This window comes from Deltaproteobacteria bacterium, from assembly GCA_016208165.1.
Classification (GTDB): Bacteria; Desulfobacterota; Desulfarculia; order JACQYL01; family JACQYL01; genus JACQYL01.
In genome coordinates this window covers 1-57,671 of record JACQYL010000126.1, presented here as the reverse complement: position 1 = coordinate 57,671, position 57,671 = coordinate 1, and the positions used below count along the sequence as shown (strand labels likewise).

Annotated in this window: 55 protein-coding genes and 2 pseudogenes (1 of these 57 running past the window's edge); 18 read left to right on the top strand and 39 right to left on the bottom strand. The window is 54.8% G+C overall.

Annotation, left to right across the window (positions count from 1 at the left end; genetic code table 11):
• Both HY788_22925 and HY788_22920 read right to left on the bottom strand, forming a co-directional pair.
• Positions 1-893, bottom strand: the 5' portion of a protein-coding gene (locus tag HY788_22925; GenBank protein MBI4776998.1) for a thiamine pyrophosphate-binding protein. Its footprint begins 781 nt before the window's first position; the window shows 893 of its 1,674 coding nt (coding positions 1-893); it begins with the start codon at positions 891-893; its stop codon lies beyond the left edge, outside the window.
• A 254-nt stretch (positions 894-1,147) separates the two neighbouring features.
• Positions 1,148-2,062, bottom strand: a complete 915-nt coding sequence (locus tag HY788_22920) for a methionyl-tRNA formyltransferase (protein ID MBI4776997.1) — start codon at positions 2,060-2,062, stop codon at positions 1,148-1,150.
• Between the two features lie 275 nt (positions 2,063-2,337).
• Between HY788_22920 and HY788_22915 the strand changes: the two genes are divergently transcribed.
• Positions 2,338-3,255, top strand: coding sequence for a DUF2889 domain-containing protein (locus tag HY788_22915; protein ID MBI4776996.1), 918 nt, complete (start codon positions 2,338-2,340; stop codon positions 3,253-3,255).
• Positions 3,256-3,643: 388 nt separating this feature from the next.
• Here the strand turns inward: HY788_22915 and HY788_22910 are convergent, their stop codons facing one another.
• From HY788_22910 to HY788_22885, 6 genes are all read right to left on the bottom strand, one after another.
• Positions 3,644-4,300 carry a TIGR00730 family Rossman fold protein gene (locus HY788_22910; GenBank protein ID MBI4776995.1) on the bottom strand — a complete coding sequence of 219 codons (657 nt, stop codon included), beginning with the start codon at positions 4,298-4,300 and terminating at the stop codon, positions 3,644-3,646.
• Positions 4,301-4,330: 30 nt separating this feature from the next.
• Entirely contained in the window at positions 4,331-4,612 is a 282-nt protein-coding gene (locus HY788_22905; protein MBI4776994.1) for a hypothetical protein, read from the bottom strand.
• Between the two features lie 1,327 nt (positions 4,613-5,939).
• Positions 5,940-6,563: a protein-L-isoaspartate(D-aspartate) O-methyltransferase gene (locus HY788_22900; GenBank protein MBI4776993.1), complete on the bottom strand. Its 624-nt coding sequence runs from the start codon at positions 6,561-6,563 to the stop codon at positions 5,940-5,942.
• A gap of 214 nt (positions 6,564-6,777) precedes the next feature.
• Positions 6,778-7,134, bottom strand: a complete 357-nt coding sequence (locus HY788_22895) for a zinc ribbon domain-containing protein (GenBank protein ID MBI4776992.1) — start codon at positions 7,132-7,134, stop codon at positions 6,778-6,780.
• Between the two features lie 122 nt (positions 7,135-7,256).
• Positions 7,257-7,997, bottom strand: coding sequence for a HesA/MoeB/ThiF family protein (locus HY788_22890; protein MBI4776991.1), 741 nt, complete (start codon positions 7,995-7,997; stop codon positions 7,257-7,259).
• Between the two features lie 68 nt (positions 7,998-8,065).
• Positions 8,066-9,550, bottom strand: a complete 1,485-nt coding sequence (locus tag HY788_22885) for a SagB/ThcOx family dehydrogenase (protein MBI4776990.1) — start codon at positions 9,548-9,550, stop codon at positions 8,066-8,068.
• Between the two features lie 283 nt (positions 9,551-9,833).
• On the opposite strand from HY788_22885, the gene HY788_22880 reads away from it, so the two are divergent.
• The gene (locus HY788_22880) at positions 9,834-10,610 is read left to right on the top strand and encodes an enoyl-CoA hydratase/isomerase family protein (protein ID MBI4776989.1); all 777 of its coding nucleotides are present in this window, start codon (positions 9,834-9,836) and stop codon (positions 10,608-10,610) included.
• Between the two features lie 243 nt (positions 10,611-10,853).
• Here the strand turns inward: HY788_22880 and HY788_22875 are convergent, their stop codons facing one another.
• The 17 genes from HY788_22875 to HY788_22795 form a co-directional block, all read right to left on the bottom strand.
• Positions 10,854-11,153 carry an antibiotic biosynthesis monooxygenase gene (locus HY788_22875; protein ID MBI4776988.1) on the bottom strand — a complete coding sequence of 100 codons (300 nt, stop codon included), beginning with the start codon at positions 11,151-11,153 and terminating at the stop codon, positions 10,854-10,856.
• 161 nt (positions 11,154-11,314) lie between these two features.
• Positions 11,315-12,322 (bottom strand): GTP-binding protein, encoded by a 1,008-nt coding sequence (locus HY788_22870; protein MBI4776987.1) that lies wholly within the window; start codon positions 12,320-12,322, stop codon positions 11,315-11,317.
• Between the two features lie 3 nt (positions 12,323-12,325).
• A complete protein-coding gene (locus HY788_22865; GenBank protein ID MBI4776986.1) occupies positions 12,326-12,571 on the bottom strand; it encodes a thioredoxin family protein in 246 nt (81 codons plus the stop codon).
• Positions 12,572-12,638: 67 nt separating this feature from the next.
• Positions 12,639-13,655 (bottom strand): GTP-binding protein, encoded by a 1,017-nt coding sequence (locus tag HY788_22860; protein ID MBI4776985.1) that lies wholly within the window; start codon positions 13,653-13,655, stop codon positions 12,639-12,641.
• A gap of 13 nt (positions 13,656-13,668) precedes the next feature.
• Positions 13,669-13,965 carry a hypothetical protein gene (locus HY788_22855; protein ID MBI4776984.1) on the bottom strand — a complete coding sequence of 99 codons (297 nt, stop codon included), beginning with the start codon at positions 13,963-13,965 and terminating at the stop codon, positions 13,669-13,671.
• A gap of 41 nt (positions 13,966-14,006) precedes the next feature.
• Positions 14,007-14,990 carry an AAA family ATPase gene (locus tag HY788_22850; protein ID MBI4776983.1) on the bottom strand — a complete coding sequence of 328 codons (984 nt, stop codon included), beginning with the start codon at positions 14,988-14,990 and terminating at the stop codon, positions 14,007-14,009.
• A 377-nt stretch (positions 14,991-15,367) separates the two neighbouring features.
• Complete coding sequence (locus tag HY788_22845; GenBank protein ID MBI4776982.1) at positions 15,368-15,583, bottom strand: hypothetical protein; 216 nt, start codon at positions 15,581-15,583, stop codon at positions 15,368-15,370.
• 119 nt (positions 15,584-15,702) lie between these two features.
• A complete protein-coding gene (locus HY788_22840) occupies positions 15,703-16,638 on the bottom strand; it encodes a TIGR03905 family TSCPD domain-containing protein (GenBank protein MBI4776981.1) in 936 nt (311 codons plus the stop codon).
• 131 nt (positions 16,639-16,769) lie between these two features.
• Positions 16,770-17,054: a hypothetical protein gene (locus HY788_22835; protein ID MBI4776980.1), complete on the bottom strand. Its 285-nt coding sequence runs from the start codon at positions 17,052-17,054 to the stop codon at positions 16,770-16,772.
• Between the two features lie 6 nt (positions 17,055-17,060).
• Positions 17,061-17,399, bottom strand: coding sequence for a hypothetical protein (locus tag HY788_22830; protein MBI4776979.1), 339 nt, complete (start codon positions 17,397-17,399; stop codon positions 17,061-17,063).
• A 345-nt stretch (positions 17,400-17,744) separates the two neighbouring features.
• The gene (locus HY788_22825) at positions 17,745-18,137 is read right to left on the bottom strand and encodes a hypothetical protein (protein ID MBI4776978.1); all 393 of its coding nucleotides are present in this window, start codon (positions 18,135-18,137) and stop codon (positions 17,745-17,747) included.
• Positions 18,138-18,258: 121 nt separating this feature from the next.
• Positions 18,259-19,194: a hypothetical protein gene (locus HY788_22820; protein MBI4776977.1), complete on the bottom strand. Its 936-nt coding sequence runs from the start codon at positions 19,192-19,194 to the stop codon at positions 18,259-18,261.
• Positions 19,195-19,761: 567 nt separating this feature from the next.
• Positions 19,762-20,079, bottom strand: a complete 318-nt coding sequence (locus tag HY788_22815) for a hypothetical protein (GenBank protein MBI4776976.1) — start codon at positions 20,077-20,079, stop codon at positions 19,762-19,764.
• A gap of 54 nt (positions 20,080-20,133) precedes the next feature.
• Complete coding sequence (locus HY788_22810; GenBank protein MBI4776975.1) at positions 20,134-22,167, bottom strand: DUF4445 domain-containing protein; 2,034 nt, start codon at positions 22,165-22,167, stop codon at positions 20,134-20,136.
• A gap of 319 nt (positions 22,168-22,486) precedes the next feature.
• Positions 22,487-23,155, bottom strand: coding sequence for a corrinoid protein (locus HY788_22805; protein MBI4776974.1), 669 nt, complete (start codon positions 23,153-23,155; stop codon positions 22,487-22,489).
• Positions 23,156-23,181: 26 nt separating this feature from the next.
• On the bottom strand, positions 23,182-24,234 hold the full coding sequence (locus HY788_22800) for a methyltransferase (protein ID MBI4776973.1): 1,053 nt from the start codon (positions 24,232-24,234) through the stop codon (positions 23,182-23,184).
• Between the two features lie 76 nt (positions 24,235-24,310).
• Positions 24,311-25,249, bottom strand: coding sequence for a tetrahydromethanopterin S-methyltransferase (locus HY788_22795; GenBank protein MBI4776972.1), 939 nt, complete (start codon positions 25,247-25,249; stop codon positions 24,311-24,313).
• An 876-nt stretch (positions 25,250-26,125) separates the two neighbouring features.
• Here HY788_22795 and HY788_22790 point away from each other — a divergent pair.
• The 3 genes from HY788_22790 to rsgA all read left to right on the top strand — a co-directional run bounded on the left by HY788_22790 (position 26,126) and on the right by rsgA (position 28,725).
• Positions 26,126-26,899 (top strand): amino acid ABC transporter substrate-binding protein, encoded by a 774-nt coding sequence (locus HY788_22790; GenBank protein ID MBI4776971.1) that lies wholly within the window; start codon positions 26,126-26,128, stop codon positions 26,897-26,899.
• A 176-nt stretch (positions 26,900-27,075) separates the two neighbouring features.
• Positions 27,076-27,345 (top strand): TIGR04076 family protein, encoded by a 270-nt coding sequence (locus HY788_22785; GenBank protein MBI4776970.1) that lies wholly within the window; start codon positions 27,076-27,078, stop codon positions 27,343-27,345.
• A 279-nt stretch (positions 27,346-27,624) separates the two neighbouring features.
• Positions 27,625-28,725: a ribosome small subunit-dependent GTPase A gene (gene rsgA / locus HY788_22780; protein MBI4776969.1), complete on the top strand. Its 1,101-nt coding sequence runs from the start codon at positions 27,625-27,627 to the stop codon at positions 28,723-28,725.
• A gap of 343 nt (positions 28,726-29,068) precedes the next feature.
• Here rsgA and HY788_22775 read toward each other — a convergent pair.
• Positions 29,069-29,407, bottom strand: a pseudogene (locus tag HY788_22775) (thioredoxin family protein).
• A gap of 724 nt (positions 29,408-30,131) precedes the next feature.
• On the opposite strand from HY788_22775, the gene HY788_22770 reads away from it, so the two are divergent.
• Entirely contained in the window at positions 30,132-30,938 is an 807-nt protein-coding gene (locus HY788_22770; GenBank protein ID MBI4776968.1) for a transcriptional regulator, read from the top strand.
• Complete coding sequence (locus HY788_22765) at positions 30,935-31,906, top strand: nucleotidyl transferase AbiEii/AbiGii toxin family protein (protein ID MBI4776967.1); 972 nt, start codon at positions 30,935-30,937, stop codon at positions 31,904-31,906. Before HY788_22770 ends, HY788_22765 begins: the two co-directional genes overlap by 4 nt.
• A gap of 34 nt (positions 31,907-31,940) precedes the next feature.
• On the opposite strand, the gene HY788_22760 is transcribed toward HY788_22765, so the two are convergent.
• Positions 31,941-32,096, bottom strand: coding sequence for a hypothetical protein (locus tag HY788_22760; protein MBI4776966.1), 156 nt, complete (start codon positions 32,094-32,096; stop codon positions 31,941-31,943).
• Positions 32,097-33,206: 1,110 nt separating this feature from the next.
• On the opposite strand from HY788_22760, the gene HY788_22755 reads away from it, so the two are divergent.
• The 4 genes from HY788_22755 to HY788_22740 are packed head-to-tail and all read left to right on the top strand — an operon-like array spanning position 33,207 to position 36,184.
• Positions 33,207-33,452: a hypothetical protein gene (locus HY788_22755; GenBank protein MBI4776965.1), complete on the top strand. Its 246-nt coding sequence runs from the start codon at positions 33,207-33,209 to the stop codon at positions 33,450-33,452.
• Between the two features lie 10 nt (positions 33,453-33,462).
• Positions 33,463-33,786 carry a hypothetical protein gene (locus HY788_22750; GenBank protein ID MBI4776964.1) on the top strand — a complete coding sequence of 108 codons (324 nt, stop codon included), beginning with the start codon at positions 33,463-33,465 and terminating at the stop codon, positions 33,784-33,786.
• Positions 33,783-35,477 carry a hypothetical protein gene (locus HY788_22745; GenBank protein ID MBI4776963.1) on the top strand — a complete coding sequence of 565 codons (1,695 nt, stop codon included), beginning with the start codon at positions 33,783-33,785 and terminating at the stop codon, positions 35,475-35,477. The genes HY788_22750 and HY788_22745 overlap by 4 nt, the downstream gene beginning before the upstream one ends.
• Positions 35,478-35,506: 29 nt before the next feature.
• Positions 35,507-36,184: a hypothetical protein gene (locus HY788_22740; GenBank protein ID MBI4776962.1), complete on the top strand. Its 678-nt coding sequence runs from the start codon at positions 35,507-35,509 to the stop codon at positions 36,182-36,184.
• Here the strand turns inward: HY788_22740 and HY788_22735 are convergent.
• From HY788_22735 to HY788_22700, 8 genes are all read right to left on the bottom strand, one after another.
• Positions 36,174-37,346 carry a hypothetical protein gene (locus HY788_22735; GenBank protein ID MBI4776961.1) on the bottom strand — a complete coding sequence of 391 codons (1,173 nt, stop codon included), beginning with the start codon at positions 37,344-37,346 and terminating at the stop codon, positions 36,174-36,176. The genes HY788_22740 and HY788_22735 overlap by 11 nt on opposite strands.
• Positions 37,347-37,459: 113 nt before the next feature.
• Positions 37,460-37,603: a hypothetical protein gene (locus tag HY788_22730; GenBank protein ID MBI4776960.1), complete on the bottom strand. Its 144-nt coding sequence runs from the start codon at positions 37,601-37,603 to the stop codon at positions 37,460-37,462.
• Positions 37,604-37,838: 235 nt separating this feature from the next.
• Positions 37,839-38,456, bottom strand: coding sequence for an isoprenylcysteine carboxylmethyltransferase family protein (locus HY788_22725; protein MBI4776959.1), 618 nt, complete (start codon positions 38,454-38,456; stop codon positions 37,839-37,841).
• 458 nt (positions 38,457-38,914) lie between these two features.
• On the bottom strand, positions 38,915-39,091 hold the full coding sequence (locus HY788_22720) for a hypothetical protein (GenBank protein ID MBI4776958.1): 177 nt from the start codon (positions 39,089-39,091) through the stop codon (positions 38,915-38,917).
• Positions 39,092-39,314: 223 nt separating this feature from the next.
• Positions 39,315-40,103 (bottom strand): class I SAM-dependent methyltransferase, encoded by a 789-nt coding sequence (locus HY788_22715; GenBank protein MBI4776957.1) that lies wholly within the window; start codon positions 40,101-40,103, stop codon positions 39,315-39,317.
• Positions 40,104-40,284: 181 nt separating this feature from the next.
• Positions 40,285-40,461 (bottom strand): hypothetical protein, encoded by a 177-nt coding sequence (locus tag HY788_22710; protein MBI4776956.1) that lies wholly within the window; start codon positions 40,459-40,461, stop codon positions 40,285-40,287.
• A 221-nt stretch (positions 40,462-40,682) separates the two neighbouring features.
• Positions 40,683-41,501, bottom strand: a complete 819-nt coding sequence (locus HY788_22705) for a hypothetical protein (GenBank protein ID MBI4776955.1) — start codon at positions 41,499-41,501, stop codon at positions 40,683-40,685.
• Between the two features lie 427 nt (positions 41,502-41,928).
• Positions 41,929-42,162 (bottom strand): hypothetical protein, encoded by a 234-nt coding sequence (locus tag HY788_22700; protein MBI4776954.1) that lies wholly within the window; start codon positions 42,160-42,162, stop codon positions 41,929-41,931.
• 678 nt (positions 42,163-42,840) lie between these two features.
• On the opposite strand from HY788_22700, the gene HY788_22695 reads away from it, so the two are divergent.
• On the top strand, positions 42,841-43,080 hold the full coding sequence (locus HY788_22695; GenBank protein ID MBI4776953.1) for a hypothetical protein: 240 nt from the start codon (positions 42,841-42,843) through the stop codon (positions 43,078-43,080).
• 735 nt (positions 43,081-43,815) lie between these two features.
• On the opposite strand, the gene HY788_22690 is transcribed toward HY788_22695, so the two are convergent.
• The 4 genes and pseudogenes from HY788_22690 to radC all read right to left on the bottom strand — a co-directional run bounded on the left by HY788_22690 (position 43,816) and on the right by radC (position 50,509).
• On the bottom strand, positions 43,816-45,609 hold the full coding sequence (locus HY788_22690) for an acyl-CoA dehydrogenase family protein (GenBank protein ID MBI4776952.1): 1,794 nt from the start codon (positions 45,607-45,609) through the stop codon (positions 43,816-43,818).
• Between the two features lie 39 nt (positions 45,610-45,648).
• Positions 45,649-46,827: a thiolase family protein gene (locus tag HY788_22685; protein MBI4776951.1), complete on the bottom strand. Its 1,179-nt coding sequence runs from the start codon at positions 46,825-46,827 to the stop codon at positions 45,649-45,651.
• A gap of 102 nt (positions 46,828-46,929) precedes the next feature.
• Positions 46,930-49,362: pseudogene (locus HY788_22680) on the bottom strand (3-hydroxyacyl-CoA dehydrogenase/enoyl-CoA hydratase family protein).
• A 415-nt stretch (positions 49,363-49,777) separates the two neighbouring features.
• The gene (radC, locus tag HY788_22675; protein MBI4776950.1) at positions 49,778-50,509 is read right to left on the bottom strand and encodes a DNA repair protein RadC; all 732 of its coding nucleotides are present in this window, start codon (positions 50,507-50,509) and stop codon (positions 49,778-49,780) included.
• A 273-nt stretch (positions 50,510-50,782) separates the two neighbouring features.
• Here radC and HY788_22670 point away from each other — a divergent pair, with 273 nt between their 5' ends.
• From HY788_22670 to HY788_22645, 6 genes are all read left to right on the top strand, one after another.
• Positions 50,783-51,721: an NADH:ubiquinone oxidoreductase gene (locus HY788_22670; protein ID MBI4776949.1), complete on the top strand. Its 939-nt coding sequence runs from the start codon at positions 50,783-50,785 to the stop codon at positions 51,719-51,721.
• 49 nt (positions 51,722-51,770) lie between these two features.
• On the top strand, positions 51,771-53,297 hold the full coding sequence (locus tag HY788_22665) for a nickel-dependent hydrogenase large subunit (GenBank protein ID MBI4776948.1): 1,527 nt from the start codon (positions 51,771-51,773) through the stop codon (positions 53,295-53,297).
• 98 nt (positions 53,298-53,395) lie between these two features.
• A complete protein-coding gene (locus HY788_22660; protein MBI4776947.1) occupies positions 53,396-54,814 on the top strand; it encodes a response regulator in 1,419 nt (472 codons plus the stop codon).
• Positions 54,814-55,176 (top strand): response regulator, encoded by a 363-nt coding sequence (locus HY788_22655; protein MBI4776946.1) that lies wholly within the window; start codon positions 54,814-54,816, stop codon positions 55,174-55,176. The genes HY788_22660 and HY788_22655 overlap by 1 nt, the downstream gene beginning before the upstream one ends.
• Before the next feature lie 21 nt (positions 55,177-55,197).
• The gene (locus tag HY788_22650) at positions 55,198-56,844 is read left to right on the top strand and encodes a response regulator (GenBank protein ID MBI4776945.1); all 1,647 of its coding nucleotides are present in this window, start codon (positions 55,198-55,200) and stop codon (positions 56,842-56,844) included.
• Positions 56,845-56,878: 34 nt separating this feature from the next.
• Positions 56,879-57,622: a ribonuclease Z gene (locus HY788_22645; protein MBI4776944.1), complete on the top strand. Its 744-nt coding sequence runs from the start codon at positions 56,879-56,881 to the stop codon at positions 57,620-57,622.
• Positions 57,623-57,671 lie beyond the last annotated feature (49 nt).

Below are 57,671 nucleotides of genomic sequence, written 5' to 3'. Positions count from 1 at the left end.
GGAGCCACGTCAACCTGAATGGTTCGCGCGTCCGGATTGAAGCGCGGCGGCCTTCCGAAACCCAGCACGAAGTTGAGCCGGACCCCCATGAAAAGAATCACGTCCGACTGGGCCGTTGCCCGCGAACGCGACGTGAAACAGCACAGCGGGTGATCTTCCGGCACACATCCGCGGGCCTGGGGCGTAGGCACGCAGGGTATCCGGGTCGTCTCCACGAATCGCAACAGCTCCTCGTGCGCGTTACTCCAGATGATCCCGCTGCCGAAGAGAATCAGAGGTCGTTTGGCCACCGCCAGCATGGAAACCGCTTCCGCCACCAAGGCCGGATCGCCGTGGGGCCGGGCCGTCGTTCGATAGCGCTCCGGGATCACGGCTTCTTCCATCTTGACCTGGCCGTCCAGAACGTCATGAGGGAACTCCACAAAGGCCGGGCCCGGCATTCCGGTCGAGGCTTCCCTGAAAGCAATGCTGATGTATTCCGCTATGCGCCGGCTTTCATACACAGCGGCGCTCCACTTGGTGATGGGTTTCATGATCGCCAGTTGGTCCGTTTCATGGAAGGCGCCCAACTGGTATTCCGTGAGCCTGTTCTGCCCGGCCAGGAGCACCACGGGGGCCGATCCGTAATAGCAGTTGGCCACGCCGGTTACCGCGTTCAGCACGCCGGGTCCGGGCACAACCATGGCCACTCCCGTACGCCCCGTCGATCGGGCGTATCCCTGGGCCATCAGAACGGCCGCCTGCTCGTGACGCACGTCGATCATCCGTATTCCTTTATCCCTCAGAGCCTCGTACACACCGAACGAAGGAACGCCGCTCAGAGTAAAAACAAACTCGACCCCCTCGTTTTCCAGAGCTCTTGCCACCAACTCACTCCCGTAAACCGTACTCATCCTGTCCCTCCTTATCCAACTCCGTCCATTCTCCGGAAACGAAGAAAATCCAGTCTATTCCGGCCGCGCACCCTTCAGGGAAAGCAAAAAACGCGGTCCCCCTTGTCCGACGGAAAGGTGCGGCAGCATTCCTCCGCCGGGGTGCGTAATCGTTATGAGCGCTTGGAGAACGTTCCTTTCCGTATCCTTCCACCTGCAAGACATTGTGAAGAAGCCGCCGGATTATGGCGACCCTTCATCACGGAAACGACGTACTATTTAAACCGGTCCCCCGGTTTCATGCCCGAGCCCTTGGCAAACTCCGCCGCCTTTAACTTGCCCGCGGAAGAACGGACTTTGGTGATGCGAATCGCGCCTCCCTGTGCAGCCACGTTCAGGCCGCCTTCATCCATGGAAACCACGGTTCCGGGAGCCTTTCCCGTTTCTCCCGGTACGAGGCCGGCGCCGTAAAACCGGACTTCGCCATCCTTGAACGTGGAATAGGCTCCCGGCTGAGGATCGCAGCCTCGGATTAGATTGTACACTTCGTGAGCCGGTTTCGCCCAATCCACCTTGGCCACGGCGTCGTTACAGATGGGCTCATACGTGGCCCGGCTTTCGTCCTGGACTATTCTGGGCGCTTTTCCGCTCTTGATCAGATCCACGGACTCGACAACGGCCTCCACACCCATGGGAAACAGATGGTTGAAATACAGCGATCCCGTGGTGTCATCGGGCTGGATGGCCACGCGTTTCTGCAGGAGAATCGCACCCGTGTCGATGCCGGCGTCGGGCCAAAAAATGCTGAGACCCGTCTCACGATCGCCCATGATCACGGCCCAGTTGATGGCGCTGGCGCCCCGATGGCGAGGAAGTATGGAAGGATGGTAGCAGACGGTTCCCTGACTCGGAACGCCGAAAAACGACTCGGGTATGATATCCGTGACAAAGGCCATGATCAGCAGATCCGGATCCAGGGATTTGAATTCCGAGAGGGCTTCGGGCTTCTTGTAGGCGGCAGGTTGATAGACCGGTATCTTTCTTTGCACGGCCAAAGCCTTGAGGGGATCGTCCTTCCCTCCCGGCGTGTCTTTGGGAGTATACACAGCCACCACGTTTTCACCCCGATCCAGTAACGTTTCCAACACCTTTGCACCAAAAGGGGCCTGACCCATAACGATAATGCGCATAAGATCCTCCTTCCGCAGGGTTGTATTCCAACCGATCATCGGTTGCCGGTTACCATGGTGACACCATCGTGAATCCGGGTTCCCGGGATGCGGGAGCGCCGGCATCGTCGCCAACCGTCTACGGACTCATATACATCATCCCAAAGGGCCGGACAAGAAGGCAATTCTTTTTCCCCCATCCTTGCGGCAAGCCAAAGGCTTTTCAAGCCGTAATACGATGTGATATAGACCAGTTATCAACTGACGGTTAACCTCATCGGTTTCGGAGCAGGCGAATGGACAACGGACGATTCAGACGGCTTATCGACTCGACGGTAAAAACGGCCGGAAGAGAACGCGTTTCCGTGGATGTATGTGTATCCGACGGCTGTGGACTTCTTTTTACCAGCTTTGCGATCCAATTCCCCGAACTCCGGATCGTGAAGGCTCGGATGGAAAGTTTCGGCGCGGATCAGAAACGGGATCCGGCGCCCTGCGTAACGCCGTTGCCTGAACTCGAGGGGATCGACGCGGGACCGGGGTATATCAAGAAAGTGAAAAAGGCCCTACAGGGCCGTGACGTTCCGGACGCTTTGCTCGACGCCCTTGTGGAAACCGCCCGGATGACCGGACAGATCGGCATGCTCGCTCCCGAGGAGTTGGAGGGATTGGATTTCTCGGACCCCAAGACCTTGCGCCGACTGGACCTCACGCATTGGCCCCAACTTGAAAACGGCTGCATTCCGTATTCTTCGGGCATGCAAGACCGGTTTCAAGAACTGGGCGTCAAGGCCGCAAGCCGACCGGACATATACGCGCCTGATCCGGACCAGGTGTATCGGTTTCGGCGCAGCAGGATCTTCGAGTGTCGGATAGGGCCCGAGAGTCACGTGCTGCAGGCCTACATGAACGATGACATTCACGAATTGGAGATCGAGATCCGACTGGCGCCCGGAGAGAGGAAGATCGAAGGTTTGGAAGCCCGTTCGTATCGATCGCCCTATCCCGGAATCTGTAATCAGCCATTTCCCAGGGTGGCTGCGCTGGCTGGAACACTCCTGGATTCGACTTTGAGCGGCCGCCTGCACGAAGCCGTGGGAGTGAGCGACGGCTGCGTCCATCTGAAAGACCTGATTCTGGATGAGGTCCGCTATTACCGGCGCGTCATTGCCGGTCCGGCTCGGAACGGACGAGAAGAAGCGCCGCAGGGCTAGCGAACGCGGCCAACGTAACCCAATGCATTGAATTTGTTGGGTTTCGCTCAGCTCAACCCAACCTACGGATCGTGAGCCGTCTTATTGAGTATCGTTCCTCAACCCGGCCGGTGCAATGCCCTTCGACGAGCACACACTGAACTTTCCCACCGGTTTCATCGTTTCGTAGGTTCGTAGGTTCGTAGGTTCGTAGGTTCGTAGGTTGGGTTAGCGAGCAAAGCGAGCGTAACCACATTCCTGGGAGCGCCGAGCCCCAGCTCGGCCCAGTTGTAGGTTGAGTTAGCTAGCACAGCGAGCGTAACCCAACAAATGTACTCCTTTTCCCTCAGACGCAGGTCCCGGGCTTCACCGGGGTGGAGAAGATCGGGATGAGGGCGACTCCCGGAACCTACAGGACCACCCGCTTCTTTATGAGCCGCACCACCTCTTCCGGTTCGTCCACCACCTCGAAGATGTCCAGATCGGCCGGAGAGATCATTCCTTCCGCCAAAGGCCGCTTCTTGATCCAGTTCACAAGTCCGGACCAGTAATCCGTTCCAACCAGAATCACGGGGAACGGCCTCGCCCGTTTGGTCTGAATCAGGGTGATCGATTCCATCAATTCGTCAAGCGTCCCGAACCCGCCGGGAAGAATGACATAGGCGACGGCGTATTTTATGAACATAAGCTTCCGTACAAAAAAATACCGGAAACTCAGTTTTACGTTGGAATACGCATTGGCGGCCTGTTCGAACGGCAGTTCGATGTTCAAGCCCACGGAAGTGCCCCCCGCTTCGGCAGCTCCTTTGTTGGCGGCTTCCATCACGCCGCCGCCGCCACCGGATATGACGGCAAAGCCTTCACCTGCCAAAAGACGGGAAATTTCAAGGGCTTTTAAGTAAACGGGCGAATCCGGTTTGACGCGGGAGGAACCGAAAATAGAAACGGCGTGGCCCAATTCGCTCAACGTCTCGAACCCGTCCACCAGTTCGGCCAGGATCCGAAACACACGCCAGGCTTCACTTGATGACAACAGATCCACCACATACTGCTCTTTTTCTTGCATCACGGTCATCCTTCACATATAGTTTCAGTGTCACGATTCCTCGGCATACATCAAAGCCGGTTCATATTCGAGGAAACGCAAGAGTTCCTTGCGGGTGTATATCGTTACCTTGAAGCGTCCGAGATAACGTTGCACGATCTCCGGAGTGGACTTTGTCCCGTGCAGGAAGTCCTGAGCCGGCGCTTTGAACGAATGGTTGCTTGAAATGAGCGAATCCACCAGGATCGTTTGTCCTAAATGCGGCCAGACCGGATTTATTCGAGTTCCCGAAAACGCCTCGGGGCCAAAAAAGTTGACCTGTCCCCGCTGCAAGGAACGTTTTCTTCACGTCTCCGAAAAAAGAGCCTTTTTCCGATCCCAACCGCTTGTCCTCATACGCTACGGCCCCTTTCATTTTGACTTTACCGACCTCACGCAGAGAGCCGAAATGGTAGACCTCTCGATGGAGGGCATGAGGATCAGGATCAAGAAAACGCCGCCCGACCCCCACGCACGCGTGGGGCTCTCGTTCTCCCTGCCGGGTTCGGACGAAGAGATCAAAGCTAAACCGAAATCGGGTTTTTCCAGAGGTTCTGACCTTCAAACATCCGCCGGCCCACACCCGTTACGGTTTGCCGGTAGCCGGCCAAGGTACCGGAGGGCGCCTCTCAGTGCGCGGACGAAACCTGAAACCTCGCGTCCGTCCGACGCCCCAAGCGCGCCAAAACTCTTAGGGAAATACCACATTCGCATCCCGCTCGTCCATCCTCTCCGCCAACATATTGAACGGAAGCTTCGACGCTCGACGGGAAAAAACATTAACCGTTGAATCCCAGGGGTCTTTTCATCCCGCTTCATTCGACCGCTTTCGCAGTTTCGAAAACATGCGGCCGGCGCCAAATCGGGTTACCATTTTGTCACTGGAAGGGATCCCGTCCGGCGAGATGGAGTTCGATCGATAAGAGTGAAGCCGGGTCACAACAGGACGCGCCCGGGGCAGGCCCTTCCATCGCGCCTGACGGCGGGCGAACGGATTCGCGCCGGCGGATAGTGACGGCGAAGCAGCACGAGCCCGCCGATGTCCGGTGGAGTTGCCATACGGATGGAAATGAGGCCTAATATATGGACATCATTATATTTTTATCCAGGATCAGCCATATCGAAATACCTTGGGCAAGGGAATAAATCGTGCTCACGGATCCTCCTCCGAAGGCGGCCAAGGCGGATAAAGGTTTTTTTACTCATAAAAAACCGTTCTATATCAGGAAGTTATATGACAGGTCACCGAGGCGGGACGGTAGGGGTAAAACATTTTTTATTGCAAAGGAATTAACCGGATCGTTCAAATCCCCGAGATAGGCTTAACCACGGCCTTTTCAGGCGATTTGCCGGGGCGCGCAAAAACTGGCATGCATGTTGCTTGAAAGTAGATCAAACAACCTCTCTCTTCTCCTTCAAAAGCTGGGTCGTCGCGAGACGTACCCGGCTTTTTTTTGTTACGCGCTTGACGGGATCGCGCGAGTAGGCCCATCCGTTCCAGTGCCGCCCATGTGCCGCCCAGAACGGACGATACTTCCATCACCGGTATCCTCGTCCCGGCGCCGTACAACTACTTGCGCACGAGCCCTCCGCCCATTCGGACCGGCTGCAAGGAAACGTGTCAGCTTTCCTCCCACCCATGTTGGCCGATGAGTCGCACGAAGGCTACCCCCATGAGGTTTTCCTGGCGGAAATCTCCGCTCGGTTCGCGGATCACGCGGATCAGCATTTGACCGTATTCGTCCCCGCCCACCGGCATTACCAGTATTCCCCCCAGGGCGAGCTGTTCAGTCAACGGCTGAGGAATACGAGGTCCGCCCGCAGTGGCTATGATGCCTTGAAAAGGGGCCTCGGAATCCCACCCTCGGGTGCCGTCCCCCACGTGGCAATGAATGTTCGTGTAACCTAATTCCGCGAACCGCCTCCGCGCCTCTTCCATCAGTTCGGGTATTCGCTCGATGGTATATACTTCTCCGGCGATTCTGCTCAATACGGCAGCCTGGTAGCCGGAGCCGGTGCCAATTTCCAGTACCTTCTCACCGCCTTTGAGTTCGAGCGCTTCGGTCATATACGCAACAATGTATGGCTGAGAGATGGTCTGACCCTGTCCGATGGGGAGTGGCCTGTCGTCGTAGGCCTCGTAGCGCATTGTCTTTGGAACGAAGAGATGCCTTGGCACCGTACGCATGGCTTCGAGCACTTTGGGATCGCGCACACCCCGTCTTTGGATCTGATCCCGAACCATATTCAGCCGTTCGTTAATGTAACCATCTTCATTTATTTGAGAATCCGTCAATCCAACCTCCAGCTCAAAAGGTCCTTCACTGTTTCAACGGCCCAATTTGACCAACCGGCACATCCGGGAACCCTGCTTCAAGTATACTCACCTTGGCCCGGACGCGCGTTACGCCTGTGGTAACCCGGGATAAAGCTCGCCTTCATCAAAAGGGTTAAATGGCTCAGGAACTCTTGGTCATCGAGTCTACATCATATCCGGCTTTTCTGTAATTCTCCAGCGCCCTGGTTTTCATTTGCCGGTCTTGTGTTTTCTCGGAGTGCTTGTCCGCCAGCTCCGCGGCATGACTCCACTTCCCTTCCTTTTCATACGAAGTCAATCGCTGTTCCACATGTGTCTGTACCTCGGAATGTTCCACCACCAGGGCCCGGCACCGGGACAGCACCCGTTTGACTCCCGCTCCGCAGTCGGGACAGCATTCGAGCGGTTTTTCCCGCAGCGATTGAACGGTTTCGAAACCATGCCGGCACCGGTCGCACGATGCCTCCGGCGAGACGGCCTCATATTCATAGATGGGCATGAAGGATTCCCTCATTTCCGTAAAAGCGCCGCCCGGGTTCCATCCAAAGAGGTACAATCCGTGGCGTACGCTTGGCTTTCGTGTTTCGAAGGTCTCTTGGGGATACCATTACCAGGGCCGTATCATGCGGGTTCAATTCCGCCGCACACAACGCAATTCGGATCTCTTAGAACTTCGATCTCGGAGAACGTCATTGCAAGCCCATCATAAACGAGCAATCGGCCCGCAAGCAAATTCCCCATGCCTACCAGATACTTGACGGCCTCGGTGGCCTGGATCATGGCCACGATTCCGGGAGTGGTGCCCAGTACGGGAAATTTCTCGTTGTCCAGCCGCTCGGGAAACAGACACTTCAAACAGGGTGTCCGCCCGGGCAGAATCCAGGTGGTCATACCGTTCATGCCATGGATGCCCCCATAGATCATGGGTATCCGGGCTTGAACGGCGGCGCGGTTCAGAATTTGACGAACGTGCAGATCGTCCAACGCATCCAGTATGAGATCGTGGCGCGATACGATCTCGGACGCGTTTTCGGCTGAGAGAGATACCCCGAGTTCGCGGACGTCCGTCGCCGAGTTCAGCCGCCGGATCTTTTCCGCGGCGGATCTCACTTTATCGTCGCCCACATTGTCTTCCCAGTGCAAAATCTGGCGATTCAAGTTGGACCATTCCACCTGGTCATAATCCACCAGGGTGATCGCGCCCACGCCGGCCGCTGCCAGATATAAGGCCAGCGGGCATCCGAGCCCCCCGACTCCGACGATTAGTACTCGGGCCTGTTTGAGTTTCTCCTGTCCCGCTTCACCGAAATCGGCCAGCATGATCTGCCGCTCGTACCGCTCACGCTCCTTCCGGGTAATCATGAGTGAACTCCCGTGTCCATCCGTGCTTGACCCAATCCTCATGAGAGGCGTCATCCCGATCGCGACGGCTACCTTTTCACGGGCCCGGCCGCCACCAGGTACAGCACCCGTTCCGCAGGCTCCAATCCCAGGACGTTTGCGGCCTCGGCGTCATAAAAAGCGCCGATTCCGCAAGCGCCCATTCCCAGACCCGTGGCGGCCAGGTAGACCCGTTGTCCCAGCATGCCCGCCTTCAACATGAGGTGCCGGTAGGACCGGGGACCGTACCGATCCTCGATCTTTTTCAAATCCGCAAACATCACCAGGAGAACGGCGGCCCGGGCAAGCCACATCTGGTTCAAGGCGGCATCGGCCATGTCTCGCAGCAGATCCCCCTCCTTTACCAGGGCCATTTGCCGGGTGCGCGGATCGATCCGATAAAACCCCGGCGCCGTATCGGCCACATCTCCGACCAGTATACCCAGATCCGGCCTTGGTCCGCGGTACAGATCCGAGTCGCTCGGACCCAATATCAATCCGAGCAACGTTCCCAGCCGGCCTTTGGACACGGGCCGGACAACGTAATTCCGCTTCGATCGCCTGGTTTGAACCGTTTCCACAAAGGAGGGAAAATCCATCGTCCCTTCCGCCTCCGGCACGGCCTCCCAAAGCCATGGACCCTTTTTGCCCGGTTCTTCACCGCCCGACGCTACCGAGTCAACGGAACCCGTTTCCCGATGCACGCCGACGATCTTGTCGAACGTCCGAATCCCCGGACACAAGGGGCCGGCTTGAAAGGACACGGGAGAAGCCGCTTGTTCGGCTGAAACGGAAACGGGGCCACCGGATCTCCAATAGGCTCGAACCAGCGCCAACGCGCCCTCTTGCTCGTCGTCGATACCTGACAGCCGTTCGACTTCAGCGTTTCCGAAATCCAGATGCAGATCGAACGGAATGCTCAGGAATTTCAACGAGAGCAACAGATTCTCCAGAAGATGTCCTGTATCGTACAGGCAATAGCGGTATGCACGTTCCCGGTACTTCCAGGCGCTGCGGAAGAATATAGCCGAAAGCACGAAGATCACGGATGGTTTCCCGGATGGTTCGGATGCATCCACGAGACGGTCCAGCGACTCCGTGAAGTTCCCCTGGCGAAGCAGGGAAAGCCCGGAACGGCTCACTGTAAAGTGATATAACCCGTCTTCCAACGATCGGACGCCGCACGTCGCGCAGTACACCTCGAATGGATAGAGTGCTCCCGCGGAGGCCGGCGCTCTGTAGTAGAACCAGTCGTGTCCATGCTTGGCTCGGGCCGTCACCCCCCCGGAAAGATACAAAATGGCAGCCAGATTTTCAGGAAGAAACTCCGCTTCCTTCGGCGTGATCTCGGGACCGCACATCACTTGCCAAACGTTCCCCTCGGGCCAGGCCGGCGGTTCGGACAGGGGATACACCGGCAGATGCGGGTATTCTCGAAACACGGAAGGCTGATTCCCCCAATCCAGTCCACCGCCGGACATGCCATACCGGTCGTAGGCGGTTTGATCCTGATACTCGCTACCTCGAATTCCCATTCGAGACTCCTTTTGTTCGACGTACCGACCGGGCGCTGCCTGTACAGCGAATACTCGCTTACGGGATCCCGCGGCGCCGGATCGATTCAGCCGTTCGCAGGGTCCCTTTCACCGGGTGTCCGGCAACCTCCAACCATCCCTCGATACCCCCTTCCGGTCATGAGCTGGAAACTTCTTTACACCGGTCGGAGGGGACGATATGTAATCTAGACTCGGCGCTTCCGGGTTCGAGTCGTCCGGGCCCGGCATGCAATTCGCACTTCAAACAGGAAAGGCTACGGTTATGGATTTCAAGAACATTCTATACAGTCAAGAAGATTCGCTGGCCAGAATTACTTTGAATCGGCCCGACACGGCCAACGCCCTGTCTCTCGAACTCATCGAGGAGATTATAACGGTTATAGAGGGATTGGAAAAGAGCAAGGATGTATCGGTATTGGTCATCGAGAGTTCCGGAAAAAATTTCTGTTCCGGACATCTGTTGAAGGAACTGGTGGGTGGTTCCCTGCTCTCCTATCGAAACGTGTTCACCCGATGTTCCGAAATGATGGAAAAATTGCATCGGCTTGCCGTCCCAGTCCTGGCAAGCGTACGCGGAGCCGCGTTCGCCGCGGGGTGCCAGTTGGTGGGGGCCTGCGATCTTGCCATAGCGGAGGAAAACGCACGCTTCGCCACCCCCGGAGTCAAAATCGGCCTGTTTTGCACCACGCCGATGATATCCCTGACCCGTTGCGTAGGACGAAAGACAGCGCTCGATATGTTGATCACGGGACGAGTCTTGTCGGCCAAAGAGGCGCTGCAACATGGACTGATCAGCCGGGTTTGCACCGCGGATCGCCTGGAAGAAGAAACATACGAGATCGCCCGCACCATTGCGACCTACAGCCGTGTCGCCGTCCGGTCGGGCAAGGCCTCGTTTTATCGTCAAATCGAGATGGCGGAGACCGATGCGCTCTTTTATGCCAAGGATGTCATTTCCTACGACCTGGCCTACGAAGATGCTCAAGAGGGCATTCAAGCGTTTCTCGAAAAGCGTGCGCCGGTTTGGAAACATCGCTGACCCGATGACCCGGTTCCCGTATCCCGACTGAACCGCTCCCGGAGGTCACCCCTGGTCCTCGAAAAAAACGAGGTTTGGAACGCGCCACCGATCGTTGGGGTGATGGTCCGCCCGCCCTCCATCGTTCAACCCGAGAGGGATCGAGGGCGGGCCCGTCCGGCAACGAGGGATCCAAACCTGCATAAAAGAAGACCGGAAACGGGTTCCCGGTCTTTTGGCCGTTCATAGGAACGTCAGGTCTTTCTAACCGGCGGGTTCCGAAACCATCTTATAGAACTTAACATCCAGCGGTTTGGCCAGCAACTCTTTGGCTCTTTTCACGAACCCGGTCAAATGCGGAGAGGCCATGTGCTCGTCCAGGGCCGACTTACCGGTCCAATTCTCGTAAAAGAAGAACTTCTTGGGATCGTCTTCGGATCGGTGCAGGTCGTAGTTGATGCAGCCCGCTTCCTTTCGGGTAGGCTTGATCAGCTCCAACAACGCTTTGTTCAATTCTTCCTCTTTGCCCGGCTTCGCTTCCAACATGGCCACAATAGTGATCATAGAGCTCCTCCCCGTCGTTCGTGGTTGTCTTCTGCCTCACGGTGACTTCAAAACGAAATCGACCGCGGCAATGTTCGTACAAAAACCAGCCTTAGTCAATAAGAACCTCTTGCGTCCGGACGCAGTAAGAATGGAGAAGCGAGGGAGGCCTTTGAAACTCGTTAGTTACTCGATCCAGTGGCTGTCACAAGTTGGAATTGCCCTGCCAATATCTCAATTTCCTTCAAGGATTCCGGAGGAGCGATAAAAACGATCAGGTCCTTTTGGGTGCATCGCTCCGGCGAAATCTCACGGGGATTCAGTTCCCAGTCGCCCATTACGTAGCTGAACAGGTATGTCCCCCCGTCTCCACTCAGAAAACCTTTGGACCGAACAACCGCCGGCGGCAGACGATCCGCAAACTTCCTGATGGTTTCTAGATCCTTTCCCACCCATTTATACACCGCGGAAAGCAGTCTGTCGGGAGGAGTCACCTGAGCTTCCGGATCGTCCAGCAGAGCCTCCACATACTCATCCAACTGGCTCGGCGTCAGGGGTTCTCCTTCCGCGATTTGGGAACTCGGCCTTTCCGTTTCATCCGAGAAGAAAATGGACGAGAAATCGATATCGCCGTAGACCGTCTCGTAAAACGTTGGATCGGGGTGATGCGTCTTCACCACATCCTTGATCCGATCGATGGTAGCCCGGTCCGCCGTATCCACCTTGTTGACGAGGAACAGGGTGGAAGATTCCAACTGCTTTTCGATGGACTGAAACGCTCCGTAGGCGCCCAGAAAATGGGCGGCGTCAATAACGCAGATCTGCTCTTTGAACAAAAAGCGATTCTTGAAAATAGAAAGCTTTAGATCCCTTTTCAGATCCGTTGGATTTGCCACGCCCGTAGACTCGATGAGCAGGATATCAGGCCGGATTTCCTGCGAGATGGAATACATGCCCTTTACAAAGTCCGTTTTCACGCACGCACAGAAGATCGACCCCTTACTGATCTCCATCATTTCCAGATCTTCGTTTTCCACCAGTGTACCATCTATACCCACCTCGCCGAACTCGTTCATAAGGATCATCAGCTTGCGGTCTTTCGGAAATTGATGGATGACCCGATTCAACAAGGTGGTCTTTCCCGATCCGAGAAAACCCGTGATCAGGTACACAAAGGTCGCGGTCCCCATGCTCTATACCCTCGCTTTTAGCGCATCCTCTATTTCAGAAACTGAAAGCAATTTGCCGACCGATACCACGTCATCATTGATCACCAGGGCAGGGGTAACGAACACCCCGTATTTTGCAAATACGTCTATATCCTTGACCTGGGCCAACTCCGCCTTGTCGGACAGATCCAGCTCCCGTAAGGCTAAAAGGACATTATCGTATAACTGATCGCATCGTTTGCACCCCGGACCAAGCACCTGGATTTTCATCGATTATTCCTCCGTGGCTCGCTCGTCGTTATTCCCGCCGAGAGGCGGTTCAATAAGGCCTCAAACATCAGGTTGAGACGCAACTTCGCAACTTCCCGATCGTTTTCTCTCGGTCCACTTTCCAGCCCACAAACGCCAGACGGGTTTCAGGAGCCCCTTTCCATCCGGTCCACTCGCTCTTGCCTCCCACGAAATTAAGCATGGCGACCCGATCCTCAAAGCGCACCGTACCCTTCAAACGAAACAGTTCCCAAGGCAGGTCTTCGATGAAACGGTTGAAGCAGCTCTCGACCAGGGGACGTGTCTCCACGAATGAAAACGCGGCGTAGCCGGCCTCCGAGGCGTCCACGGGATGCTCGTGTCCCCGATCAGCGCAGCGGTGAGCGTGGTCATGGGCCTCTGAGCAACAATCTCCAGCCGGAGATACGGTCCGGAAGAAACCTCCCGGCTCCATCATCGCCTGTTCCGCTTCCGGATACGCCATGAGAGTTTCCGGGTCCACCCTGCACTGGATCGTCGGCACCACCCGGCAATGGGGAATAGCTTCATGAATCTCGTTCAAATAGACCGGCACCTGGTCTTCCTTCAGGAGATCGATCTTGTTCAACAGGATCAGATGGGCCTCCTCGAGCTGGTGATAGAACAACGGGCCGAACACCTCCCGCGCTTCCCAGAAGTCGGCGTCCAGAACCGTAATGATCTTTCGGATCTCCATGAGGTCGCACAACCGGGGCGTCCGAAGTACAGCGGAGACGGCCTTTGGATCGGCAACCCCTGTGGCCTCGATGAAGACACGGCGTGGCGCATAGCGTTCCCAAACGTTTACAAGGGTCTGCTCCAGGTCCGAACTCAGCGTGCAACAGATACAACCACTGGTCAGCTCCACCACATCCGACCCGAGGCCCTCGAGGAGAGACCCGTCAACGCCCACTTCGCCGAACTCGTTCACGATTACGACAGTACCGCTCAAATCGGTGTCCCACGAGAGAATCCGTTTGAGCAGGGTAGTCTTCCCGGCTCCCAGAAACCCGGCAAGCAGAAGTACATCGACCTTACGGCCGATTCCATGTCCTGACTTTCCCATCACGCTGGTCACCTTATTCCTCAAACGGCCCGGCAATGGTCATATCTTCCTCCAATTTGATAACCTGCCTGCAAAACCAACAGATTCCCACCTCACGATCCTGCCGAGCCAAAATCCCCCACGCTGTCCGGTAACGTAACAGATCTTCTCCCAATATCTCCTCGATCTCGTCCGGGTGTTCGAGGGGACGGATACGATCCATCTTACCGCAATAGGGACACCGGACTCCGAAAAGAGCATACTCGGTGTGGGGCAGTTCTTTGTCTAAGGCAATTTCTTTCAGTGTCGCTACAGCCTTTTCTCCGTCCATACACTCTCATCTATTGATCGTCTGTCGTTCATTACCAACATCTAGCAGCATTTGTAGAGCCGCAACAGCCGCTTATCCATCACGAAATGAAATTTCATCCAGGAACTTCCGTCAAAGTGGGTTCGAACGCCGTGAACCGTGTCGGCCACCTGTATCGTACTTCTGAGATGCGTAATGATGATCAGTTGGCGTTTTCTTGCCAGCTCTTTAAACAGATTGGACATGCTTCGATGATTGGTCCAATCCAAAGACGGCTCCACCTCATCGAGGAGATAAAAAGGGCTCTGCAGTTGACCGAACAGGGCCAATTTGGCGGCAAGCGAAGTAACGGTCTTTTCGCCCCCCGAAACGAACCGGGCCACTTTGGCCCCCTTGTCCGGGAACACGATTTCGATTTCCAGGCCGGACCTGCCGTTGTAGGACTCCAGCAACAACCTGGCGTCCCCCCGGTACATCAATTGTTTGAACAGATACCGGAATTCCTCGTTGAATCGATCGAGCCGTTCCTTTTCAGAAGAACCCTCCGTTGGAACGCCCGTGAACTGCAAAAAATAAGAGAGCCGATCCGCGGGGTGCATGTCGAGGAAATCGTTGATCTGCTCTTGCCGGACCAGCGTTTTCAGCGCCTCTCCCAGACCGAGATCATAGAGGCGCCGCCGGTAGCGTTCGCCGTCCAACCGCTCGTTTCCGACCTGATACGTTTCAGCCCCGGATCGTTCCAGGGCGCGGGAAACGGTAAACGCGGAGGCATTTTTCTCGGGACCTTCCTTGAACCGAAGCTCCACCCATGCCTGTTGAGCGGGAGCGAGGTTTTTACTTCCCGAATACAGCAAATCCTCCGTTTTGTAGCAACGCAGTTTCTTCGGATCATCCTCGCCTAACACCCAGGTTATGGCATCGAGGATGTTGGATTTGCCCACGCCATTGTTTCCAATGATCACACCGATTCCCGGATTAAAGGTAACGTCGGCTTCTTCCGCGTACGACTTGAAACCCCTAGCCCTGAAGTTCTCTAAGAATAGCATCTAGTTCAACCTCGAACGTTCGGTCTCCAATTCCTGTTCGGCCGCTCGCGACCCCGCCTTACCGGCTCCCCGGATTAACCGCTCCGGGAAGTGGCCGTGGGAGAAAGATTACACCACTTGTTATGACAATCCACCCCGGCCGCACGTTTATCATGGGCCTTACGAAGCCCCATGTTTCCGGCTCCATAGAACATCAACAGGCAAGTGCCTTTTCCCAGGCCCTTATTGAAAACGGAAACCCGACTCTGCAGTCTTTATATACGTTGTCCTCAAATGCGAAGTCGCGCAGGCGATGGGTTTTCGCAATGCCGCCGGCGTCTCTTCTTGAATTCATACCCTTTCACGGTGATGGCGATCTTCCGCTCCCGGCCTCCGATTCAACCGGAGTAGCGGTCCTTGATGGCCTGGACCAAGTCTTCCTGGGGAGGAATGTTGGCTTCGAACACGAGCCGGCCGTTCAAGGCCACGCTCGGAAGCATCTTGGCTCTCAGTTCCTTGAATCGAGCCACGCCCTCCCGTGTTCGCATGTCCCATTCACGGATTTCGATCAAGTCCTGTATCTCTTCCGGTAAAGCCTTTACCGACTCCGCCATGTAGACGCACGCCAGTCATTGACGAAAATCGGTGAGCAGTACGTCTACAACCACCTTATCCATGAGGACCTCCGATAAGAGCCGAAACCCTCTCCATCTTCCAGGCGTCGGAACAACCGTCAAAACCGGCGAAACGATATGGCCAGTTCATCGTTTTCTTGTTCCAGAACCGCATAGCTACGTCGGCCTTCCTTGTTGAGGGCGCCTACGTTCACCAAATCCACCGTTCCCAGCCGGACGTGCTTATTCCTCCCGGTGTGAGCGAAGAGAACCGCGTCCACGCTGAATTGCCGCGTCATCGTCTCGACGGCGGGAAACACGTCTTCGTCCTGAAGATAGTCGCTCAAGTTACTCACTACGATCAGCTCCGTAGAATACGGAGAATAATCCGAAAAGCCGTCCAAATCTTGCAAGAAGCCGTCATAGAAGGCCAGACACCGGCTGGAGCCGACTTGAAACACACACATAAGGGGCAATGTCAGGAGACAATCCCGATTTACCGCTTTCAGGAAAAATTCGCCGGCTCCCTCTTTCTTTTCCATTCCGTCGTTTCCCAGCGCAGCCATTCGATCCGCCGGACCCTGAACGCATATCCATTCTTCTTTTCTGACCCGTTCGACCACCGCATCGTTGGAGCCGCCCCGCATGACCTGATTTCCCAGGCAGTACACCGCATCAGGACGCCCGCTCTCCACTTCCCGACAGAAATGCTCCAGCGACTCGAGGTCGCCGTTCAATTCCGCGAGCACAAACACCCGGGATCGGATTTCCGGATCTTCCTGAACCGGTATGGGCGGCGCTTTTTCCAGCAATCCCTCCCGGACCAGGCTCAACGCATGGGCCAACTGATCGGGACATGATCCCTTTTCGCGGCAGGGAATCCCCTTCAGTAAAGGGATGACCCGTTCGACCCGCTCGCCCTTCAGAAGACGGGCAACGGTCTCGGCATTCCCCGGACATCCGCCGCCGACATATCGGACCCACTTTATCGTGTCCCCTTCGAGGTCAAAGTGGATCTCCCGGGCGCATACTCCTTTTGTCTTGAAAATATACATGGCGCTGAAAATAAGGGCGGTTCAGGATGGTCTTGATCCGGATGTCAACCGGGATGCACGAAGTCCCGGTGAAGGAGTGGTCTAAAGCAGTTTTCTCGCCGGTTAGTTCTTTCCGCCACCGTTACCGCCGCTTAGTCGTTTGTTTCTTTTATCGCCGCTTCCAATTCTTCAACGGAAGGCGTGATGTTGAAGCACAGTTTGCCGTTAATGAATATCGATGGGATAGGCGCCGGCCTTCCCAGGCCGGTGGAAAGCTCGTAATACCGTTTCGCACCCGCCTTTTCCCTCAATACCACCTTGTTCCATCGGACCTCGTCATCGAATTTCGCTGTCGCGGCTTCAACGACATTGGCCATATACACGCAGGGAATGCAGTGATCTCCCTCGTAGATGACTTCAACATGCACTCGGGACATGAAGAATCACCCGCATGCCAGGATTTCCCCGTTATTCAGGTAGCGTTTGATAGACTCTTCCAGCTCATCGAGCCGTGGAATAACATCGAAAACCAGTTTGCCGTCAAAAAAAAGCGAAGGAATGGGCGCACACCGAAAGCGTTTATGCACTTCTTCTCTTCCGTACAAATCCAGAGACAGTTCGTAAAACCGCCGGGCGTGTACCTTGCTTTTCGTATACTCGATCAATGTCCACCGAACCTGGTCTCCGAAGCGGGGAGCGATTGTTTGGACAGCCTCCCGCATATAGTAGCAATGAGGGCAGTGTTCTCCCTGGTAAATGATTTCCATGTGAAGCTGCTTCAACGCTACAACTCCTTGATTGCCGATTGTGCAGTTTACCTTCGTACGCCGGGCTCTCCGCATACGTCCTGCAGAAGGAGGTTCATGCCTCAACGGAATCGCTCTCACGCGACCGAACACCGTCCGGCATGAGTTAAACTTCAAGGAACAGGCGGGAATCATCCCGCCGGCCCTTGAAGCGGTTTTATACGGTCATGCTTGACTGACGACATCTCGACAAAGCGCGCCGCCGTCCTGACACCAAAACGGGCGGAACGTTCGGGTGAAGCCTCAGGCCCAAAGGCCTGGGGCTTCAGATCAGGAAACGCCTCGATCAAAGCGAGCCCGGCACAAAAAGGCGGCTCGAGATCAAATGGCCTTCGTGTGGAGGCCAGCCCCCGCTTTTGCGAGGTTTTCCTGGATCTTGTCAAAGTCGAAACCCGTATTTCTCAGGGATTTGAGCCGATCGCTCATTTCCTTACTGGGCGCCCTCTTGGCCATGGCGTCGATGAGTTCCTCGTACTGAGGGATGATGCTTTCAAATACAACGTCCCTCTGGATACAGATAGAAGGCAGCACCTTGCCTTTCAACTCAAGGAACTTGCCTATGCCGTCTTTATTCTTGATCGACCATTCCTTGTATTCGATCATGCGTTGGACATCCTCGGGCAGCGCTGCGATGGCTTCCGTCATGTAGCCACACGCCGCACATTGCACGCTGTCCAGCGTTAGAATGTCTATGTGGATCTTATCGTTGGCCATTATATTCCTCCTCGGCTACTTTTTACCAGGATTTAGGGTACTTGGCGTAGTACTCATCGATCCAAGCTTTCGCTTCGTACGCCTGATCCATGTGTTCCACCGGAACATCATAGGGCATGTCTCACCCAGGTGCGAAGCAGTAACCTTCGTTGCCTCCGGCGGCCAGACTGACAATGGCGTCCTCACGCGGCGAAAGGAGCCCCAGAGAGAGGGCCAACGTAAGCTTGAGGTTTCCGCCGAATCCAACGCCATGTTTTCTGGCAATGTCACGCACGAACACCATGTTAAGCTGTTCGTCGATGGCGAAGCCATGGGTTCCGATTTGAGCCACGGACTCCATCACTTTGGTGGCGTCGCCGCAGATGAAGAAGCTCGACGTCTTGCCCGCGTCGTGGATGGCCTTGATGGCGGGCTGCGCGTACGGCCTTACGAATTCGCGGAAGGTTTCGTCTTTGATCTGGGAAGCCACGGGATCCACGACAGCGATAATGTCGCAGCCGATACTCGCGTAGATTTCAGCGGCCTTTGCACCCACCTCGCCTGCGAACTTGCAGACGTCGTGCGCGGACGCTTTATCTTTGTACACGTCCGTAAAAACTTTGACACCTTTCAGGTGAGCCGCCAGGGTCAGGGGGCCGCACAGGAGGCCCATCATGGCGCAGTCCATTTCGTCCAGTTGGGGTTTGGCAAGCTTTCCCGCTTCCACGATCACCGGCCAGCGACCGTCGGTCGGGCCCGGGATCTTGAGGCCGGCTTCTGCAACCGTGCATTTGGCGCAGGGGTGAGAGGTTACGCTGGGAACGTTATCAGGCCACCACTTAATGCCGCATCCCATGGAAGTGGCTTCTACGGACAGGTCGAAAGCCAGAGGAACACCGTCCGCTTTGTAACGCCTGGCCGCCTCAACCACGCCTTTGGCCAGCAGTTTGGGATCCTGCATAAACTTGTCCGCGGGTTCGTTGATCAGAAACGCACTGTGCACGCCTGAATAAGGAACCCACGGAGCAGTCGGCGTTCGCTTTCCACGGATAGCGTCTATGAGCATCTGTTTCGCCATAATGTACCTCCTTGGCTGTTTAGATCGTATTTTGCCCAGATACCGTCGCACTAGTCGGTTCAGCTCCCTCCGATCCCAGCCGCTGCCCGCCCCCCTTCGGGATAGATTTAAGATCGGAAGACAACTCATGGCGTTGCGCTCGCAACACCGGTTAAAGGATAAACGCTCCACTGTGGGATTTTCGGCCTGAGTGAAGGACCCGTCCACTGCCGTCCGAAATGTGTTTCTTGGTCGGGCGCAAGCCTCCTACGATCAATCCCGGCATGTTGCCGCGAGAGGGCAACTGCATGGGTACTTCGGTCTTCGCAGCGAGCGACGCCTCTCGATCACGCCGCAACTCGACTATGAATAGGTGTGAATGGGTGATGAGACCGTGCCGGACACCCTGTCCGTCATAACACCTCGATCCCGTGCGGCGGCCCCGGCTTGCCTCCAAGCCCCACAGTTTGGATTCTCCTCAAACGTAACCTGAGGGCGCCTCATCGAACGTCCGTTTACTAACACCATCCACCATGCTCCGGCGGTGTGGCGACCGACGGCTGAGGACGATATCCTCTTCCCGCCCGGTCATTCCTGCTGGAATTCGATGGTTACGGTCCGGGGAAGCGCCATTTCCAATTCCGCCTCCGCCGCTTTGATGCAAGCTGTGGGAATCGGACACGCGGCGTGGAGCTTGCACCGACCAGCCGCGGAAACCAATCCGCTTTGGCCGAACGGCTTTCCCACGATGTCCCGCAACTCCAGCTCCTTCACCGCCTCCGCAAGTTTTTGGATCTGCTTGCATTCGCTTTCAATCGTCAACTGGACGATCTGTCGGTCCCGCCTTACGGTTGTTATGGTACATTCAAAGCCACAAATACCCGGATCTACATGTACTTTTTTCATAATTGGTTGAAATGCGCCCCAGGGAGAACCCTGGGGGCGCAAGATCTGCTTTTCCTATTTTTGATGAAGGATTTCGGACGGTACAACACCCTCCAAATGGGGGAAGGGATTCTTCATATGCGGTATCTGCATAGCTTCCATGAACTGCTGCTGGAAGTCCTTCTCCACCGTCAACTCGATGTACTCCACGTTCCGGGACACCCAGTTGGCTTCCACGCGTTTTTCTTTGTTCAACAGCGCGCACCGCGCTCCGTCGCCCGCCGCGTTACCGACAGAGTGGATTTTCTCGATCTCGCAATCCGGGAACAGCCCCATTACCAAGGCCTTGGTCCGGTCCACGTGTGTACCGAACGCGCCCGCAATCTTTATGGTATCCACAGCGTCGATGTCCATCCGGCGCATCATCAGTAGGCATCCACAATGTAAAGCGCCCTTGGCCAACTGGATCTGCCGGACGTCTTTCTGACTGATCACCACGTCCTTCTTAATGGAAGTCTCATCGGCCCAGGCGATTACGAATTCCGGTTGTTTGGTTTCCGGATTCACCCGGTAGCGATTGGATTTCTGCGCCGAGCTGAAACGGCCTGCTTTATTGATGACACCGGAGCGGTAAAGTTCCGCCAGTACATCCAGGATCCCCGATCCGCAAATACCCTTGGTCTTCAGGTCTTTCTTTTCGGCGTACTTGGAAAAGGCATCGTGCCCGATAACCTTGTAATTGACCTCGTGGGTTTCCGGATCGATTTCGATGCGCTCGATAGCTCCCGGCGCCGCCCGCATACCGAAAGAGAGCTGAGCTCCTTCCAGGGCCGGCCCCGTGGCGCAGGACGAAGAGATCAGCTTGTGTTTGTTACCCAGCACCAGCTCGCCGTTGGTGCCGATGTCGATAAGAAGCTCTATCTCTTCGTGTTTGTACGGCTCCTCGGCTATGAGTACGCCCACATTGTCCGCACCCACAAATCCGGCCTCGTTTGGCAGCACATGAACGTAGGCGCTCTTGTTGATCTTGAGGTTCAGATCGCGGGCTTTAATATCGAGGCTCTTGTGCAGCACGGGGGGAAATGGCGCCAATCCCACAAACTCAGGATTCAAGGCCAACAAGATGTGGTGCATGGCGGTGTTAAACACAATGGTCATGTCCACCACGTCTTCTCTATTGAGACACGGGTATACGTCCCGTTCTACCGTGTCCTCGAGCTCGTCGTCGGGCTCTTCTTCCCCTTTCTTCTTTTTCTTTTTCGGGGGATAAGTAGCCGTGATCACGTCGTCAATAATGGTGTTCAGTCCCTGGATGATTTCATTGCTCATCTTCTCCAGGCCGTCTTCGTTCATCATGTGATACGTGATACGCGCCATGACGTCCTCGCCGTACTTGCATTGAGGATTCATCATGGATCGGGTGGTAAATACGGCGCCCGTGGCCAAGTTACAGAAATATCCGGCCACGGTGGTGGTGCCGACGTCCACGGCCAGCCCCCAGTGGTTCTCCACCTTGCCGGGAAGCACACGGATGATTTCCTTATCATTCCAAACCGCCACCGTGGCCTTCCAACCCCCCTCCCGAATCGCCATGGGAAGTTGACGCAGACAAAAGATGTCCACGCTCAGTTCCTTCAGGCCGTACTCCCGGGTCAGCTGGTCTTCAATGCGCTCGAGGTCCCCCAAAGGATCCTCGAACGTCGGCGGACTACATTCCACGTAGTACATCTTAACCGCAGGATCGAGTTTGATGTAGATGTCGCGGGCGGCCTTGCTGACCACCTGCTTACCGGCACGCGACTCTTCAGGTACAAACACGAGTACATCGTCCAGGATCTCAGCCACGCACCCCAGCCTGTAGCCCTGTTCCTTCTCGACTCCTTTGATGAACTTGTCTTCCTCTTCCTTCCATTCCGACACGTGGGACATGTGGGACTCGATGCCGTACTTCTCGAAATAGCCTTCCTCGATGCGAATCTTGCATTTTCCGCAGACTTTCTTCTCTCCGCACAGAGCCTCGATGTCCACGCCCAACTCCCTGGACGCTTCTATGATGTTCACACCTTTCTTCACGCGTCCCCTGCGCGCCGACGGCTGGAAGATGACCATTGCCGTGTCGTCTATTGCCATTAAGTTGTTTCCTCCGAGATTATGATCTGTCACTTTCAGGACGGCGAACGTTCTTACTGTTAAGCCGGTCCCATAACCGGCCGGTCATACGACGCCGTTGTCGCAGGATGTTTCCCGCTCCCCACAAAAAGGCGCCCGATTTCGCATTCGCTCCCCCTGGGAGAAACCACCCCCACCGTTCGACACGAGGTCAAACAGGGGACACGAAAACTACACCGCCGCGGTACATTGTCCGACCGGCAGGACGAGCCGTTTTAAAGCGGCTCTCCCTGTTTTCGCCGCTGTCGAATGGAGTCCGTTACACCTGTCCCGATTGGACTTCACGCAGACGGCCGATCATCTTGATCGCTTCGGACACGGCGTTGCCCGCGCTTTCGGCGTATCCATCCGCTCCGAAGAGCTTGGATACGTCTTTGGTCACCGGGGCTCCTCCGAGCATAATGGCCACGTTCGGGTTCTTTTCCTTGATCATTTTGATGACTTTCTTCATGCCGAGCATGGTGGTGGTCATCATGGCGCTCATGGCCACGATCTCGGAATCCGTGCGGAGCTGCTCTTCCACGAAATTCTCGAGGGGCACGTCACGGCCGAGGTCGTGAACCGTAAACCCGCCCACGTCGAACATCATCTTGACCAGATTCTTGCCGATGTCGTGAACGTCACCCTGGACGGAACCAATCACCACCTGGCCTTTGACCTCGGTGTCATGTTCCGGAACATGCGGACGAAGGATATCCAGCCCGGCGTACAGCGCATCCGCGCACATCAATACTTCCGGCACGAAGTATTCGTTGCGCTCGTACAGATCACCAACGATTTCCATGCCTGCGGCCAGACCGTCCATAATGGCCAGGAGCGCAGGAACGCCTTCATCCAACGCTTTTTGCGCCCACTCTTTGACTTCCTCTTCCTGATAGTTCACCACACCGTCGCTGAGATGTTTCATAATCTCTTCTTTTGTCGCCATAATCGGTTCTCCTTTAGCAACTTATTTTAGAGCCTTCCCACTGCCGGGCTGGGCTTTCTTCCATACTTATGCGTCGTCTCGACGCAAGCCAACATGTTCTCTTCTTTGATATCCGGCCACAAATCGCATCCGGGCATGACGGCATCCACACCGTTTTCGATCGTCTGCTTGATGGCGGCCACAACCTGGTCCTTGGTGGTTTCCGGTTTGCAGGTGATGTTGTACGTGTCGAGGTTGCCCATCAACAATACGTTGTTACCCAGTTTCTTCCGCGCTTCCTTGATATTGCATTTGATGTCCACGGTCAGACCGTCCGCATGACATTCGTTCATCATTTCGATCAGAGGATCCGTAGAGCCGCAGATGTGGAGCAGTTTGGGTGACTTCCACCCGTCGATAATACGGGTCAGGCAGGGTTTGATCACATCGCGGAAGGTTCGTGGACTCAACAGGTCCGCTGCAACACCGGGCTCTCTCAAGGTGATGTAGTCGCAGCCGGCTTTCTGCCATGTCTGGCCTTCCAGAATGCACAAATCCGACATTCTGGCCAACAAAGACTCGACCTTGGCCTTCTCTTTAAACACGGCCTTGAGGATCATGTCCAGCTCGAGGATCTGTCCGATCTGCGTGAACGGACCCAGCACCCAAGCGCCGACGGCGAGTTCCGGCGCTTCTTTCTTGATAATCTTGATGGCCTCGGACACGAGCGGCAAGCGACCTCGACTCATGATGTCGTCGGGAATCACCACTTCGTCCATGGACTTCCACTGTTTGTGGGGAATGGTCGGGTACAGAATGTCTTCGGAATTCTCATAGAGGCTGATCTTGTTGCCCATGGCTTCCGATTCCATCGTCATATCATAGGGAACCACCGCACAGTCAAATCCCATCAACCGCGCGGACCAGATCGCCGACCTGGCCAGACGTTCGGCGCTCGTATGCACGGTGGCGAACTTATATCCGCTCTTCTTGATCCCAGGCATAACCACCATGCCCATGCCACTGAAAAAAGGCATGGTGTCGATGGGTTCTTTTTTCAGCAACCTCATTACGCGTTCTTTAGGTGTCAAATCGGCCATTAATCGCCACTCCTTTCCTCTAACTGGATTTTTGTCAACAGCGTGCATCATCCTGCCTTGCCGGCAGGCTGTTTTGTTATTGCATACCCTTCAGCTGCTCTGCGAAGTCCGGGAATAGCTTGTACAGCGGATGCGTCTCCAATGCCGGCAGCTTCTTTGTTTCTCCGAAAACATAGGCGGCCAGGAACGCTTCGGTCAGGGCAACCGCGGGAAACAGACGCGCCGCTCCGGCCATGGGACCGCTAAAAATCATGTCGTGGAACGTAAACGCCGCCAGACTCTCGAGGGCCGCGTCCGTAGCGCTCCACCCCTTGAATCCCCACATCTCCCGTGCGGCTTTCCACATGTAGGAGCCGTTGCTGGGGGCGCTTGAAGCCGGGAAACCCCATTTTTCCTTGACCATCCGGTTGGCAATGGAACAGAACGCTGTGGCGGGCCCGTTCATAACGGACGTATCTACGATGGTATTGAATTTGGCTCCGGCTTTTTCAATGGCGTCCAGGAGTTTCTGCGTACCCGAAATCCGGCCGCTCGGCATTTGGTCTTCCTGATCAAAAGCAACGAGCAACACGTTCTTTACGCCCATGGCCGCGATCTCTTTAATCTCCGTCTCGAGGTCTTGCTCCCACACGGTAAACATGCGGTCCATGAGATTTTGATCCGCACAGTATTTGACGCCTTCCAGTTTGGGCTTCATGACCCACGCGTCGACACAGAAAGGCATTGTCGAGTTCTCCACCACAAAATCGATGAATCGCTTAAACTCCTCTCCCGTGTTGGCCACGATGTCCGCCATGCCCTGAACTCCGGTTTCATTGGCCAACTTATCCTGATTCTGGAGAAGTTCTCTGGCATACGCTTCGTTGAAACCTTCTTTCCGTTTCTTTCCTTCAAATACACGGTCACCCTTCTGGAAAATGGACGAGCACAATACACACGGATACTCGCCGGGTTGTCCACCGACCTTGACCCCTCCGATATCCACTACCTGTTGTTTCGTCGCAAGTTGAAACATGGTTCCTCCTTATCTCTGGATGTTAATCTTTTGCAGGGCAAAGACCCCTCTCTTCCTAAAGGGTCCGATGCAGCTATGTATGAATGGGTCGTTCCGGTGAACGGACGATGGTTGAAACTGCCGATGCAATCGGCGGATTGATGGGAAAGGGCAAATTCGTTTTCGATTCATCCCTCACCAGGTTCCGGTCGGTACGTTTTCCATAGGGCATTTCATGAAAACAAACAGAAAGAAAACCCTGAGACGCTGATTGTGTTATAAATGTAAACGTCCCAAGTTCGCCATAGTCCAAAAGACGATTTTTCAGTGGTCTTTGGACGATTTTTCAGTGGGCGGAGGACTATGACCCGGCTCAGCGTCCCTTATGGCCGATATCCGGGAAGATTGGCCAAACGCCCGGCCCCGGCTAGGACAGGGCTTTCGAAATCCCTCTCGCTGAGTGCAAAACGCCTTCTGAACTCCGGCCCCGGACACGTGGATCAACCGATGCCCCCGAAGCTCTCCGGCTCGAGACCCGACATGCTTGCAAGAACGGTGATACCCGGCTTTTATGAGATAGAAAACAAAGCCAAGCCGCTTTAAAAGTGGACGGAGCCGCTTTGCTGAGACTATATTCGATACTATAAGCAGACGCCACCCCTTGGTCGCCGGGCGAAGCGGCGCGTCACGGAACCTCGGCCTCATTCGCCGTTCCCGGACAGGGGTCGAGCCCGCGCCTCCACCTTACCGGGCGCTGTTTACACAACCTCCAGCGCAAATGGTACGGGGAGGCGCTCGGTAGGAGCACGTTGCCGATGTGCCTTTGAAAGTACCTGGAGCCGGATGCTTCACACGGCTCCGGTGCGAACACCGGAATGAAACAGGAGAATACGCGCCATGAACAAACGCCTGCTTCTGATTGTTTTCATCTTGGCAACCATGGCTTCTTTTCCCTGGGCGAAGGCCGATGATCTGCTCACCCCGGAAGAATCCGCCTGGCTGAAACAGCACGCTCCCATTAAGGTAGGCGCATTCAATGACTACCCGCCTTTTGGTTTTGTGGCTGAAGATGGTCGCGCCCAGGGAATTTCCGTGGACTACTGGACTCGTCTGGCCGGCAAACTCGGTTTCGACGTGGTCTTTTCCCCCACACACTTCAATGGTCAGCTGGAAGGGCTCAAGAAGGGCGAGTACGACTCCCTCGCCGGCATCTTCCCTCTCGAAGAACGCGCCGAATACTTCGACTTCTCACGTCATTACATGGACATCAACACCTACATTTTCATTCAGGCGCAATCTTCCAAGGAGCCGGCCGGGTTGAACGATCTGAAGGAGACGAAAGTGGGGGTCGTTAAAGGCGACTCGGGGCAGGTGCTATGTGAAGCCGCCGGTTTAAAACCCGAAGGCTTCAAGGACTATCCGGACGCCATCAAGACGCTCGCCGCGGGCGGCTTGGACGCCATTGTCATGGATGAACTGGTCGTGTATTACGTCCTCACCCAAAACAACCTGAGAGACCGAGTCAAACGGGTAGGATTGCCGGTGGATCAGGGGCATATGACCCTGCCGGTAAAGAAGGGCAATCAGGTCCTTTTGGATATCCTCAACAAGGGAATCGCCCAATTTAGTCCGAGTGAACTTGGGGAAATCGCCGAGAAATGGTTGCGATAGCGGACGCCGCCCTTGCAAGTCGTGGCCGCGTCCGACCACAGCTCGGAATTCGAGAGCTTTCCGACTTCGCCCTACAGTTCCCAGGACTGGCGATAGGCCATGACGGGGGTTCAAGCGTCGCAACACAGTATCGATTCGTTCAGGCGAACGGGTTCGTTACGTGAAGGAGGGAAAGCATGGCCGTTACACCGGAGACGTTCAAGGAATTCCAGGCCGAAATCGTTTCCGTCAAGGGAACCTGCGGAGCCGGTCACAAGCCGGGAGACCATTTCAAACTGAGCTGCTGGAACGCCGGCGGTCTCTGCGGATTCTTCTACCATGATCTGTTTCCGTACTTATCGGTGCTGCAGTTCGGAGGAACGATCCCCTGGGCTCCGGAAGGACATCTCACGCTCGAATGCCCGGACCGCCACAATCTGGTGACCCTGGTTCTTCAACCGCTGTAGCGAGGCGCGGAACCGTGAAGGATGGTTTGTAGCGAGATAGTTCGGTCTCTCCGCCGTCCATGGTGAACGGCTTGAGACTCGAAAATTCCGGGGAATGAGCGGATCTCTGATTGAGAATCTACCACTATAGTTGCCTCCTCTGTCGGCAACGTCGCCTGCATCCGGATATCAAAAGATAATCAAAAGCGCCGGCGCTGTGGGCTGCGTTTCTGCCTTGTGCGGTTTCATGCGCCGACAGAAATCGGTAAAATGATAGGTAAAGATAGGTAGGACTCAACCATGAGCATCAAACAAAATACAAATAAAAACGACGACATTCATCACCTTTCACAGATGGGATGGACGTCCCATTTTCAGACACAGCTGGAACACTTTTCCAACGACGGCTTTATCCCCGCCAGAGTGGTCGGGGTAAGAAAAAACAGCTTTCGCACAAGCAACGGTAAAAGTGAATGCCTTGCCACCCTGGCCGGAAGGCTCAAACATGACGCCGACGGCATGGTTCCGGTCACAGGGGATTGGGTCCTCATGACCGATGCTGTGATTTCCAGGGTGCTGGTACGAAAGAACGCCTTATCCAGAGGCGCTTCAGGCACGCGTAACAAACAGGACGCACAGCCGGAAAAGCAACAGGTAATTGCAGCAAACCTCGATACCGTATGTATCGTGTGCGGCCTTGACCAGGATTTTAACCTGCGCCGCATAGAGCGGTACTTGACCCTGGTCTACAACTGCGGCCTGCATCCTGTCATCATTCTGACAAAAGCAGATCTTCACCAGGACCCGGAGCATTTCGCCAGTGAATTAGAAGCCGTGGCATTCGGCGTTCCCATACACCTGGTTTCGGCATCGGATGACACAGGCCTGACCTCTCTGGAACCCTATCTGTCTCCAGGCCGGACCACTACCATGGTGGGGTCTTCCGGGGCGGGCAAATCCACCCTGGTGAACCGGCTTTACGGTAAAACCGTACAGCTTACCGGTTCCATAAGCACCCATGTGGGCAAGGGTAAACACACTACCGCCTCCCGGGATCTGATCATGATGCCCCAGGGGGGAATGGTGATCGATAACCCCGGGATCCGGGAAATTGCCTTCTGGGAAGTTGATAAAGGGATCGAAGCTGCGTTTCCCGAGATTGAAAAGCTAGGTCTGGGATGCCGTTTTACAAACTGCAGCCATACCCACGAGCCCGGCTGCCGGGTCCTCGCGGCAGTCGATAAAGGTGAAATCTCAAGGGACAGGCTGGAAAACTACCGGAAAATGAAACGTGAACTGGAATATCTGTCCCATCGCCGGCACAAAAGTGCTGACCGTGTGGAAAAGGAGCGCTGGAAAGAGGTCGCCTTGAAAATTAAAGCCATGAAAAAAACGAGATGAAATAGGGAGAAAGGCGACGTTGTTTCATTGTTGACTTATCTCGGTCTGGAGCAGTTCCCGAACGGCTCCTCCGGCCGCGATGAACTCTTCATCCTCCTCCGCCCTCTTCGCCGCGCGGGAGATGGCCGGCCGGTCGTTCAAGAAAGTCCGTCCGCTAATTATCATCCTCGAAAATCGTCCGCCTTTCGATTCCTCGGATAGCGATATGATGCAGCGCGCCGGGGGGCGTCGATGCGACCTTGCCTTGGCATGGGCATCCGATAACCGCTTTGCGTTTGCAGATCAACAAGGAAACAACATCCCTATTACCATTCGCCGATCAAGTGCAATGAATTCTTGTAAACTACTCGGATTGCGTCACCAACCGCCGTACCTCGTCAGCGCGTAAAGGCCGAACCAGGCGCGCCACTTCCTTACCGTCATGCAACAGGATCAAGGTCGGCCAAAGCTTAACCCGAAACGCACGGCCCAGAGGCTTACCTTTTCCGTCATATATCTTGATGTGGGGCAGCTCTGAATGCTCGGCCAGCACATCCTGTAATGCGGGCTGCGCCGACTGACAGTGCCCGCACCAGGGTGCACCGAATTCGAGGATAGCGTCGCCAACTCATGCACGAACCTCATCGAGTGTCGGTTCGTTTTCCGCATAATCCGGGTTGAAACCCGTATGAATGGTTTTCATGCTACTTTCTTTCCGGGAATCGAATGTCAACGGTAATGGGGACGGGGTTGTTTTTGTGCGTTTCTGTTCTTCAACGGACAATGCATCATCCGAGACAATCTGTCTACCCCTGCTGATCAGCGCGGGTGACCGCCGATCTGCTTAGCTCGAGTTTCTTTGCTACCTCAGTTGCGAACCAACCCCCCAGGTAAAACAGGGTGTTGCGGCCTCGCCCAGCAGTTTCCCCAAGCGATCGACCAACCGGTTTCCGCCGGTATCGTCATGGAAGAGGTTGGCACTTCGATCCCTCGGCGGATGATGCGATGCAGCGCGCTGGATGCGTCCATGCGTTCTTTTCGTACTACCAAGTTATTGTATCATGCATGATGAAAGAAAGAATCGCGCAAAATCACCACCGTACGCCTTTTTTCCGACCCGGATGCCGGGCTGTCGGGTGTCGGGTTGGATCGTGCTTCCACCGGAGTCCTCTCGGTTTCTTGCCCTTGCGGGCGCGACATTCGCGCCGTGTGGCGGGGAAAGTCCGCCCCTGGGGTTATCTACCGGAGGCGGGGAAGGAACGTCGGTGGGCGGGTTGTTCTGTGCTTGACGCGCACGCGGGCAACCCATAATTTAAGATGGGTTTCGCGTGAGGTCGTCAAGAAACCAAAACCTCGCGCCTGACAATTGAACCCAAAACCCATAAAATGGCTATGGGTAACGTGAAACTAAGTCAAGGATCCCGACGATGAAACATGATGAGTTTTTCCGAAAGCACCCGGTTTTCACCGGAGAAGAGCTGGCCAAACATCTGTCGTCCCATGGTGAAGTCGGCGGACGGGCGCAAGAGTCCCTCTTGGCGTATCACCAGAAGGCCGGACGGGTCGTTCGGATACGGCGCGGGTTGTATGCCGTCATCCCGTCGGGAGCCGATACGGATTCGTATCCGGTCGATCCGTTCCTCGTCGCCGCGAAGCTGACGCCGGATTCGGTGTTGTCGCACCATACGGCGCTGGAGTTTCACGGAAAAGCTTACTCGGTTTATACACATTTCACCTACTCGGCATCCCGCCCGCTTGGACCTCTAAAGTTCCGCTCCCATGTTTTCCGAGGGACGAAGTTTCGAAATGCTCTCCTCCGCGCAGGAAAAGTGCATGCCGGCGTTTTGACCGCGGAGCGCGCCGGTATGAATTTGCGGGTTGCGAGTCTGGAGCGGACCTTGGTGGACGTCCTGGATCGTCCTGACCTCTCAGGAAGCTGGGAGGAAATCTGGCGTTCGCTGGAGTCCGTCGAATTTTTCGACCTCGACAAGGTCTTGGAGTACGCGCTCCTGCTCGGAAATGCGACCACCGGAGCGAAGGTAGGGTTCTTCCTGGAACAGCATCGCGAACCGTTGATGGTGGAAGACCGTCACCTCAAGGCGCTTCACGATATGCGCCCCCGACAGCCTCATTACTTGGACCGTTCCAGGCGAAAATCCGGTCGACTCCTGTCGGAATGGAACTTGGTGGTTCCGAGGGAAGTCCTCGAACGGGCCTGGGGGGAGGTACTATGAAAATCTCCCCTGAGAAGCTGGCAGCCGAAGCACAGGCGACGGGCTTCAGACCGGATGTGCTCGAAAAGGTCGCCCACTTGTTGGGGCTGTTGGACGCATTGCGGAGTCACCCATTCCTCAAGGGTAAGCTGGTACTCAAGGGGGGCACGGCCTTGAATCTCTTCATTTTCGATGTGCCCCGGCTCTCCATCGACATCGATCTGAACTATGTGGGAGCCGAAGATCGCGATGGCATGCTCGCCGAACGTCCAAAGGTCGAACAGGCCTTTCAAGCGGTTTTCGCTCGGGAGGGCTTCACCGTTAGGCGGATGCCTGAAGAACACGCCGGGGGCAAGTGGTCGTTGCGGTATGAAAACGCCCCCGGCCGGAGCGGCAACCTCGAAGTGGACATCAATTTCATGTTCCGTCTCCCGCTGTGGCCGGTGACGACCCGCGACTCTCATTCCGTCGGTGCTTGGCAGGCCACGGGGATTTCCGTGCTGGATCACCATGAACTGGCGGCCGGGAAACTGGCGGCGCTACTCGCGCGCAAACAGGAGCGGGACCTGTTCGACAGCCACCGGGTTCTCCAAATGGGGAACCTCGATTCCTGCCGCCTTCGCATCGGGTTCGTGGTCTACGGCGCGATGAACAGGAAAGATTGGAGGACGGTCTCTGCGGACGATGTGGGCTTCGACGCCATTGAATTGGCGAAGCGGTTGATCCCCACTCTGCGCGTCAATTCGCCGGAGCTCCAAGTGGAATCAACTGAATACGGAGCGCGTCTTGTAAGGGAATGCCGCGAAGGTTTATCCGCGGTCCTGCCCTTCACGGATTCCGAGCGGGCGTTCTTGGATTTGCTTTTGGACCGAGGGGTGATTGACCCCACACTCTTGACCGCCGACACATCTCTTCAGCAACGGATACGCTCTCAGCCGCTCCTCGAATGGAAGGCGCTCAACGTGAAGCGCCACAAGGCGTTGTCCTGACGAAATCAGGCCATATCGAGCTGCGTCTTCGTGTTCAGATAAACACCGGGTCGGTCGCCGGCGGAACCAGGGAAGCCGTCTCCTCGCGAACCTGGTTGAGGACGGACTGCCCCCGGGCCGGCATCGCGCAGCACACGGCGTCGATGATGTGGGCGTTTCCCTTGGAATAGACGATGCGGCCATGACGCAAAACATAATCAACATGATATTAATAACGCCTTTTTAATCGCGTATTCCTGCATTATATCAATCCTCTTGCGTTCACCTTTTTGGGGAAAGGGGCACGGTGTTGATTATGTGCGTTTCTATTCTTCAACGGCATCCATCCATTCACGGGGTATCAGGGGAAACCTTTTGGAATCCGCCTATACTTGTGTCCTATGGCGGTATCTTGGGCGGGGTGGCGCGGACAACTTGTTGTCTGCGTTGCGCAGCAACAAGAGGCCCCACCCGGCGTATAGCATCACGCAGCACTAGGATTTAAGACGTACGGTCACCTCCTGTCCTTCGCACCCGGACAACACGTTGGCCGGGCCGCATCCATCAGCATCGATCCCTAATGGTACGACGAGTGAGACGGACTGGAAACGCCTTTCTGTTTGTGACGACCAACAGGGTTCTCCCCCCACAAACAAAGGCTTCTTATGACCCAGTGAACAGGTACCTTCAACGGAGAATGCGTTATCCGTGACAATCTGTCTACCTCTGCTGATCAGCCCGGGTGACTGCCGATCTGCTTAACTCAGGTTTCTTTGCCACCTCGATTGCGAATCAACCCCCAGGCAAAACTGGGTGTTGCGGCCTCGCCCAGCCGTTTCCTCAGGCGATCGACAAAGCGGTTTCCGCCGGTATCGTCGTGGAAGAGGTTGGCCAAACCCCTCCCGAACAGGTACAAGAAATCGCTCCTCCCGTCTGGGAGACATTCTTTCCTTGCCCCCCGGTCTTTTAATGGATGACATATCTACATGGCGAACGAGTATGTGGACTTCAACACGGAATCGGCCAATCAGAAGATACACAACGGCCTGGTGAAGATGCACGGGGAAAAGGCAGCCAGGGACATCTCACGTCGCTTCTGCTTTCCCGCTGCGACACCACTGCCGTGTACTTTTGGGGCAGGATGGACCGGTACAAGATATAGGGGGCTACGACAAAGAAAGCAACCCTCCTCTTCGTGGACGGTGCACGATGTGATATCACATAGAATCATTTTGGATCACTTTTATGGTAGATTTATCTTGACTTTTTCTGATCTTTTTTGGTATCTTTCATTACACCCTTGCAGAGAAAGGAGGAAGTCATGGTAAAGAAACAGCGTGTCGTCTTCACATTTGATGAACGTAGCCTTAAAAGCCTTGAGGACATCAAGGAGCAGGGCCATTTCTCTTCACTTGCAGACACCGTGCGGGAGTCGTTGCGGGTCAGCCGGGCACTGCAGTCGCAGGCAGAGCAAGGCTATACTGAAGTTATTGTCCGGAATCCAAAAACCAATGAGGAGCGTGTAGTGGTCATTCCAAGCCTCCATCCAGACTCAGATTCAGATTGAGGACCACGGCATGAATGAGACTCTTGAAAGGCCCCCAAACCAAGCCTCAGAATCAGAAGAGGTGATTGAAGCAGGCGACGTGCAAGGCCTTGAAGATGAACTCCCTTTTCACGAGGCAAAACATCGCGCAGAGACGTCTCGACTGCTCGCCGTAATGTTTGCATGGATACTCTCCTTAAGCATGTTGATTCATTATGGGGTCACTGCCGTAGTGATGTGGTACGGTAAGGAATCCATGGCAGAGACGCTGGCAAAGATCTTCAACATTTGGTTGCCTGTGATTTCTGGCCTCATGGGCAGCGCGGCAACCTACTACTTCACCAAGGAAAAATGATGGTAAATAAAGCGCCCCGGAAAGCTGGCAATGGTGCTTCTTTGGGAGAAGACGGTCAATCAACCTACTTCCTGAACTGCTACGAGATCTCTAACGCAGATTCGCTCTCATGGGACGTCGCAGTCTATCGAGTCAAAAAGGTCGATGGGCAGCCGTCTCCTCATGACGAGAGGGGCGAACTAAAAAGCCTCTTCTGGGACTTTAAACGAGGCGAATTCAAAAGCGTGTGTGGCGGCTATGGATTCATCATAGATGTGGATGATGACGCCATCGCAATTCCGGGAAAATGGGCGATCCCAGAGGGTATTGAGCGCAATGGCTATGTGATTAACCGAGCCAACAGATTCACGGCATGCGCGGCAAATCCGGGACACAGAGCTGTTGTTGCTGGAATTATCCGTGAGGGACTGAGGAAACACTTCAAGGAGCATACTCCGGAAGGCGTCGGTGATCTTTGGCAGGATTACGGAGGCTTCTGCCAGATGCCGAGTGAAGTTGGGCAGGATGAATACTGTTTCTGTCGGCGCTTTAATATTGCGGCAAAGGTTATGAGCCAAAATCGGTGGGTGGTGGAATTCGTGATCAATACTGCAACCCTGGATGGCAGAACAATCGGGGACTACTACGCGGGAGGCTCTGTTGCAGAATTGGTCGAAATGATCGGAGCCAAACAGGCAAACCGGCTGAATCGGGAAAACCGGCAGACAGCGGTCAGGATCTGGCTGGATCGATCCGTCGGAACCTTGAAAAGAGCGGAGGTTCTTGAGCTTTGCGAGCCAGAGTCATTCGTTAATCATTCGAATCTTTCGCAGGATGAGCAAAAGAAGCTAACGGGCATCACTATGAAATGCCGAAGATTCAAAGGGAATCCGATTGAAATTCCGATTACGAATGTGAGGCTTATCCTGGATACCCAAATCACACAAGAGGATCATTCGCAAACCATTATTGACCCAGCTGATCGTGTGCATCTGATGAAGCTCCTACGCGACTTCACCGACGGCGCAGATCTTTACGAACAGAGGATGTCTTTAGCAGAGTCCCCTTTTTCCGCAAAGCATTTTCCGCATCTTTTGATAGCGCCGCCTGCAATCAGGGTCAGAGATAAGGATGGCGGTGAGAGCGTTCTGGGAGTGGATGCAGTTGTTTCTAATCAAGCCCTCCAGGATAGGGCTCGAAGGCGCCTGAATCATGTAAGGAAGTTTGGGTTTTTGGAGCAACGCCCTCTCTTCCCTCTACTGGCGTGCCCGCAGGATTTCGGAAAAGACCGTGCCTCTCGCATGAAATACGATCTTAATCGGATATTGAAAGACCTAGGAATCGGCATAGGTTTGAAACGTGGATATTCTATGACAATGTTGAAACGATCCGCAAGGAAATTGAAAAGAATCAGTTTAACACTCTGGTGGCAGTCCTTCCTGAAGGATCGAAGAGCCCCCAAAAACCGGATGACACTCACGAGCAGATTAAGCAACGCATTCAGGTTCCGTCGCAGTGCATACAAGTTGATAACACTCTGCCAGAGTACTGGGCGTCAAAGCCAGCAAGACAACTTCAAACCGGTGACCGTCGCCTTGCCAATCGGGTCAAGAATCGTTACGAGTTGTGTCTCTTCAATTTGCTCGCAAAACACCACTGGATACCATTTTCCCCTTCGGATTCCTTCTACTACAATACTCACGTTGGGCTAGATGTTGGCGGACGACATAACAATCGTGTAATGGCATGTCTGGGATATGGCTTTGAAAATCCGGATGGCGGGCTTGTATTTCGTCCAGAGGAAATACCGCTGAACACGCAAAAAGCAGAACCAGTTCCGACAGAGTTCCTGTACAGAGGGCTACTCCGCCTCTTCGAAGTGATGCAAACTGAGATAGTCGAAATAACAGGTTCCTGCAATTTTGAGAGAACAATATTTTTTCGAGATGGGCATCTGCATGGTGACGGCAAAGCATGGAACGAATTGGAAGCGCTGATACAGCTTCATTCCGAGCTCCTCAGTAGAGGTTGGGTAACCCACAGTTCGGTTTGGACAGCTGTTGAAATTCTCAAGCGGGCAGAAGATTACCGTATTTTGCGCGGGGACAGTTCCTCTCGAACCATGAACCCTACGGTAGGATATTGCGCATTTCCTTTTGAAGATGACAAGCAGGCGCTGATATGCACAACTGGCGCGCCTTATCTCTCTCAAGGTACTGCGAGCCCTCTCAAGATCAGAATTGTTGAGATTTATGGCCAATCTGAGGTTGAGAAGGTGATCAGAGATCTTATTTGGGAAGCGGATATGTGTTTCACGAAATTAGATATGGGACTTGGACTCCCTTGGGTGCTTCATGTTGCTGATCAGGGGGCACTGCAATTATCCCATTCGTATAAAGTATCCGGGATCACTCTTTGAAGTCATTGATTAACGTCTGGATCGTCCGCCTTTCCCAAGTATCGTACTGATCCTTCTGGTCATTAAACAAGGCCCAAGCAGCCGTCAGCAGATCTGTTCCTATTTTGGGGCTTTCGCCTTTGGCGAGTGTCTCCCTTGTCCGCTTTATCCCGGCGCTGTCATAAAGAGGCAATTCTAATTTCCTGCAGGCGGCAATCGAACATGACAAGCATGACCTGACAATGTCGGAAGCGGCATAGGCGGCCAATTCATTGGCGTTGCTTTTCTTCAGATGCTCCCATTTCGACATAGTCATTTCAAGTGGCTGTAGATATTCCGATGTCCAGCCCACCTCTCTGCTAGCAGTTACCAGAGCTCTTGCCCTCACTACATATGGTGGATGCCCTTTTGAGATCTTGTATGGGTCGACTCCGTCTCTATTCACCGCATCATGAAAAGCGGAAAGAAAGGACGGACCACAAGTCCATAATGCGATAAGGTCGGAAGCCAGTTCAAAGGTCCAGTTCTTTTCTTTAGGATCTGGAAGCCAAAGGTTTAAAATATTGTTTACAAGCTTCTTAGCCCTATCTTTGGTAGCTCCTCTGTCGGCTAGACTTCTCAAATGAAGACGATTGACCTCCTTGCTGAGTTCGGCAGTAAAGTCATTACCGAATTTCTTGCCATGCCTGGTAAGTAGCGCATGCGCCAGCTCATGGCAAAGCCATGGATATGAGAGAAGATCAATATCATCCAAATTATTGTCACCCTGGAACACTATGATGTCGATAGCATTGGCTTCTATCAAACTTTCTGACGGCATGTTGACGCTATTATGCCCCCACTGTCTTCCATAGTTCGGAATTATTGTGTTTGGAAGCCTTACGGTACCGGTGCTCCATTCTTTTGCAACGCTTTGGATCAAGAAAGCATCTAAATCGAATCGATCCCCGAAAGTACTGGGAAGGATTTGAATAAGTGAGTCTACGTAATCTATCGCCTTTTTCGCCTGTGATGCTTGTGCGCTGCCGGCTTCAATAGCAGCCTTAGTCTCTTCAAGGAAATCCTTGAGCCTGTGACCTACCTCTATCAGGGGAGTACCTTCATAGGATTCCTTCAATTTTGAAATCGTTTGGTCCAGTCGTGCAATATGTGACTGATTCCTACGACCCATTCTGTTACCCATGCACGGATCTCCCGATGTAAAGGTTTCGAAAATCACTATAAACCGATACAAGAAACATCAAGTTCTTACTATAGCGAGCTCTACAATTTCAATCACTGTTTCTATGCAACGACTCACCTGTGGGACAAACGGACATTGTTTGATCGTTGACTTATTTCGCTCTGAAGCAGTTCCTGAATGGCTCCACCGCCTGCGATCAGCTCTTCATCCTCCTCCGCCCTCTTCACCGCACGGCAGATGGGCGGCCAGTCGTTCAAGAAAGTCCGTCCGATGATTACCATCCTCGAAAATGGCTTGCCTTCCGATTCCTCGGATAATGATTTGATGCAGCGCCGGGAGCGTCAATGCGACCTTGCCTCGGCATGCGTATCTGATGACCGCTGTGCACTTGCATTTCAACAAAGAAACAACGTCCCTATGCCCATATGGGGCCGGCAACCACCGATCCCGACGCCAATTATAAGTCAGGAATCGGGTCTTTATGGCCAGACACTAGTAAATAAATGGAACTAGCCGTTTAACCTTCTGTCTATAGGAGCGGTACTCTTCAGCAAATGCTTCGGATAGCCAGCTTTCCTCTATGGAAAGCACACGTAAGACCAGTATGAGGTAGATGATAAACAGGGCAATTACGAAAAGCGACTGTACCACAAGCGCAAGGCCCAATGTCACAGACAATACACCGGCATTTAGTGGATTCCTCAACAAAGAGTATATACCCCAGGTAACCAGCGGGTCCTGGGAGCGTGGAGCAAAACCGCCAGGCTGAAAGGTGTTGCGCAGAGCCAGGAAACCAAATACGACCATTGCGGTACCGCAAATTATTAAAGCAATGCCAATAGCCTCTAGCCCATAGATTAGCCAAGGGATGTCTATATCCAAGTGAGTCAGATCTAAGATCTGATACCAACCTATAATCAGGGAAACAGCAATCAAAGGGATAAATAAAATGAGTATACCTGTGTTGAAGTAGTTCTCTGCCATGACTATACCTTGTCCTTCGGGTTTAATCTGCAGAAATCTCCCGGTGCAGACCAGCATAGCCCCGCCCTGCAATGCCAACACTACGAATAAAAATATCCCAACTCCTTGCTCGCCAATAAGATGCATGAATATCCTCCTTGTCACCTAACAACGTTTATATGGTTTCTTCACAACACCTATGGGCGGAAAATCGCAGCATAACATCCCGAAGGTTGAAACGGCATAAGTCGTTGAATTGCAGACGATTAGACAACCTGTAGCCCGCAGGGAAACGAGATATATGGTTTCTGTATAAGACACCATCGCTTCACCTCTACAAGTCGTCCAAGGGGCTCTTGACTCCCTTGCCGCCCCGGTTGAGTACGTGGATGTAGATCATGGTGGTTTTCACGTCTTTGTGCCAAGGAGTTCCCGAACTGTCCTGATATGCGCGTTGTATGGGGACGGAGCGTTGTATGGGGACGGGGTTGATTTTGTGCGTTTCTATTCTTCAACGGACAATGCATTAACCGAGACAATCTGTCTACCCCTGCTGATCAGCCCGGGTGACCGCCGACTGGCTTATCTCGAGTTTCTTTGCAACCTCAGTTGCGAATCAAAGCCCAGCCCAAACAGGGCGCTGCAGTCTCAAGCAGCAGTTTCGCCGGGCGATCGACCAACCGGTTTCTGTCGGTATCGTCATGGAAGAAGTTGGCCGTTAGATCCCTCGGCAGATGATGCGATACATCCCCCGGCGCATCGATGCGTGCTATTCGTTGCATGAGGTTTCTATTTCATAGCTGATGAAACAAGGAAACGCGCAAATTCAACACCGTCCCCCTCTTTTCACACAACACCGTCCCCCTCTTTTCACACAACACCGTCCCCCTCTTTTCACAAATTCAACTCCGTCCACTTTTTTTCACTGATGCTTTTTAGGCGAACCCCTACCATGGCCGGGCCGAATGGCAGACCCCCACTTCGATGTTGACCTTGGTGGCCCCTCTATAAATGAACAGCTCCCTGTTCGGGCTTATGAGCAAGGTATGTAATAAAAGGGCTTAGGTGGGGCATCATGCGCACTATAAGCCGACCTGTCCTATTTTCGTACTGTCCTCTATAAATCACTTCAGTAACCGAAAAACCTATATTTTCTAGAAATTCAACAACTTCCATTTCCGTATATTCCCTGACATGCCCCATGTGTCCCAGCGTTTCCAATTTCCGGTATTCGGCGTATATGTTTCCACAGCAGGAGTGCGCTCTGCCTTTAAACAGAATATTTATGATGCCTTTGAGAGATCGCAAATTCGGGCTGGACAGCACTAATAGCGCCTTCGGTTTCATAACACGAAGCACTTCCGATAATGTGAATATCGGATTTATGCGAAGATGCTCAAAGATTTCGTTGAAGATAATCGCATCAAACGAGTTATTTCCAAAGGGCAGTTTCTCCGTTTCAATGTCACATTTAACCACGGCCATGCCGAGCCTACTTATGCTTGAAGCATATCTTTCCGGGGCGATGTCACATCCAGTAACATAATAATTGCTCTTTGACAGAGCATTTGTAAAGAATAAAGGTATGGAGCCTAGTTCAAGTACGTCCGCTTCCCGCGCAACATACATTTTTACTATATCGAGATCGAATGCAAGTCTTAATGAATGAATCGATATATATTCTCTGTGCCAATCCAGCAAAGATTGGTCTTCCGGAACCAAGTCGACCGCACTATCTTTTATGGCCTTCATAGACCATGGTGAAGGAGAAAGCGCTTGGCGTGCCGACTTCATGGATACTCCTCTCAATAGCGCCGGCCGTGGGACCGGCAACACGAGTCACTACGGCGCGAGCCGCACCAAACGGAAGCCCACGTCCGCGTAAAAGTGGGACGGGGTTGATTTTGCATAAAAGTGGGACGGGGTTGATTTTGCGTAAAAGTGGGACGGGGTTGATTTTGGGCGTTTCTATTCCTCAACGGACAATCCATTTCCCCCGGAGACCGTATCGGCGATCCATCTGGACGGAAACATAGTCCAACACCTTTTCCACAAGATCGCCGGCGTCCGGAATTCGTTCATCGCATTTCAAATGGATCTGCATTTTCCGCATGGATTTCAAAACGCTCCACCCGCCGCCGCTTCTTAGCAAACCGCCTCCGGTCAATTCCGGCTTCCGGCCTTGCGCCAGAGCTTTTTCAACAAATTGATGGATGATGAAACGGGGAAACGCGCAAAATCACCACCGTCCCTTTTTTTCCTGCACTGCTTAGAAGATCAAGAATTGGATAATGATTGCTGAAGGTTGCCTGTCATCAGTGGCTATGTAGCGGCAGTGGATTGGCAATCCGATACATTGGCTGAGTTGCTTTTTCAATATTCTTCACGATGGAGTACCGTATTCGACTTGTTGAATGCACGTCTTATTTTTTTTAAAGCTTCAAGGAGACCTGCTATGTCCTGTTCATTCGAAACTGCGAGTTGTGCAAATTCAATGCTAGCTTTTACTAAACTGAAAGCAGGACCATAAATTGCCGGATACTCTACCGATCCCTTCAATTTCTTGGCTTTGCGGGCTAACTCCTCCAGTTCATGCTTCCACTCCTTTAATGATTTGGGTTCTAATTTGTTTTGATTTTCCACTTGTGGTTTTTCCAGGCTTTCGATAATTCGATTATTTTGTTTGGCTATCATATATGTTTCTTTTAAACTTCGTTTGATACCACCACCGAAATATATATTTCGAACTCCCAGAAGACCGTCATAAACGATTTTACCCTTGAAAGGCAATAAAACCGTGTCGACATATAAAGGTACATTCGATTTGTACGTCAACTCGTCGAAGCCCTGGGAAAGCCCCAATACGCCGTATACTTTTTCCTCCTGAATAAAAACGGCGTATTGCTTTATAAGTCTTTCAATGAAAAAACTGCCCCTAATGTATTTTTTCCACTCCAAAATGATAGCCAAATGTTCTGATGAAAAATTATGTGGATTCTCGTGAACAAACGAATCGATGAGCTCTATGTTTTCGTAAAGTGCCTCGCGAACTTTTACCTTTTGGTCGGTAGTAGAATCAGCATATTCATCAAGGCTTTTAATATCAAGAATGCCGAGCTTATGATTTACATAGAATTGTAGCGCCCACATTAACTGAAAAAAAAGCTTGGCATGTTGCTCTGGAAGTTTCATTATTTTCCTCGCGTGCATGCAGGTACATTGTTTCATCGTTGACTTACTTGAGTCTAAAGCAGTTCCCGAACGGCTCCTCCGGCTGCGATCAATTCTTCATCCTCCCCTGCTATCTTCACCGCACGGCAATTGGCCGAACGGTCTACATTCAGTCGACGCGCGGCTTCTCTTCCAGAGATCGACCAATCCCGAATGGCCGTAAGACCGATCAGCGCGTGTGCACGTGCGACATTCGGACGCCGTGAGGAACCGACCAAGTTCCCACTCGCTCGTTATCATCATCGAAAATCGCTCGCCTTTCGATTTCTCGGATAATGATGTAATGCAACGCGGCGGGCGCGTCAATTCGACCTTGCCTTGGCATGCGTCTCTGATACCCGCGGTTGTCGCTTGCTTGTCAACAAAGAAACAACGTGCCTCTTTACTATTATTCGGTCGAAAGGCCGGAGGATTCTGGACTCGGTTCGCCCACCCGTGGTTTCACCGTCTGTTGCTTCTTCCCTTCGGCGGTTCGTTTCACAGATCGAAGATCGACCGGCGGATTGCGGTTTTCACGTCTTTTGCCTCGTAGATAAGCCACAAGCGCCTTGACATCACAGTCGTATTCCTTTGCGATGGCGTCTTTGACCTTCCAGAGTTCCGTGATGATTTCGTCAGCCATTTCCGTATACTCCCATGAGTTCCTGAGGTGTACATATCTCCGGATACGCATACCCCACCGCCGAACAGACCGCTCGTTTATTATATCAGAAAACCAAGCAGACACAACATTTGGTATAGCTCGGACCCGCCCCAAAAGCACACCATCCTTGCCAATCGTGATAATCCGCGTATTCGATTTGTGGCCGTCCATAGCAGGGCGCTTGACTTTACCGGTGGAATACATGAGCGCAAAGCGTTGTAGAGGCGGCAATTACAGAGGGCTGACACCAATGCTGGAACCATGTCGGGAAGAGTAAAGACACCGCCGCCGCGCCACGAATCCGCGCGCCTACAGCGGCAGGAACAAAATCGCTTCTCCCGCCTGGGTGAAGTTTTTTCCTTGACCCCCGGTCTTGTAATGGATGACCCATCCACGTGGCGAACGAGTATTGTGAAACGCCTTGAAAGAAAAATGACCGGTGAGGTATGGTCGAAAACCAAGAGAAAAGGTTCCGAACGGGTTTGGATGCGGCGTTGGCGGGATGTTGGGCGGCTTCACGCGCCTTTCGAGCCTTCAAGCCAAAGCAAGGCCTCGAAGGCGGGCAAAAAGGGCATGCGGGGCCTCTGCTTGAGAGAGTCGCCGCATACTTCCGGGGCAAGACAAGTCCATACGAATAGAATCGATTGGAGGTTTGTCATGATGAAGAAATCAAAGATGGCTGCTTCTGTTGGATTGGCTCTGACTATGCTGTTTTATTTAACCCTATTCGTGCTGCCAACGGAGACCGAGGCAAAGTCGGAAGTCGTTGCCATTGAAGGAATAAGCTATAATGTGAATGCCTCAATGGCGGACAACTTAAAATCGTTTATCGGAAAAAAAGTGTATGTGACGCTCGATTCGGGAAAAACCTTGGCCGGATTCGTTAAGGAAGTTTGAGACAACTTAATGCATCTGGAAAAATTAGAAGGTAAAGAGTATTTTGACGCCCTTATCCGGATAGAAGATATCAGCGCCATCGACACAAGATTCCGGGACATCCAACGCTGATTTGCATGTTTTCTGCTTTAGACCTGGATCCATTGTTGTTGATCTCTCATAGAGAGCCATTACGTGGTCGTCGTGATGGGGCCGCCGGTCTGAACCGCATCGCCCGGTTCATGGTGGATTCAAGGGACGAACGTTCGCACCAGCCGCGGATGTTGGGTTAGCGAGCGCAGCGAGCGAAACCCAACGGATGCCCCATGTTGTTGGGTTTCGCTATGCTCAACCTAACCTACGGCTCCTGAGCCGTCAGCTCTCCGGGACGCCCGGCGATGGATGGGTGGCCCTGAACTTGTTGTCCGGGTCCAAGGACAGAAGGTGACTATACGTCTTAAATCATAGGGCTGCGTGATATTATACGCCGGGTGGCGCCTCTTGTTGCTTCGCAACGCGGACAACGAGTTGTCCGCGCTACCCCGCCATGGCGTTCGTCGGGGCGAGATGCCGATGCGGCGAAATCCGGACGCCCGGCGATGGATAAATGCACGGCGGGGGAGGTTCCTCGGCTGGTCGGGGGCCGGCTCCAGGTCACCCCGCGGAACGCGGGGTGACCCTCGCTTAAGAAGTCTTGGGAGGGGTTAGGGGAACCCTTCTTCAGAAGGGTTCCCCTAACGCTATAGATGCCTTCCATCACCGGATCTCGAAAGGATACGCCTCGATCTCGCAGACCCGCTCGGCGATTTCCCGCCGCAGGGCGATGGTGTCGATGGGTTGATATCGGCACAGTTTTTTGATCGCCATGAGCTGCGTTCTAAGGGCCTCCGCTTCCTCGACCCGGGCCATGGCCTGTTTGGCCCAGCCTTCGACCTTGAGCACCATGTCGTTCACGTACACTTTCACCGCGTTGACATACAGCTTGGCCTTTTCCTCGCCCACCCGGTCGACGACCTTGAGGGCTCGAAGCAGACCGCTTTCCATGGCAAAGATCTCGATGATCATGTCGCTGATCAAGGCCAGCACTTCCTGCTCCTGCTCGAGCTTTTCCATGTATTTCTGCGCCGCAACGCCAGCCACCATCAGGGCCGTTTTCTTCATCATGCGGATCATGTGTTCCTGAAGAGCCAGCGGTGTTTCCGGCAGTTCGACGGCCATGGGAGAATATTCCATGATTTCCGAAGTCAGGGTCTGGAACGCCTGCATCAACGGAAGCTCTCCCTTCATGGCCCGGCGCAGGACGGTTCCGGGAATCAGCAGCCGGTTGATTTCGTTCGTGCCTTCGTAGATGCGGTTGATCCGGGCGTCACGATACGCCCGTTCGGCCGGATACTCGCTGATGTACCCATACCCGCCCATGACCTGGACGTACTCGTCCACCACGTAGGACAACACTTCCGATCCGTACACCTTGTTGATCGAGCACTCGATGGCGTATTCGCCGATGGCTTTGGCGTTCTCTTCGCCCTCTTTCTTGGCCTTTTCGTCCAGCGTGCCGAGTTGATCGTCGAACATCCCCGCCGTGCGATAGATCATGGATTCGGCCATATAGGTGCGAACGGCCATTTCGGCCAGTTTGGCCTGAATCATTCCGAATTTGCTGATGGGCGTTTTGAACTGAATGCGGCCGTTGGCGTATTTGGCGGCCTCGCCCACGCACCGTTTGCATCCGCCCACCGTCGCTGCGCCCAGTTTCCACCGACCGATGTTCAGGATGTTAAAGGCCACCTTGTGGCCCTGACCCACCTTGTACAGCACATTCTCCACCGGTACGGGAACGTCCTCGAGGATCACGGCCCGGGTCGAGGAGCCGTGGATGCCCATCTTTTTTTCTTCAGCGCCGGTGGAAACGCCGGGGTATTTGGCTTCCACGATGAAGGCGGTGAATTGCTCGCCGTTCACCTTGGCGTACACCACGAAGGTGTCCGCCCATCCCGCATTGGTGATGAACATCTTTTCGCCGTTCAGGATGTAATGGCTTCCATCTTCCGAAAGCACGGCCTTGGTTCGGGCGTTCAGCGCGTCCGAGCCGGCATTGGCTTCCGTCAATGCGTACGCGCCGAACAATTCGCCGGAAGACAAGCCGGGCAGGTATTTCCGCTTCTGTTCTTCCGTTCCGAAATAGACAATGGGCAGGGTTCCGATTCCGGTATGCGCTCCGAAGGCCACGGCAAAGGAGGCCGCGCACCCCAGAGCCTCGGTCACAACCGTGGTGCTGACCTTGTCCAGACCCAATCCGCCGTATTCCTCGGGAATGTCGGTTCCGTTGAATCCCAGTTCCCCGGCCTTCAGCAGAATCGTTCGAAAGGTCTCGTGATCCTTGCCCTCGACCTTCTCGATGTTCGCCAGGACTTCCTTTTCAACAAAATCTTCCGCCGTTTCGAGGATCATGCGATGTTCGTCGCTGAAGTCCTCGGGAGTAAACACGTCCGCAAAAGAAAGGTCGGTAATGAGAAACTCGGCCCCTTTGAAAACTTTTCGCTCGGACATTTCAAGCACTCCTTTCCTATCGATTCGTTAGCTATCACGCTACGCCAGTTCGAAGATCCCCGCAGCGCCCATGCCGAAACCCACGCACATGGAAACGATTCCGTAGCGCACGTTTCTCGCCTGCATCTCGTGCACCAGTTGCGTGGTCAGCTTGGCGCCCGTGCATCCCAGAGGATGTCCCAGCGCGATGGCGCCGCCGTTCACATTGGTGATGTCCGGATTCAGTCCGAGCTCGCGCATGCAATAGATGGCCTGGGCCGCGAAAGCTTCGTTCAATTCCACCAGACCCACCTGGTCCAGCGTCAGTCCCGCCAGTTTGAGGACCTTCGGAATGGCCACGGCCGGCCCCACGCCCATGTATTCAGGCTCGACGCCGACGGCCGTATAGGTCCTGAAATAGGCCATGGGTTCGAGGCCCAGTTCATCCGCCTTTTCCTTACTCATGAGAATCACCGCCGCGGCTCCGTCGCTCATCTGGGAGGAATTCCCCGCGGTAACGGTGCCGGTGGGTTTGAACGCCGGACGCAGTTTGCCCAGACTCCCGGCCGTGGTTCCGGGCCGCATACCCTCGTCCGTATCGAACGTGATCTCGGACTGCTCGAACCGGCCTTTGTCGGTCTTCTTCTGAACCTTGACGGCCATCGGCACAATCTGGTCCTTGAACCGGCCTTCCTTGATGGCCTTCTCCGCCCGCTGCTGGCTGAGGGCGCCGAAAGCGTCCTGCTCCTCGCGGCTGATGCCGTACTTCTCCGCGACGTTTTCCGCCGTAAGTCCCATGGGCTCGTACGCGCCTGGGTGCGAGGCCACCAGAGCCGGGTGCGGGGACAGGTTGCATCCCCCCATGGGTATCAGACTCATGCTTTCAACGCCCCCGGCAATCACCACGTCGGCGAATCCACACATAATCTTTTCCGCTCCAATGGCTATGGCCTGAAGACCGGAAGCGCAAAACCGATTGACCGTCATTCCGGGAATGGAATCCGGCAATCCGGTAGCGGCGACCAGTACGCGGCCCAGGTTCAGTCCCTGCTGCGCCTCGGGAAAGGAACATCCTATGATCACATCTTCGATTTCTTCCGTGTTCAGGCCGGGTGTCCGGCGGATCAGTTCCTTCAGCACCGTAACGCCCATGTGCTCGGGCCTGGTTTGGCTCAATACGCCTTTCGGAGCTTTTCCGACCGCGCTCCTGCAAGCGGTTACAATGACGGCTTCCTTCATGTTCGGACTCCTCCTGTCCAGGGACCGGGCGAACCGTTATGGATGGTTCGGGTTCGTCCGGTCGTATGATTCATGGCAAGTCTGCGGGTCATGACTACTCGACTAGTTCCGTAACGGTTTGCCCGTGGTCAGCATGTGCTGGATGCGGGTCTGTGTCTTGCGGTCGCCGCAGAGACTGACGAAGGCCTCGCGTTCCAGGTCGAGCAGATACTGTTCACTGACCAGCGTGTCGGGCAGGACCTCTCCTCCGCAGAGAACCCGGCCCACTTTCTTGGCCACCGTCACGTCGTGGTCCGTAATAAACCCGGCTTTGTGCATGGTGTAGACCACGTAGTCGAAGATCGCAATGCCGTCCGTGCCCATGACTCGGATCTCGTCTTTGGGCCGGGGCGGCCGGTACCCTTCCGCGTTCATAGCCAGTACGGTCTGTTTGGCGTCGTGAATGAGATAGTCGCGGTTGATGGTGAACTTGTCGTTGGAACGGAAGAGTCCCATTTTTTGGGCCTCGGGACCGCTGGTAGCCACCTTGGCCATGGCAATGGTTTCAAAGGCCCGGGCCACAAAAGGCAGCAGATCGATCTGCCGGTTGTACACGCCGCCCTTGGGCACTTCGAACAAGTGCTAGGTATTGCGGATGACCATCTCTTTACACCCTCCGCCGGCGGGAAGAAGCCCGACACCGACCTCGACGAGGCCGATATACGTTTCCGCGGCGGCTCGAACCCGATCCGCGGCCAGGCAGACTTCACAACCTCCTCCAAGGGCCATGCCCGCCGGAGCGGCCACCACGGGCTTGTCCAGGTATTTGAGTTTCATGAACGCCTTCTGGAGCTGGGCCACTTCCCAGTGAAGATCGTCCCATTCCTCCTCCTGGGCCGCGAACAGAATCATGTACAGGTTGGCCCCCGCCGAGAAGTTTACACCATGGTTTCCGATGACCAGACCCTCGAAATCCCGGCTTACAATATCCGCGCTCTTATGCATCATGGAAATGATGTCCGTACCCAGAGCGTTCATTTTCGTGTGAAATTCGAGACACGCCACACCATCCCCCAGGTCGATAAGAGTGGCGCCTTTGTTGCCCGCCACGGTCTTGTTGCGATCCTTGAGGGAAGGCAGGAGGACGATCTGCGGCGGGATTTCCAGCTGTTTGCAGGTATTGGAGGCCACGTCATAGAAATACCGGGCGCCGTTTTCGCTCTTGTAAAACGACTCGATTCCGGCGTCGAGCATCGCCTGAACCCAGGAGGGAATGACGTAACCCGCTTCTTTCATCTTTGCCGTTGATTTCTTGACGCCCAGCACGTCCCACGCCTCGAACGGTCCCATCTCGCGGGCGAACCCCCACCGCATGGCGTTGTCTATGTTCACGATGTCGTCGGCGATTTCCGGAATGCGGTTGGCCGTGTAAATCAGGCTTTCGGATAGGGTCTTGAAGGTGAATTGGCCGGCTTTATCTTTGGCGTAATACAAACCGCGCATCTTGTCCGATGTTTCTTCCAGCGTCTTAATGGCTTCCAGGGAAGCAAAGCGTACCTTTTCCTGGGGCGTATATTCAAAGGTGTTCAGGTCGATCGAGAGGATCTCCTTGTTCCCTTTTTCATCCGCGCCCTTCTTGTAAAAACCGCCGTTGGTCTTGTCCCCGAGAAAATTCCGTTCAATCATGGTCTTGAGCACAGCCGGAACCTCGAACTCGGAGCGGCACTCGTCGTCCGCGGCGTTGTCATACACATTAGACGCAACGTGGGCCATGGTATCGAGCCCCACCAGATCGGCCGTGCGGAATGAAGCGCTTTTGGGATTCCCGATGACGGGTCCGGTGATCTTGTCCACCGCCTCGACGGTCAGACCCAACTCCTGCATGACCCGTATGGCCCGCATCATGGAATACATACCAATGCGGTTGGCCACAAAATTGGGAGTATCTTTGGCATATACGATGCCTTTGCCCAGTCGCTCTTCCCCGATCCGCGCCACGGCTCCGACGACTTCGGGAAGCGTTTCGGGACCGGAAATGATTTCGAGCAGCTTCATGTACCTGGGAGGATTGAAAAAATGGGCGCCCACGAAATGTTTACGGAAATCTTCGGAGCGTCCCTTGCACATGTCCGCCACGGGTATTCCGGAGGTATTGGTGCTGACGATGGTTCCCGGAGTCCGCACGGTTTCGATCTTCCCGAACAAGCCGTTCTTGATGTCCAAGCGTTCGACCACGGCCTCGATGATCCAGTCCACCTTCCCGAGCAGGCTGAGATGATCCTCCAGGTTTCCGGTGGTAATCAGCTTGGCGTTTTCGGGCGCATAGAACGCGGCGGGATTGGCTTTGAGGGCGTTCCGGAGTCCCGAATCCGCCAGTTTGTTGCGGAACGCGGGCGCGTCGGGAGAAAGGCCTTTGGCTTCGTCCTGGGGGGTGAATTTGGGCGGTACGATGTCGAGCAGAATGGTTGGGATGTCGGCGTTGGCAAGATGGGCCGCGATGGCGGCGCCCATGACGCCCGCGCCGATGACCGCGGCCTGCTGGATGTTGGGTTTCATGCGGTCCTCCTCACATTGAATGAACCATCATTCGTATTGAGTTAAAAATATAACGCCTTGGAATCACGGATCAAACCAAAAATGAATGAATTCTCATTCATAAAAAGACCGTACCATAGCCCTCTCCCCAAGTCAACGGTTTTTTTCACCGATTTCAGGCGTTGCAGGCGAGACGCAAACCGCGCGGCAACGAGGGCATCAAAAGGGCTTCTCCCCGGCATGCCCATCACCCGCCATAGTGCGCGAGATGGGGTGTCCCTTCGCCGGTGATCAGTCGAGCTTAATTCAGGAATTCTCTCGAAGGACAGGGGCCCGCTCGCCCCTCTCTTCCATTCTCCCGTGAGCGCCTCCCGAAGGGCGCCGCCTGCTTCAAACGTTTCCCCCCGTCCGCAATCGAACGGACCGGCGGGGGCTCTCAGTTGCCGCCCATCAGTCCCTCTTCACGAAAACTGAACACGTTCCCCTGGGCGATAATCATGTGATCGTGTACGGTAATGCCCAGGTCCTTCGCCGTTTTCACAAGCGTCCTGGTCAGTTTCTTGTCCTGTTCCGAGGGATCCGGTGAACCGGATGGATGGTTGTGCACCAGTATCATGGCCGAGGCTTTGTATTTCAGCGCCCTCTCGAGGATCTTTCTCGGATATACTTCCGCTCGATCCACGGTGCCTTCCTGCAGTACCTCGTCCCGAATGATCCGGTTCTGGTTGTTCAAGAAAAGGACCCGGAACTGCTCGTCGCTCAGATGGGCCATCTCAAGCCGGCAATATCGGACCAGGTCAGGCGTTCCGGAGATCTGGCGCTGCTTTCGGGCCTCTTTGAGGTGGTACCGGGCCATGACGTCCCGGACCAGCTTAAACAGGATAGCCGTGTGTCCGCCGATTCCATCCACTTCGCACAACTGCTCGATATCCGCGTCCAGAACCCCTTCGTAACTGCCGAACGTTTCGATCAGACGCTTGGCCAACGGCTTCACGTCTTTCAAGGGGATGGCGTAGGTCAGGAGCAGTTCGATCGCTTCGTAGTCCGCCAAAGCGTCCATCCCGGCGTTCAGATAGCGTTCTTTGAGTCGTTTTCGGTGGTCGATGTACGAGGGCTTGGGTGTCGTGGACGTCTTTTTCAATCGGGTCTCCTGGGAGCATACGCTCATGCAATTGCAGGTCTGAGCACGGGTCATGCGGCATGGGGCACGGACCCGTTCGTTGTTCCGGCGTCCCCACAGGGACGTTTGGGCCTATTTTATCAGAAGTTTGGGCCTGAAGTAAGAGAAGCATGCTTGTGTTGAGCCGGTTCTTTGTGAAATAATCGGGTTCAGGTTCTCAGAAGCAGATAAACCATCAGGCAAATCGTAAGACACGCCTGCTCACTTCCGTTCTCTTGCATGGATATCGGACGAAACACTCGAGAGAAAGACGAAAGAACCATGTCAAAAACCCTTTTCTGGTTTCAGGCCGGGGGATGCGGCGGCGACAGCATGGCTTTTCTGAGCAACAAATGGCCGAACATCTCTGAATTCATACGACTCAACCACATCGAACTGCTCTGGCATCCGTCCTTTTCGGATGGCAGTCCCGCGCAGTATATCGAACTGATCGACGCCCTGCTTTCCGGAGAGCAACCTCTGGATATCTTGTGCGTGGAAGGGTTCGTAGTCCGAGGGCCCGGCGGCACCGGCATGTATGACACACTGGAAGGAAAGCCCAAGAAAGACCTCATTGCGGGCATGGCCAAACGTGCGGAAGTGGTCGTGGCCGTCGGGACGTGCGCTGCTTTCGGCGGCGTCGGAACCGTGGGAGAAGTGGAAGCCGTGGGACTTCAATTTCATAGAGAGACCATGGGGGGGTTCCTGGGAAAGGACTATCGTTCCCGGAGCGGGCGGCCGGTAATCAACCTGCCCGGCTGTCCGTGCCACATGGGTGTCACCACCGGCGCTTTGTCCATGATCGCCTCCGGCTCGCCGCTCCCGCTGAACGAGCACAACGCGCCCCTGGATTGGTACGGACTCCTGGTCCACCAGGGATGCATTCGCAACGAATATCACGAATACCGGGTGGAGGAAAACGATTTCGGCCAGCGGGGCTGCTTGTTCTTTCATATGGGGTGCCGGGGTCCTCTGACGCGCGGACCCTGCAATAAACTGCAATGGAACGGACAACGGTCCAAGACGTCGGTGGGCGTGCCCTGCTCCGGCTGCACGCGGCCCGATTTTCCCCAGTCCAACCCTTTCTTCCGGACACGGAACATCGCGGGCGTTCCCATAGACCTGCCGGAGGGAGTGGATCGCGCCCATTATCTGGCTTACAAAGGCATGGCCGCCGCTGCCGCGCCGGAGCGGTTGAAAAGCAGGAAGACCCGCGTCTGAAGCACGGCATACGCCGGCGAACCGTTTCGCCAACCACCGGACGGGATGAATGACACGGAAACGAAATCTCGAAGTGCCGCTGAATCGCGTCGAGGGCGATCTCCGCATATCCGTTGAAATGGACGACATGCGGATTTCGGACGCATGGAGTTCGGGTCTCATGTACCGGGGCTTCGAACGCATGATGATCGGCCGGGGGGCCCTGGACGGCCTGGTCATCACGCCTAGAATCTGCGGCATCTGCAGCACGGGCCATCTGAACGCGGCGGTCCTCGCCCTGGAAATGATCGCCGGCGTCAAACCTCCTCCGGACGCCCTGCGAATCCGCAACTTGACATTGCTCACGGAAAAACTGCAGAGCGACATGCGCCAGGCTTTTCTCATGTTTGCCGTGGACTTCGCCAATCCCCTCTACCGGGATCTGCCGTTATACGAAGAAGCTGTCCGCCGATACCGGGCGCTTCACGGGGAAACCTCCCTGGAAGTGATCCGGGAAACCGAAAAACTCATCGGGATCATCGGTATACTGGGAGGTCAGTGGCCCCATTCCGCCTTTATGGTTCCGGGAGGAGTAACCTCGGTTCCCAGCGGAAGCGACCTGCTGCACTGTCGCCTGTTGTTGAATGAATTCCGTTACTGGTATGAACGCCGCATTCTCGGTTGCTCGATCGAGCGTTGGCTCGAGGTGCGAAGCGCAACGGACCTGGATGAATGGCTCGAGGAACGTTCCGAGCATCGCGAAAGCGATCTGGGATTCTACATACGGTTTGCACGGGCGGTGGGGCTCGACCGGATGGGCCGCGGCCACGGCGCTTTCGTCTGTTCCGGAGGGTGTGACCTGCCGGAAGGCACCTCGGTAAAGAGTCCCACCGGAAGCAGGAACCTCATCCCGGCGGGATTTTCTCAGGGAACCCGCGTGGCGGAGTTCGACCAGAAGAGCATCAGCGAACACGTGGCTCATTCCTGGTTCATCGATTATCCGGGAGGAAGGCACCCCTTTGAAGGAGAAACGCGTCCTTATGCCTCGGGCCGGGAGGCAGGCAAATATTCCTGGGCCAAAGCCCCACGTTACAACGATGCGCCCGCGGAAACGGGTCCTTTGGCGGAGACCGTTGTGAGCCGCAATCCGCTTTTCACGGACCTCGTCGATAAGGACGGGCCGAACGTGTTTGTGAGAGAACTGGCCCGCCTGACCAGGCCTGCCCGGTTTATTCCGGCCATGGAAGTGTGGGTTTCCGAAATAACGGCCGACGGGAATTTCTATGGTTCGCCGGGTGAAATTATCGAAGGCCGGGGCTATGGGCTGACGGACGTGACCCGTGGAGCCCTCGGGCACTGGGTCGAAATCCGAAAAGGCGAAATCGAGCAGTACCAGGTCATCACCCCCACCGCCTGGAACGCTTCGCCCCGGGATTTCCACAATATCCGGGGCCCCATGGAGGAGGCGCTCCTCGGTACGACGGTGAGGGATCCGTCCAATCCCGTGGAGCTGGGCCACGTGGTGCGGTCCTTCGATCCCTGTCTGGTCTGCACCGTACATGCCGTCAACGCATCGTCCGTCCGGGAAATCGGATAAAGTCGCGGCCGTCCCCGAGGAACGTGTCCAGGGATAATCATGGAAGCTGATGGTCTTGATTCTAAGATGTCCCTAACAAATTCTATTCATCGCGTTCTATGAATACGAAACCGAACGAGTACAATACCAAGAGAAGGGAACTCTCGAAGCTGGAACTCCTCGCCGAGAATGCCCAGCTCTATGAAGAAGTGCTCGTAGCCCAGAGGGCGTCCGAGATCACCGCAGAGCTCGTGGTCGAGCAGTTTGTCAAGCTGGACGAGTTTTTAAAGCACATAGAAGAGAAGGCGGCGACGGAAAGAGAGTTGCGGCAGCGGCTGGCCGAGAAACTGCACGAGGCCGAAATCAGGGAGCGCGAACTGGCCGAAGCCCGAGCAGAGGCTGAAGCCGCCAATCATGCCAAGAGCGCATTTCTGGCCAACATGAGTCACGAGTTGCGTACGCCGTTGAACGCCGTCATCGGTTACAGCGAGATGTTGATCGAGGAAGCGGAGGAGAACGGCCGGGAGGAGTTCGCTTCAGACCTGCGGAGGATTCTGGACGCGGGCAAGCATCTGTTGACACTCATCAACGAAGTGCTCGATCTTTCCAAGATCGAGGCCGGCAAGATGGAATTGTACTTGGAGACGTTTGACGTTTCGGACACGCTTCGAGACGTGGTGAATACGATTCAGCCTTTGGTGGACCGGAATGCCAACACCCTGGTAGTCCGGTGTCCCGAGAACGTGGGCTCCATGCACTCGGATCGCACCCGGCTAAGGCAGGCGCTTTTCAATCTGCTCGGCAACGCCTGCAAGTTCACCCACGAAGGGACCATCTCGCTGAACGTGGCTCGGGAATCACTATACGGAGCCGACTGGCTTGTCTTCAGCGTGGGCGACACGGGCATAGGCATGACGTCCGAGCAAATGGATCGGCTGTTTCAGGCGTTCACGCAGGCGGACGCTTCCACGTCGGGCAAATACGGCGGCACCGGGTTGGGACTGGCGATCAGCAAGCGCTTCTGTGAGATGATGGGAGGGGACGTCACCGTCGAGAGCGACCACGGAAGGGGAACCACTTTCACCATCCGCCTGCCGGCTTCGCTCGATGAAACCGGCGTAGCGCAGGCCGCCGAGACCGAGTATAGCCTCGAACCGGCGCCGGATACGGCTAAGACCGTGCTGGTCATTGACGACGACGCTGTTGTGCGAGACCTGATGAAGCGTTTCCTCAGCAAAGAGGGTTTTCTCGTTGAGACCGCCGCCGGAGGCAAGGAAGGGCTACTCCGGGCCAAGGAACGGCGCCCCGACGCCATCACCCTCGATGTGATGATGCCCGGCATGGACGGATGGGCCGTACTGACGGAGTTGAAAAGCGATCCCGACCTGGCTCGCGTTCCGGTAATCATGCTCACCATCGTGGACGACAAGAACATGGGTTACATGTTGGGGGCGTCGGACTACTTGGCCAAACCGATTGACCGGCATCGCCTGATGGACGTCCTGCAAAAGTTCATTCCGCGTCAGGAACTGGAATGATGTCCAAAATACTGTTGATCGAGGATAACGAGGCGAACCGGGACATGTTGTCGAGACGTCTCCAGCGCAGGGGATACGAGGTGATCCTCGCCGTCGGCGGCGAGGAGGGTATCGCATTGGCCAAATCGGAAAAACCTGAACTGATTCTCATGGATATCAGCCTGCCCGACTTGGACGGTTGGGAAGCCACCCGCCGGATCAAAGCGTGTCCCGAAACCCGTTCCATTCCGGTAATCGCACTGACGGCGCACGCCATGTCGGGAGATCGGGAAAAATGCCTGGATGCGGGCTGTGAAGACTATGATATAAAACCCGTGGACCTGGAGCGGCTCCTGAGTAAGATGCAGGCCCTCCTGAAATAGGCCGGCGCCCCCGTGACCGCTATGGAATTCAAATCCCGGAAGACCCCGATCCGGCCGGCGGACGGCGCGATCGAGAAGGATCCCGACGCGAACCTGACCCGGCGAGCGCTGCCGGCCAACCTCCGTCATGAACTGCGCACCCCTTTGAACGCCGTGATCGGATACAGTGAGATGCTCATCGAGGTCGAGGAAGAATCCAATCGGAACGAGTTTGCCCGCGATCTCGAAAAAGTCCGCACGGCGGGCAAAGATATGCTGGCGATCGTGAACGAGATTCTCGATCCTCCCCAGTCGGGATCCGAACCGGTTGATTCCGACATCGAGCAGATCGGGGCCCGCCTGGAGTACGCGCTCCGGACGCCCCTGAATACCGCCGTCGGCTATTGTGAACTGCTTCTGGAAAACGCCGAATGTTTGGACAGAAAGGACCTTATTCCGGACTTGAAGAAGATTCTGGAAGCTTGCCGGCGTTTTCTGTCGCTCATTAAAGATCTCGTCCACTTCCCCGGGATCGAAGGCGGCGTTTTGGATACCGCGATCGAGGCCTCGGACACCTTTAGCCGGGCCAAGAGCCTGGTGAACGAGATCCAGCCGATCCCGAGGGAGGACGTCTTGGCCGCTCCGCCCCGGCGCAGCTCTCTGCTCGTGGTTGACTACAACGAGATGAACCGCGATCTGCTATGCCGGCGCCTCGAACGACAAGGCCATCTCGTCGCGGTGGCGGAAAACGGTCTCAGGGCTTTGGAAATGATTCAACAAAACACGTTCGACCTGATCCTCCTCGACATTCTGATGCCGGAGATGAACGGATACCAGGTGCTGCAGCGTCTGAAAAGCGATGACCGATGGAGAGACGTTCCTGTAATAATGATCTCGGCTCTGGAGGAGATCGACGGCGTGGTCCGATGCATCGAAATGGGAGCGGATGACTATCTGACCAAACCGTTCAACCCGGTACTCCTGAGAGCCAGAATCAATAACTCGTTGGAGAAGAAACGCCTGAGCGACCTGGAAAAAGAGCAGAAACGCATACTGAATGAAACTTTTGGCAAATACGTTGCAGAGGAAGTTCGGGACGAGGTGCTTTCCGGCCGCATGCCGCTGGATGGCGAAGTCAAGGAGGTGTCCGTTCTGTTCGCCGACCTCCGCAGTTTCACGCCGCTGACCGAATCCACCCCACCCAAAGAAGTCGTCAGGATTCTGAACACCTATCTTACTGAAATGGCGACGGCGATCCGAAAACACAACGGCTCCATATTGCGATACGTGGGTGATGAGATCTACGCGGTATTCGGCGCGCCCATGCCGATCGAGGACCATCCTCGCCATGCCCTCAGGGCCGCCCTCGAGATGAGGCGAAGCCTGACGGCCGTCAACGAGAACTTGAGGCGGCAAGGCTACGCCCCACTCAAACACGGCATCGGCATACACTCGGGCCGCGTATTGGCGGCCATCATCGGCAGCCCGGACAGGCTCGCCTACGATCTGGTGGGAGACGCGGTGAATCTGGCTTCCAGAATTCAAGGACTTACCAGGAAGTTCGGGACGGACATCCTCATAAGCGCCGAGACACGGGCCGCCGTGGGAGACGATGTAACCGTAAGAAGGCTTCCCCCGACCAGAGTCAAAGGGAAACAGGATCCCGTGGAAATCTTCGAAGTCATTTAAGCGCCCCGTCATAAACTTTCGAAAGATCCTTGCGATGAAAATCGTTTTTCTGGGTACAAACGGTTGGTTCGATACGCCTACAGGGAATACTTCGTGCGTTCTGATCGATGGCGGATCCTTTTGTGTGGTTTTGGACGCGGGAAGTGGATTCTCAAAACTCGATCGATACCTTCAACCGGATAAACCGGTTTTTTTGTTCTTGAGCCATTTTCATCTGGATCATATTGTCGGCCTCCACACCCTGGTAAAATTCTCTTTTGACCGGGGCCTGCGAGTCTTTGGTCCCAAAGGCTCCATAGACGTTTTGAACACCATACTAAACCATCCCTTTTCCATACCGTTGCGCCATCTTCCGTTCAGGTTCGAAATATCGGAACTCCCAATAAACGATCCGGAGTTTCCATTTGACGTTCAATGGTTCGAGTTGGTGCACACCCCATTATCCATGGGCTACCGATTTCATATGGAAGGAAAAGTCATCGCCTATTGCCCGGATACCGGATACTGCGAGAGCGCTTTAAGACTGGCGGAAAATGCGGATATACTCATCTCGGAATGCTCGTTCAAGTCCGGGGAGTCTCTTCGGAATTGGCCGCATTTGAATCCGAAAGAGGCCTCCACCATCGCCAAACAGGCCAATGTGGGCCGGCTCGTGTTGACCCATTTCGACCCGAGCCGATACCTGACTTTGGATGATCGAAAGGCCGCGGCCACTGAAGCAAAGAAAATCTTCAAGAATTCCATTGCCTCCGAAGATGGAATGGTAATAGAGATATAATATAATTGAAAGCGTTGTGTTACTACCGTCGCCGCTCCGGCGTCGAGAG

Coding starts and splice junctions, on each gene's coding strand:
- HY788_22915 (MBI4776996.1), top strand. CDS start 2,338: ATGGACAACGGACGATTCAGACGGCTTATCGACTCGACGGTAAAAACG.
- HY788_22870 (MBI4776987.1), bottom strand. CDS start 12,322: ATGGGGACCGCGACCTTTGTGTACCTGATCACGGGTTTTCTCGGATCG.
- HY788_22720 (MBI4776958.1), bottom strand. CDS start 39,091: ATGCAACGAATAGCACGCATCGATGCGCCGGGGGATGTATCGCATCAT.
- HY788_22790 (MBI4776971.1), top strand. CDS start 26,126: ATGAACAAACGCCTGCTTCTGATTGTTTTCATCTTGGCAACCATGGCT.
- HY788_22670 (MBI4776949.1), top strand. CDS start 50,783: ATGTCAAAAACCCTTTTCTGGTTTCAGGCCGGGGGATGCGGCGGCGAC.
- HY788_22890 (MBI4776991.1), bottom strand. CDS start 7,997: ATGATTACCCGGAAGGAGCGTGAGCGGTACGAGCGGCAGATCATGCTG.
- HY788_22910 (MBI4776995.1), bottom strand. CDS start 4,300: ATGCAAGAAAAAGAGCAGTATGTGGTGGATCTGTTGTCATCAAGTGAA.
- HY788_22920 (MBI4776997.1), bottom strand. CDS start 2,062: ATGCGCATTATCGTTATGGGTCAGGCCCCTTTTGGTGCAAAGGTGTTG.
- HY788_22875 (MBI4776988.1), bottom strand. CDS start 11,153: ATGATCACTATTGTGGCCATGTTGGAAGCGAAGCCGGGCAAAGAGGAA.
- HY788_22820 (MBI4776977.1), bottom strand. CDS start 19,194: ATGGCGAAACAGATGCTCATAGACGCTATCCGTGGAAAGCGAACGCCG.
- HY788_22735 (MBI4776961.1), bottom strand. CDS start 37,346: ATGGGTAACAGAATGGGTCGTAGGAATCAGTCACATATTGCACGACTG.
- HY788_22785 (MBI4776970.1), top strand. CDS start 27,076: ATGGCCGTTACACCGGAGACGTTCAAGGAATTCCAGGCCGAAATCGTT.
- HY788_22665 (MBI4776948.1), top strand. CDS start 51,771: ATGACACGGAAACGAAATCTCGAAGTGCCGCTGAATCGCGTCGAGGGC.
- HY788_22660 (MBI4776947.1), top strand. CDS start 53,396: ATGAATACGAAACCGAACGAGTACAATACCAAGAGAAGGGAACTCTCG.
- HY788_22840 (MBI4776981.1), bottom strand. CDS start 16,638: ATGTATATTTTCAAGACAAAAGGAGTATGCGCCCGGGAGATCCACTTT.
- rsgA (MBI4776969.1), top strand. CDS start 27,625: ATGAGCATCAAACAAAATACAAATAAAAACGACGACATTCATCACCTT.
- HY788_22750 (MBI4776964.1), top strand. CDS start 33,463: ATGAATGAGACTCTTGAAAGGCCCCCAAACCAAGCCTCAGAATCAGAA.
- HY788_22835 (MBI4776980.1), bottom strand. CDS start 17,054: ATGTCCCGAGTGCATGTTGAAGTCATCTACGAGGGAGATCACTGCATT.
- HY788_22690 (MBI4776952.1), bottom strand. CDS start 45,609: ATGTCCGAGCGAAAAGTTTTCAAAGGGGCCGAGTTTCTCATTACCGAC.
- HY788_22850 (MBI4776983.1), bottom strand. CDS start 14,990: ATGCTATTCTTAGAGAACTTCAGGGCTAGGGGTTTCAAGTCGTACGCG.
- HY788_22865 (MBI4776986.1), bottom strand. CDS start 12,571: ATGAAAATCCAGGTGCTTGGTCCGGGGTGCAAACGATGCGATCAGTTA.
- radC (MBI4776950.1), bottom strand. CDS start 50,509: ATGAGCGTATGCTCCCAGGAGACCCGATTGAAAAAGACGTCCACGACA.
- HY788_22895 (MBI4776992.1), bottom strand. CDS start 7,134: ATGCCCATCTATGAATATGAGGCCGTCTCGCCGGAGGCATCGTGCGAC.
- HY788_22805 (MBI4776974.1), bottom strand. CDS start 23,155: ATGGCGACAAAAGAAGAGATTATGAAACATCTCAGCGACGGTGTGGTG.
- HY788_22885 (MBI4776990.1), bottom strand. CDS start 9,550: ATGGGAATTCGAGGTAGCGAGTATCAGGATCAAACCGCCTACGACCGG.
- HY788_22825 (MBI4776978.1), bottom strand. CDS start 18,137: ATGGCCAACGATAAGATCCACATAGACATTCTAACGCTGGACAGCGTG.
- HY788_22845 (MBI4776982.1), bottom strand. CDS start 15,583: ATGGCGGAGTCGGTAAAGGCTTTACCGGAAGAGATACAGGACTTGATC.
- HY788_22685 (MBI4776951.1), bottom strand. CDS start 46,827: ATGAAGGAAGCCGTCATTGTAACCGCTTGCAGGAGCGCGGTCGGAAAA.
- HY788_22725 (MBI4776959.1), bottom strand. CDS start 38,456: ATGCATCTTATTGGCGAGCAAGGAGTTGGGATATTTTTATTCGTAGTG.
- HY788_22795 (MBI4776972.1), bottom strand. CDS start 25,249: ATGTTTCAACTTGCGACGAAACAACAGGTAGTGGATATCGGAGGGGTC.
- HY788_22655 (MBI4776946.1), top strand. CDS start 54,814: ATGTCCAAAATACTGTTGATCGAGGATAACGAGGCGAACCGGGACATG.
- HY788_22755 (MBI4776965.1), top strand. CDS start 33,207: ATGGTAAAGAAACAGCGTGTCGTCTTCACATTTGATGAACGTAGCCTT.
- HY788_22700 (MBI4776954.1), bottom strand. CDS start 42,162: ATGGCTGACGAAATCATCACGGAACTCTGGAAGGTCAAAGACGCCATC.
- HY788_22745 (MBI4776963.1), top strand. CDS start 33,783: ATGATGGTAAATAAAGCGCCCCGGAAAGCTGGCAATGGTGCTTCTTTG.
- HY788_22810 (MBI4776975.1), bottom strand. CDS start 22,167: ATGGTCATCTTCCAGCCGTCGGCGCGCAGGGGACGCGTGAAGAAAGGT.
- HY788_22860 (MBI4776985.1), bottom strand. CDS start 13,655: ATGGGAAAGTCAGGACATGGAATCGGCCGTAAGGTCGATGTACTTCTG.
- HY788_22765 (MBI4776967.1), top strand. CDS start 30,935: ATGAAAATCTCCCCTGAGAAGCTGGCAGCCGAAGCACAGGCGACGGGC.
- HY788_22695 (MBI4776953.1), top strand. CDS start 42,841: ATGATGAAGAAATCAAAGATGGCTGCTTCTGTTGGATTGGCTCTGACT.
- HY788_22645 (MBI4776944.1), top strand. CDS start 56,879: ATGAAAATCGTTTTTCTGGGTACAAACGGTTGGTTCGATACGCCTACA.
- HY788_22740 (MBI4776962.1), top strand. CDS start 35,507: ATGGCATGTCTGGGATATGGCTTTGAAAATCCGGATGGCGGGCTTGTA.
- HY788_22705 (MBI4776955.1), bottom strand. CDS start 41,501: ATGAAACTTCCAGAGCAACATGCCAAGCTTTTTTTTCAGTTAATGTGG.
- HY788_22815 (MBI4776976.1), bottom strand. CDS start 20,079: ATGAAAAAAGTACATGTAGATCCGGGTATTTGTGGCTTTGAATGTACC.
- HY788_22650 (MBI4776945.1), top strand. CDS start 55,198: ATGGAATTCAAATCCCGGAAGACCCCGATCCGGCCGGCGGACGGCGCG.
- HY788_22880 (MBI4776989.1), top strand. CDS start 9,834: ATGGATTTCAAGAACATTCTATACAGTCAAGAAGATTCGCTGGCCAGA.
- HY788_22900 (MBI4776993.1), bottom strand. CDS start 6,563: ATGGTTCGGGATCAGATCCAAAGACGGGGTGTGCGCGATCCCAAAGTG.
- HY788_22800 (MBI4776973.1), bottom strand. CDS start 24,234: ATGGCCGATTTGACACCTAAAGAACGCGTAATGAGGTTGCTGAAAAAA.
- HY788_22855 (MBI4776984.1), bottom strand. CDS start 13,965: ATGGACGGAGAAAAGGCTGTAGCGACACTGAAAGAAATTGCCTTAGAC.
- HY788_22770 (MBI4776968.1), top strand. CDS start 30,132: ATGAAACATGATGAGTTTTTCCGAAAGCACCCGGTTTTCACCGGAGAA.
- HY788_22715 (MBI4776957.1), bottom strand. CDS start 40,103: ATGAAGTCGGCACGCCAAGCGCTTTCTCCTTCACCATGGTCTATGAAG.